At 63.6% G+C, this 55216-nt stretch carries 53 protein-coding genes and 3 pseudogenes (2 of these 56 cut by a window edge); 26 read left to right on the top strand and 30 right to left on the bottom strand.

The window, feature by feature from the left end:
• From DWF74_RS29515 to DWF74_RS29500, 4 genes are all read right to left on the bottom strand, one after another.
• On the bottom strand, window positions 1–380 hold the 5' portion of the coding sequence (locus DWF74_RS29515; RefSeq protein ID WP_060838992.1) for a response regulator. 337 nt of this gene lie to the left of the window's left edge; only the first 380 of its 717 coding nucleotides appear in the window; the start codon lies at window positions 378–380; the stop codon falls past the left edge of the window.
• An 82-nt stretch (window positions 381–462) separates the two neighbouring features.
• Entirely contained in the window at window positions 463–1101 is a 639-nt protein-coding gene (locus tag DWF74_RS29510) for a TetR family transcriptional regulator C-terminal domain-containing protein (protein WP_060838991.1), read from the bottom strand.
• Between the two features lie 466 nt (window positions 1102–1567).
• Window positions 1568–2362 (bottom strand): class II aldolase/adducin family protein, encoded by a 795-nt coding sequence (locus DWF74_RS29505; RefSeq protein WP_102864528.1) that lies wholly within the window; start codon window positions 2360–2362, stop codon window positions 1568–1570.
• A gap of 87 nt (window positions 2363–2449) precedes the next feature.
• Window positions 2450–3511, bottom strand: coding sequence for an ABC transporter substrate-binding protein (locus DWF74_RS29500; protein WP_060838989.1), 1062 nt, complete (start codon window positions 3509–3511; stop codon window positions 2450–2452).
• 215 nt (window positions 3512–3726) lie between these two features.
• Here DWF74_RS29500 and DWF74_RS29495 point away from each other — a divergent pair, with 215 nt between their 5' ends.
• The 4 genes from DWF74_RS29495 (at window position 3727) to DWF74_RS29480 (ending at window position 10132) form a co-directional block, all read left to right on the top strand.
• Complete coding sequence (locus DWF74_RS29495) at window positions 3727–5679, top strand: FAD-dependent oxidoreductase (protein ID WP_115582319.1); 1953 nt, start codon at window positions 3727–3729, stop codon at window positions 5677–5679.
• 217 nt (window positions 5680–5896) lie between these two features.
• Window positions 5897–6529: a cupin domain-containing protein gene (locus DWF74_RS29485; protein ID WP_047304621.1), complete on the top strand. Its 633-nt coding sequence runs from the start codon at window positions 5897–5899 to the stop codon at window positions 6527–6529.
• Window positions 6530–6710: 181 nt separating this feature from the next.
• Window positions 6711–8438, top strand: a complete 1728-nt coding sequence (locus DWF74_RS30530; protein ID WP_162884141.1) for a hypothetical protein — start codon at window positions 6711–6713, stop codon at window positions 8436–8438.
• The gene (locus tag DWF74_RS29480; RefSeq protein ID WP_115582317.1) at window positions 8435–10132 is read left to right on the top strand and encodes a hypothetical protein; all 1698 of its coding nucleotides are present in this window, start codon (window positions 8435–8437) and stop codon (window positions 10130–10132) included. Before DWF74_RS30530 ends, DWF74_RS29480 begins: the two co-directional genes overlap by 4 nt.
• 177 nt (window positions 10133–10309) lie before the next feature.
• Here the strand turns inward: DWF74_RS29480 and DWF74_RS29475 are convergent, their stop codons facing one another.
• Window positions 10310–10573 carry a DUF3077 domain-containing protein gene (locus DWF74_RS29475; RefSeq protein ID WP_115582316.1) on the bottom strand — a complete coding sequence of 88 codons (264 nt, stop codon included), beginning with the start codon at window positions 10571–10573 and terminating at the stop codon, window positions 10310–10312.
• Window positions 10574–10863: 290 nt separating this feature from the next.
• On the opposite strand from DWF74_RS29475, the gene DWF74_RS29470 reads away from it, so the two are divergent.
• Window positions 10864–11532 carry a phytanoyl-CoA dioxygenase family protein gene (locus tag DWF74_RS29470; protein WP_115582315.1) on the top strand — a complete coding sequence of 223 codons (669 nt, stop codon included), beginning with the start codon at window positions 10864–10866 and terminating at the stop codon, window positions 11530–11532.
• Window positions 11533–11578: 46 nt separating this feature from the next.
• On the opposite strand, the gene DWF74_RS29465 is transcribed toward DWF74_RS29470, so the two are convergent.
• Window positions 11579–11767 carry a hypothetical protein gene (locus DWF74_RS29465; protein ID WP_240321983.1) on the bottom strand — a complete coding sequence of 63 codons (189 nt, stop codon included), beginning with the start codon at window positions 11765–11767 and terminating at the stop codon, window positions 11579–11581.
• A 2-nt stretch (window positions 11768–11769) separates the two neighbouring features.
• Complete coding sequence (locus DWF74_RS29460; RefSeq protein ID WP_102864520.1) at window positions 11770–12033, bottom strand: hypothetical protein; 264 nt, start codon at window positions 12031–12033, stop codon at window positions 11770–11772.
• Between the two features lie 222 nt (window positions 12034–12255).
• Between DWF74_RS29460 and DWF74_RS29455 the strand changes: the two genes are divergently transcribed.
• Window positions 12256–12684 (top strand): hypothetical protein, encoded by a 429-nt coding sequence (locus DWF74_RS29455; RefSeq protein WP_115582313.1) that lies wholly within the window; start codon window positions 12256–12258, stop codon window positions 12682–12684.
• A 215-nt stretch (window positions 12685–12899) separates the two neighbouring features.
• Here the strand turns inward: DWF74_RS29455 and katG are convergent, their stop codons facing one another.
• The 3 genes from katG to DWF74_RS29440 form a co-directional block, all read right to left on the bottom strand.
• Window positions 12900–15080, bottom strand: coding sequence for a catalase/peroxidase HPI (gene katG / locus DWF74_RS29450; protein ID WP_115582312.1), 2181 nt, complete (start codon window positions 15078–15080; stop codon window positions 12900–12902).
• Between the two features lie 257 nt (window positions 15081–15337).
• Entirely contained in the window at window positions 15338–15910 is a 573-nt protein-coding gene (locus tag DWF74_RS29445) for an HD domain-containing protein (protein WP_115582311.1), read from the bottom strand.
• Between the two features lie 125 nt (window positions 15911–16035).
• Window positions 16036–16593: a helix-turn-helix domain-containing protein gene (locus DWF74_RS29440; protein ID WP_178116115.1), complete on the bottom strand. Its 558-nt coding sequence runs from the start codon at window positions 16591–16593 to the stop codon at window positions 16036–16038.
• Window positions 16594–16782: 189 nt separating this feature from the next.
• Here DWF74_RS29440 and DWF74_RS29435 point away from each other — a divergent pair, with 189 nt between their 5' ends.
• Window positions 16783–17124: a low molecular weight protein tyrosine phosphatase family protein gene (locus DWF74_RS29435; RefSeq protein WP_115582309.1), complete on the top strand. Its 342-nt coding sequence runs from the start codon at window positions 16783–16785 to the stop codon at window positions 17122–17124.
• Between the two features lie 126 nt (window positions 17125–17250).
• Here the strand turns inward: DWF74_RS29435 and DWF74_RS29430 are convergent, their stop codons facing one another.
• Window positions 17251–18447: a PrpF domain-containing protein gene (locus DWF74_RS29430; RefSeq protein WP_115582308.1), complete on the bottom strand. Its 1197-nt coding sequence runs from the start codon at window positions 18445–18447 to the stop codon at window positions 17251–17253.
• Between the two features lie 359 nt (window positions 18448–18806).
• On the opposite strand from DWF74_RS29430, the gene DWF74_RS29425 reads away from it, so the two are divergent.
• The gene (locus tag DWF74_RS29425; RefSeq protein ID WP_102864514.1) at window positions 18807–19394 is read left to right on the top strand and encodes an AidA/PixA family protein; all 588 of its coding nucleotides are present in this window, start codon (window positions 18807–18809) and stop codon (window positions 19392–19394) included.
• 240 nt (window positions 19395–19634) lie between these two features.
• Complete coding sequence (locus DWF74_RS29420) at window positions 19635–20255, top strand: LysE family translocator (protein ID WP_102864513.1); 621 nt, start codon at window positions 19635–19637, stop codon at window positions 20253–20255.
• Between the two features lie 119 nt (window positions 20256–20374).
• On the opposite strand, the pseudogene DWF74_RS29415 reads toward DWF74_RS29420, so the two are convergent.
• The 3 genes and pseudogenes from DWF74_RS29415 to DWF74_RS29405 form a co-directional block, all read right to left on the bottom strand.
• Window positions 20375–20950, bottom strand: a pseudogene (locus DWF74_RS29415) (DUF2239 family protein).
• Window positions 20951–21107: 157 nt separating this feature from the next.
• Window positions 21108–21320 (bottom strand): DUF3079 domain-containing protein, encoded by a 213-nt coding sequence (locus DWF74_RS29410; RefSeq protein ID WP_115582307.1) that lies wholly within the window; start codon window positions 21318–21320, stop codon window positions 21108–21110.
• A gap of 71 nt (window positions 21321–21391) precedes the next feature.
• Window positions 21392–21502 (bottom strand): annotated as a pseudogene (locus DWF74_RS29405) (AsnC family transcriptional regulator); the annotation flags it as partial.
• Between the two features lie 84 nt (window positions 21503–21586).
• On the opposite strand from DWF74_RS29405, the gene DWF74_RS29400 reads away from it, so the two are divergent.
• Entirely contained in the window at window positions 21587–21988 is a 402-nt protein-coding gene (locus DWF74_RS29400; protein ID WP_115582306.1) for a hypothetical protein, read from the top strand.
• Window positions 21989–22074: 86 nt separating this feature from the next.
• Window positions 22075–22629 carry a UPF0149 family protein gene (locus tag DWF74_RS29395; RefSeq protein WP_115582305.1) on the top strand — a complete coding sequence of 185 codons (555 nt, stop codon included), beginning with the start codon at window positions 22075–22077 and terminating at the stop codon, window positions 22627–22629.
• A gap of 84 nt (window positions 22630–22713) precedes the next feature.
• On the opposite strand, the gene DWF74_RS29390 is transcribed toward DWF74_RS29395, so the two are convergent.
• From DWF74_RS29390 to DWF74_RS29375, 4 genes are all read right to left on the bottom strand, one after another.
• Window positions 22714–23301: a hypothetical protein gene (locus DWF74_RS29390; RefSeq protein WP_115582304.1), complete on the bottom strand. Its 588-nt coding sequence runs from the start codon at window positions 23299–23301 to the stop codon at window positions 22714–22716.
• A gap of 16 nt (window positions 23302–23317) precedes the next feature.
• On the bottom strand, window positions 23318–23929 hold the full coding sequence (locus DWF74_RS29385) for a hypothetical protein (protein WP_115582303.1): 612 nt from the start codon (window positions 23927–23929) through the stop codon (window positions 23318–23320).
• A 107-nt stretch (window positions 23930–24036) separates the two neighbouring features.
• Complete coding sequence (locus tag DWF74_RS29380) at window positions 24037–24387, bottom strand: hypothetical protein (RefSeq protein WP_115582302.1); 351 nt, start codon at window positions 24385–24387, stop codon at window positions 24037–24039.
• A 39-nt stretch (window positions 24388–24426) separates the two neighbouring features.
• On the bottom strand, window positions 24427–24720 hold the full coding sequence (locus DWF74_RS29375; protein ID WP_115582301.1) for a hypothetical protein: 294 nt from the start codon (window positions 24718–24720) through the stop codon (window positions 24427–24429).
• 89 nt (window positions 24721–24809) lie between these two features.
• On the opposite strand from DWF74_RS29375, the gene DWF74_RS29370 reads away from it, so the two are divergent.
• Window positions 24810–25238 carry an N-acetyltransferase gene (locus DWF74_RS29370; protein WP_346330276.1) on the top strand — a complete coding sequence of 143 codons (429 nt, stop codon included), beginning with the start codon at window positions 24810–24812 and terminating at the stop codon, window positions 25236–25238.
• An 83-nt stretch (window positions 25239–25321) separates the two neighbouring features.
• Here DWF74_RS29370 and DWF74_RS29365 read toward each other — a convergent pair whose 3' ends face one another.
• Both DWF74_RS29365 and DWF74_RS29360 read right to left on the bottom strand, forming a co-directional pair.
• The gene (locus DWF74_RS29365; RefSeq protein WP_115582505.1) at window positions 25322–26107 is read right to left on the bottom strand and encodes a PhzF family phenazine biosynthesis protein; all 786 of its coding nucleotides are present in this window, start codon (window positions 26105–26107) and stop codon (window positions 25322–25324) included.
• Window positions 26108–26112: 5 nt separating this feature from the next.
• Window positions 26113–26808 carry a helix-turn-helix transcriptional regulator gene (locus tag DWF74_RS29360; RefSeq protein ID WP_115582300.1) on the bottom strand — a complete coding sequence of 232 codons (696 nt, stop codon included), beginning with the start codon at window positions 26806–26808 and terminating at the stop codon, window positions 26113–26115.
• A gap of 180 nt (window positions 26809–26988) precedes the next feature.
• Between DWF74_RS29360 and DWF74_RS29355 the strand changes: the two genes are divergently transcribed.
• The 5 genes from DWF74_RS29355 to DWF74_RS29335 all read left to right on the top strand — a co-directional run bounded on the left by DWF74_RS29355 (window position 26989) and on the right by DWF74_RS29335 (window position 33032).
• Entirely contained in the window at window positions 26989–27681 is a 693-nt protein-coding gene (locus DWF74_RS29355; protein WP_115582299.1) for a response regulator transcription factor, read from the top strand.
• Entirely contained in the window at window positions 27681–29018 is a 1338-nt protein-coding gene (locus DWF74_RS29350; RefSeq protein ID WP_115582298.1) for a HAMP domain-containing sensor histidine kinase, read from the top strand. Before DWF74_RS29355 ends, DWF74_RS29350 begins: the two co-directional genes overlap by 1 nt.
• Window positions 29019–29121: 103 nt before the next feature.
• Window positions 29122–31362, top strand: coding sequence for a TonB-dependent siderophore receptor (locus DWF74_RS29345; protein ID WP_115582297.1), 2241 nt, complete (start codon window positions 29122–29124; stop codon window positions 31360–31362).
• 32 nt (window positions 31363–31394) lie between these two features.
• A complete protein-coding gene (locus tag DWF74_RS29340) occupies window positions 31395–32297 on the top strand; it encodes an alpha/beta hydrolase (RefSeq protein WP_115582296.1) in 903 nt (300 codons plus the stop codon).
• Window positions 32298–32414: 117 nt separating this feature from the next.
• Complete coding sequence (locus DWF74_RS29335) at window positions 32415–33032, top strand: DNA-3-methyladenine glycosylase family protein (protein ID WP_115582295.1); 618 nt, start codon at window positions 32415–32417, stop codon at window positions 33030–33032.
• Window positions 33033–33196: 164 nt separating this feature from the next.
• Here the strand turns inward: DWF74_RS29335 and DWF74_RS29330 are convergent.
• Window positions 33197–33535, bottom strand: a pseudogene (locus DWF74_RS29330) (TRAP transporter large permease subunit); the annotation flags it as partial.
• Between the two features lie 111 nt (window positions 33536–33646).
• Here DWF74_RS29330 and DWF74_RS29325 point away from each other — a divergent pair.
• The 4 genes from DWF74_RS29325 (at window position 33647) to DWF74_RS29310 (ending at window position 37852) form a co-directional block, all read left to right on the top strand.
• Window positions 33647–34678 (top strand): AraC family transcriptional regulator, encoded by a 1032-nt coding sequence (locus tag DWF74_RS29325; RefSeq protein WP_180988602.1) that lies wholly within the window; start codon window positions 33647–33649, stop codon window positions 34676–34678.
• Window positions 34679–34784: 106 nt separating this feature from the next.
• The gene (locus tag DWF74_RS29320; protein WP_102864494.1) at window positions 34785–35906 is read left to right on the top strand and encodes a polyamine ABC transporter substrate-binding protein; all 1122 of its coding nucleotides are present in this window, start codon (window positions 34785–34787) and stop codon (window positions 35904–35906) included.
• A 105-nt stretch (window positions 35907–36011) separates the two neighbouring features.
• Window positions 36012–37469, top strand: coding sequence for an amidase (locus tag DWF74_RS29315; RefSeq protein WP_115582294.1), 1458 nt, complete (start codon window positions 36012–36014; stop codon window positions 37467–37469).
• Between the two features lie 53 nt (window positions 37470–37522).
• Window positions 37523–37852 (top strand): hypothetical protein, encoded by a 330-nt coding sequence (locus tag DWF74_RS29310; RefSeq protein ID WP_110653531.1) that lies wholly within the window; start codon window positions 37523–37525, stop codon window positions 37850–37852.
• 33 nt (window positions 37853–37885) lie between these two features.
• Here DWF74_RS29310 and DWF74_RS29305 read toward each other — a convergent pair whose 3' ends face one another.
• Complete coding sequence (locus DWF74_RS29305) at window positions 37886–38317, bottom strand: HD domain-containing protein (RefSeq protein WP_115582293.1); 432 nt, start codon at window positions 38315–38317, stop codon at window positions 37886–37888.
• Between the two features lie 267 nt (window positions 38318–38584).
• Here DWF74_RS29305 and DWF74_RS29300 point away from each other — a divergent pair, with 267 nt between their 5' ends.
• Window positions 38585–39151, top strand: coding sequence for a GNAT family N-acetyltransferase (locus DWF74_RS29300; protein WP_115582292.1), 567 nt, complete (start codon window positions 38585–38587; stop codon window positions 39149–39151).
• A 127-nt stretch (window positions 39152–39278) separates the two neighbouring features.
• On the opposite strand, the gene DWF74_RS29295 is transcribed toward DWF74_RS29300, so the two are convergent.
• From DWF74_RS29295 to DWF74_RS29280, 4 genes are read right to left on the bottom strand one after another with little or no spacing between them, the layout of a single operon-like run.
• The gene (locus DWF74_RS29295) at window positions 39279–42284 is read right to left on the bottom strand and encodes a bpX6 domain-containing protein (protein ID WP_115582291.1); all 3006 of its coding nucleotides are present in this window, start codon (window positions 42282–42284) and stop codon (window positions 39279–39281) included.
• On the bottom strand, window positions 42277–44094 hold the full coding sequence (locus tag DWF74_RS29290; RefSeq protein ID WP_115582290.1) for a hypothetical protein: 1818 nt from the start codon (window positions 44092–44094) through the stop codon (window positions 42277–42279). Before DWF74_RS29290 ends, DWF74_RS29295 begins: the two co-directional genes overlap by 8 nt.
• A 1-nt stretch (window position 44095) precedes the next feature.
• Window positions 44096–44533: a hypothetical protein gene (locus tag DWF74_RS29285; RefSeq protein ID WP_115582289.1), complete on the bottom strand. Its 438-nt coding sequence runs from the start codon at window positions 44531–44533 to the stop codon at window positions 44096–44098.
• Entirely contained in the window at window positions 44530–45648 is a 1119-nt protein-coding gene (locus DWF74_RS29280; RefSeq protein ID WP_115582288.1) for an AAA family ATPase, read from the bottom strand. Before DWF74_RS29280 ends, DWF74_RS29285 begins: the two co-directional genes overlap by 4 nt.
• 175 nt (window positions 45649–45823) lie before the next feature.
• Between DWF74_RS29280 and DWF74_RS30740 the strand changes: the two genes are divergently transcribed.
• Both DWF74_RS30740 and DWF74_RS29265 read left to right on the top strand, forming a co-directional pair.
• Window positions 45824–47785: a serine hydrolase domain-containing protein gene (locus DWF74_RS30740; protein WP_240321981.1), complete on the top strand. Its 1962-nt coding sequence runs from the start codon at window positions 45824–45826 to the stop codon at window positions 47783–47785.
• 6 nt (window positions 47786–47791) lie between these two features.
• Window positions 47792–48592 (top strand): MipA/OmpV family protein, encoded by an 801-nt coding sequence (locus DWF74_RS29265; protein WP_115582287.1) that lies wholly within the window; start codon window positions 47792–47794, stop codon window positions 48590–48592.
• A 63-nt stretch (window positions 48593–48655) separates the two neighbouring features.
• Here DWF74_RS29265 and DWF74_RS29260 read toward each other — a convergent pair whose 3' ends face one another.
• The 3 genes from DWF74_RS29260 to DWF74_RS29250 all read right to left on the bottom strand — a co-directional run bounded on the left by DWF74_RS29260 (window position 48656) and on the right by DWF74_RS29250 (window position 51447).
• Window positions 48656–49945: an ATP-binding protein gene (locus tag DWF74_RS29260; RefSeq protein ID WP_102864488.1), complete on the bottom strand. Its 1290-nt coding sequence runs from the start codon at window positions 49943–49945 to the stop codon at window positions 48656–48658.
• A complete protein-coding gene (locus DWF74_RS29255; RefSeq protein WP_102864487.1) occupies window positions 49946–50656 on the bottom strand; it encodes a winged helix-turn-helix domain-containing protein in 711 nt (236 codons plus the stop codon). It lies immediately after the preceding gene.
• 185 nt (window positions 50657–50841) lie between these two features.
• Entirely contained in the window at window positions 50842–51447 is a 606-nt protein-coding gene (locus DWF74_RS29250) for a tRNA-(ms[2]io[6]A)-hydroxylase (protein WP_092315271.1), read from the bottom strand.
• A 292-nt stretch (window positions 51448–51739) separates the two neighbouring features.
• Between DWF74_RS29250 and DWF74_RS29245 the strand changes: the two genes are divergently transcribed.
• Window positions 51740–52603, top strand: coding sequence for a universal stress protein (locus DWF74_RS29245; protein WP_102864486.1), 864 nt, complete (start codon window positions 51740–51742; stop codon window positions 52601–52603).
• Between the two features lie 113 nt (window positions 52604–52716).
• Here the strand turns inward: DWF74_RS29245 and DWF74_RS29240 are convergent, their stop codons facing one another.
• Window positions 52717–53184 carry a DUF1289 domain-containing protein gene (locus tag DWF74_RS29240; RefSeq protein WP_102864485.1) on the bottom strand — a complete coding sequence of 156 codons (468 nt, stop codon included), beginning with the start codon at window positions 53182–53184 and terminating at the stop codon, window positions 52717–52719.
• A 409-nt stretch (window positions 53185–53593) separates the two neighbouring features.
• On the opposite strand from DWF74_RS29240, the gene acnB reads away from it, so the two are divergent.
• Window positions 53594–55216, top strand: the 5' portion of a protein-coding gene (gene acnB / locus DWF74_RS29235; protein WP_102864484.1) for a bifunctional aconitate hydratase 2/2-methylisocitrate dehydratase. 978 nt of this gene lie beyond the right edge of the window; the window shows 1623 of its 2601 coding nt (coding positions 1–1623); the start codon lies at window positions 53594–53596; its stop codon lies beyond the right edge, outside the window.

Here is a 55216-nt window from a genome sequence, read left to right as displayed (position 1 = left end):
TGGGACTGGCGCGCATGGCGCACCCGCCGCACCAGGTTCTTGGCCCGGGACACCAGCTCGCGGGGGTTGAGGGGTTTGATCACGTAGTCGTCGGCACCGCATTCCAGGCCGACGATGCGGTCGATGTCGTCGTTGCGCCCGGTGATCAGGATGATCCCCACTTCCGAACGCACCCGCAGCTCACGGGTCAGGGTCAGGCCGTCCTTGCCCGGCAGGCGGATGTCCAACATCAGCAGGTCCACCGTGTGCTGGCCGAGAAAGCTCTCCGCCTGCTCCGCGGTGGCGGCGCAATGCACGTCGTAGCCTTCCTGAGAGAGATAAGCCTGAAGCAGTTCGCGAATCAGCGGATCGTCGTCGACGATCAAAACCCGAGGAGTCATCGCCTGTTTCCTGATTATTTTTATTGGAAAAGGAACCCTGTGCGCAGCAGCCTAGCCATTACTGAACAACCGATCAACAACCCTATGTCGGCCTGACGAAACCGCGCCCCCGGCTGGCCAGCAGCCCCTCGACCCAGGCTTCACAGATCTGCACGCCCTGCTGCGGGCTGAAGGTCCCGGGGTTGAGCCCGGACTCCAGCCACAGGCCGTCGAGCAAGGCGCTGAGGCTGATGGCCGCCAGGTCGGCGTCGAAGCGTTCCCAGCCCTGCTCCCCGGCCAGCCGGGTCAGCAGGCTGGCCAGCTCGTTGCGGTACTCGCCGTAGGAATGTTCATGGGCCAGATTGATCGCCTCGGCGGTCTTCACCGCGCCCCAGAACGCCAGCCAGGCGTCCAGCAGCTTCGGGTCCAGCAGTTCGGCGCAGAACGAGGCGCGAAAGAACGCCGACAACCGCTCCCGGGGATCGGGCGCGGCCTGCTCCATGGCCTCGCGCAGCAGGTTCATGACCCGCCCGGTGACCGCCCGATAGGCCTGGGCCACCAACTCGTCCTTGCCGGCGTAGTGGTGACTGATCAGCCCCACCGACACCCCGGCCTCGGCGGAAATCTTGCGGATCGACGCCCCCTGAAAACCGTGGCGCTTGAGGCACGTCAGGGTCGCCTCGATCAGCTCGGCCTTGCGCAGGTCGGGTTCCAAACGGGAAAAGCGCGCTTCCTGGCTCATGGGGCGGGTTCCTTGGACAGTGGCCGGACGGCGAAAACTGAACGACTGTACAACAGGCCTTCCGTAGCGATCCAGCGATTGCGCGACCGCCAGCCGCACCGCTTCCTGTGGCCGCTGCCGCAGGCTGCGAACGAGTTGGGCGGCATTCCGTCGTAGGGACGCAAAGATCCTGCGGGCGCCCCAGGTTCGGCTGAAGATCGTCAAGCAAGGCCCTGCGGGCCTTTTCGCAGCTTCGCCATGGCTCAGCAGCGGCTACACATGACAAAGCCGGGAGCACCGTGACAAAAACAACAAACGGCGCGGTCCCTGTAGCCGCTGCCGCAGGCTGCGCACGGCCCGCAGGGACGCAACGATCGTGAAGACGACACAAGTTCGGCTGGCGATCGCCAAGCAAGGCCCTGCGGGCCTTTTCGCAGCTTCGCCAGGGCTCAGCAGCGGCTACAGGTAGATACAAAACCAGGTGTGGTCAGGCGCGGTAGTCGGGGGCGATGCGCTCCAGCAGGCGCAGCAGCGCCGCCCAGGCCAGTTGCATGGCGTCCGGGTCGTTGAGTTCGCCTTCCTGCAGTGGCCGCCCCGGGTCGTTGAACTGGCGTTCGGTGTGGGCGCAGACCGCGTCCGGCGGCAGGACGATCTCCCCCGCCGCCTGGGCCGCCAGCTGGATCTCGCAGGCTTTCTCCAGGTAGTACATGCGCAAAAACGCCTGGCTCACGGTTTCGCCCACGGTGAGCAGGCCATGGTTGCGCAGCATCAGCACGCTCTTGTCCCCCAGGTCGGCGACCAGTCGTTGCTGTTCGCCCAGGTCCAGGGCCACGCCTTCGTAGTCGTGATAGGCCACGCGGCCATAGAACTCCATGGAGATCTGGTTCACCGGCAGCAAGCCGCATTTGAGCGCCGCCACCGCGCAACCGGCCTTGGTGTGGGTGTGCAGCACGCACTGGGCGTCTTCGCGGGCGCCGTGAATCGCGCTGTGGATCACGAAACCCGCCGGGTTCACCGGGTACGGCGACGGCTCCACGGCCTCGCCGTTGAGGTCGATCTTCACCAGGTTGGAGGCGGTGATTTCCTCGAACATCAGGCCGTAGGGGTTGATCAGGAAGTGATGCTCGGGCCCGGGCAGGCGCACCGAGATATGGGTGAAGATCAGGTCGGTCATGCGAAAGTGCGCGATCAGCCGGTAGCAGGCCGCCAGCTCTTGCCGCAAGCGCTGTTCGGTGGCGCTGCGCTCGGCGCTGGCGTGGGGGCTGGGAGCGATATTGTTCATTGTTGGAGTCCTCCAGGCGGGTGGGTGGGGCAATCTGGGCGGGCAAACAATAGGACCGGACGCCCGCAGGCGTCCAGCCCGGTACGCTTACTTGCTGGCCCAGGCGTTGAAGCGCTCTTCCAGCTCTTCGCCATGATCGACCCAGAACTCCACGTTCATCGCCAGGGCGTCCTTGAGGTTCTGTTCCGAGGTCGGCACCCACTGCGCCAGGGCCGGGTCGAGCTTGGCCGCGGCCAGGGTGTTGGTCGGGCCATAGGGGATCTGCTTGACGTAGTCGACCTGGACCTCGGGGCGGTTGGCGAAGGCGATGAAACGCTTGGCCTGATCCACGTGTTTGGAGCCCTTGATGATCGCCCAGTAGTCCATGCCGTACAGGCTGCCGGGCCAGACCACTGCCAGCGGCGCGCCGGCCTGGGCGGCCACGGCGATGCGGCCGCTGTAGGTCGAGGTCATCACCACATCGCCGGCGGCCAGCCACTGCCCCGGCTGGGCCCCGGCTTCCCACCACTGGATGTAGGGCTTGAGTTCGGTCAGCTTGGCGAAGGCCCGCTCCACCCCTTGGGGCGTGGCCAGGACCTGGTACACGTCCTCGACCTTGACCCCATCGGCCATCAGCGCGAACTCCAGGTTGTACACCGCGCGCTTGCGCAGGCCGCGCTTGCCGGGGAACTGCTTGACGTCCCAGAAATCCGCCCAGGACGCCGGGGCCTTGGCCAGCTTGTTGCGGTCGTAGGCGATGGCCACGCTCCACACCAGCACCGCCGAGCCGCAGGGCTGGGCGGCGTCGGCAATCAACTGCTCGGCACGGCCCAGGGCCTTCCAGTCCAGGGGCTCGTACATGCCCTCCTCGCAGCCGCGCATCAGGTCCGGGCCTTCGATCTGCACCAGGTCCCAGTCGACGTTGCCGGTGTCGACCATGACCTTGATACGGGCCATTTCGCCGTTGTATTCGCTCTGGATCAGCTTGCTGCCATCGGCCTTGCTGAAGGGTTGGAACAACGCCACATCCTGGGCTTTTTGTCCGGCTCCGCCGTACGCCACGACCACCATGTCGGGGGCTGCCTGGGCAGTGCCCTGGCCCAGGGACAAACCCAGGGCCAGGCTCAGGGCCAGGAAAGAACAACCGTGCTTGCGGGTGAGCGCTTTCATCTGTGAATCCTCGTCGCGGTGCCACACCGGCAGGCGCCGGCACGGCCCTTTTTTATTGTTGTGAGGTTCGCGCCAAAAGCGGGCGCAGATCGAAACTACTGCAAGCATCAGTAAAAAAACAAGTTGATTTTTTACTGTCGGTAAATTTTGATAGGCCAACAATAACAACGCCAAGGCTGTGCTCCCCTGCCCTTGGCCCGCCTGGAGTCACCGCAATGACCAGCGCCTTCCCGCACCTGTTCGCACCCTTGCAGATCCGTGGCAAACGCCTGAAGAACCGCATCATGTCCAGCGGCCACGACACCTCGATGCCCACCGACAACCTGGTCAACGAACAGCTGATTGCCTACCACCGCGCCCGGGCAGAAGGCGGCGTCGGCCTGATCGTGCTGCAGGTGGCCGGGGTCCACGACAGCGCGCGCTACACCAGCCACGTGCTGATGGCCACCGACGACGCCTGCATCGACGGCTACCGGCGCCTGGCGGAAACCTGCCACGCCCACGGCACGGTGGTGCTGTCGCAGATCTTCCACCCGGGGCGGGAAATCATGGAGTCCGCCGACGGCCTGCTGGCCGTGGCCTACGCCCCTTCGGCGGTGCCCAACGAACGCTTCCGGGTCATGCCCCGGGCCCTGGACCAGGACATGATCGACGAGATCATCCAGGGCTACGCCGACGCCGCCCGACGCCTGCATCAGGCCGGGCTGGACGGCGTGGAACTGGTGGCCAGCCACGGCTACCTGCCGGCGCAGTTCATCAACCCGCGGGTCAACCGCCGCAGCGACGGCTACAACGGCGAACTGGAACAGCGCCTGCGCTTTATCCGGGAAATCCTCGATGCCATGCGCGCCAGCACCGATCAAGACTTCATCATCGGCCTGCGCATTTCGGCCGACGAACGCGACCCCGAAGGCCTCACCGAAGACGAATCCCTGGCCGCCGTGCAATTGCTGCAAGGGCAACTGGACTACGTGCACATCGTCGCTGGCACCTCCGCCTCCCTCGGCGGCGCGGTGCACATCGTCCCCCCCATGGCGGTGGAAGCGGCTTATCTGGCCCGGGAAGCCGGCACCTTCAAGGCCAAACTGTCGATCCCGCTGTTCGTCACCGGGCGCATCAACCAGCCCCAGGAAGCCGAGGCCATCATCGCCAAGGGCCAGGCCGATGTGTGCGGCATGACCCGCGCGCTGATCTGCGACCCGCAGATGCCCAACAAGAGCGACAGCGGCCGAGCCGAGGACGTGCGCGCCTGCATCGCCTGCAACCAGGCGTGCATCGGCCACTTCCACAAGGGCCTGCCGATCTCCTGCATCCAGCACCCGGAAACCGGCCGCGAACTGCTCTACGGCCAGCCCAAGCCCAGCACCCGCGGCAAACGCATTATGGTGGTGGGCGGCGGCCCGGCCGGGATGAAAGCCGCCGCCGTCGCCGCCCAACGCGGCCACCACGTCACCCTCTACGAAGCCAGCGCGCAACTGGGCGGCCAGATCCAACTGGCGCAACTGCTGCCCCGGCGCAGCGAATTCGGCGGCGCCAGCACCAACCTGCAACGGGAAATGCAACTGGCCGGAGTGGAAGTGGTGCGCAACACCCGAGTCGACCGCGCCCTGATCGAGCGCGAAAACCCCGACCACGTAATCATCGCCACCGGCGCCCAGCCCTACTGGCCGAACTTCGAACGCGGCGGCGAGCTGCAAGTGGTGGACGCCTGGCAAGTGCTGCGGGACGAAGTGCAACTGGGCCGCAGCGTGGTGGTGGCCGACTGGCGCTGCGACTGGATCGGCCCTGGCATCGCCGAACGCCTGGTACGCGCCGGGCACCAGGTGCAACTGGCGGTCAACGGCACCCACTGCGGCGAAAGCCTGCCGCTGTACGTGCGCGACCAGATGGCCGGCGAACTGCACAAACTGGCGATCCCGATCATCCCCTACGCCCGCCTCTACGGCTGCGACGACAGCACCGTGTACCTGCAACACACCGCCAGCGGCGAACCCATGCTGCTGGAAAACGTCGACAGCCTGGTGCTTTGCCAAGGCCACCAATCGGTGGACGACCTCGGCCAGCAACTCAAAGGCCTGGTGCCCTTCCAGCGTATCGGCGACTGCCTGGCACCGCGCACCGTGGAAGAAGCCATCCATGAAGGTTTGAAAGTCGCCTGGGCGCTTTGAGGCTGCTTTATACTCCAGGGCTTTTGCAGGACGGGCGCCCGAGCAGGCTGTGTGAAAACGTCACGAGTGAAGGCAAGACAAGGCAAAAACAGGCGAGGAAGCGGAGTTTACTGGCTGTAAATGAGCATTCCGAGCCTGTTTTTAACGCAGTATTGCCAAACGCAGTAGTTTTCACACAGCCTGCGGATGCGCCCGTTCTCTTGGTCCGGAGCCCGCCATGAACCCCAGCAGCAAGACGCCGCCAGCGAGCCGCCCTCCCGCAGCGGAACCCGGCACAGACAACCAAGCCCCTGGCGGCCCCCAGTTTCTTGGCACCCGCATCCGCGGCCTGCGCAAACGCCGCGGCCTGACCCTGAGCGAACTGGCGCAACAGAGCGAACTCACCGCCGGCTACATCAGCCAACTGGAACGCAACCTCGCCTACCCCTCCATCCCCGCCCTGTTCAACATCGCCCGCAGCCTGGGCGTGACCATCCAATGGTTCTTCGCCAGCGAAACCCAGACCGCGCCCGAGGATCAGGGCTATGTAGTGCGCAAGAAACAGCGGCTGCAGGTGAATTATGAGAACGGGATTATTGATCAGCTGTTGACCCCACAACCGACCCGGCAGCTGGAGTTTTTGCACTCACGGTTTCCGCCGGGGACGTACAGCAAGGAGAGTTACAGCCATGAGGGCGAGGAAGCCGGGTATGTGCTGTCGGGGAGCTTTGAGCTGTGGGTGGGGGAACGGTATTTTCAGCTGAGTGAGGGGGATAGCTTTAGTTTTTCCAGCCAGGAACCGCATAAGTATGGGAATCCTGGGGAGGAGGATGCGGTGGTGTTGTGGGTGATTACGCCGCCGACGTTTTGAGGGGGATAGCCTATGTCGAATGCCAGAATCAGAATGTATCTTCAGGAAGAAAAGCTTCTGAATTAAAAACCAGTCAATCCTAAGCGAGTTTTTAGCACCCAGATAACTGAAAGTTTTCCACTACCGTAGAGACAAATCGAACATCTGATCGATCAATGTATTTTAATTAGGGGACATGGACGTGATGCCGACAATCACAGAATTAGTCGATTTGTTCGAGCGTAGAGAATTAGCAAGTCAAATGGCGTGTAGATTCAAGATGAGTGGCAGGACGGACACTCAGGTAATCGAAGAACAATGTATCGCACTGCACAATGCCGGAACTATTGATTTATTGGCTCTTGTTGAAGAAGGCTCTCTTCAAGAGCTTCAAGGAGGCGCGTTCTTCATGGCCTCAGACTTCTTTTGCCGCCTCTTGCCAGAATTAGATGCGCTACCTGAAAGGATGATGCGTTGCGTTAGTGAATTGGTGAACCGGGGAGGACGAGACGGAGCAGCTAATGAACCCAATACTGCGTTCTATAATTGGTGCGCACGCGATCCACGGCGCGCTACCAAGATTATCGCCGCAGCGCATGAAGGTGATGAAATTGCTTGTCGATATCTTTCGTTCGCTCTGGATGCCATTAGCGACTTGACCGAGGCGAGACGTATTGCAGTTGAGTATGACGATACTCGCCGCCAGGCTGCCATTATCGCTCTAGGACGTATCAAACATACAACCTCAGAGTCTTGCATCGAAACATTTAAAATCTTCAATATTCTATTAGATCAACACATTGAAGACTCCGTAAACGCAAGTATCTTGCATGCAACAATGAAAATACTAGCATGCAACCCTGGCACCGCAACTGCAACTGCAACTGCAACTGCAACTGCATTAATAAGTCGGCTAGTGACGTCTCCCGGCCATTTAACCATACACCAATGCGCACTTGTACTTTGGCTGTACCCGCAGGCTCTTACACAAGAAATTGTTACACTCCTAGTGAATACACTACATCATGTAGACTCCACAAAAAAAGGAACTATAGAGCAACTAGATCTTGGCCTGCAGTCGCTGCTGGAGCACAACTATTCCGAGTCGGCCATTTCTCTCGCAACACTACTTTTATCACATTCAAACGACAATCTTGAACTTGAAGCTTTAGATAGCTTTATGGGAACGCTGCTCTCTGACTCTTCAGGCATCCTTAGCAAAGCAGTAGTTCAGTGGCTCAAGCTTGGCACTCCACGTCTTTGCAGGGGGCTTGCTGACGCTATACAAGGACCACAGCTTGATGGCGTGCCATTAGATCTCAAAGCCGAAGACTTAGCACTATCTTCCGCTACACAGTTATTCATCTGTCGAAAGGCGATTGGTTGGTTCTTCTACAAGCCAACGACGGCTGCATCGGTATTAGTCTCAGTATTGCGCGTATGTGACGAAATGACAGTTCAAGAAGTACAAAGGCTGCTAGTTGATCCTTTGCTGCAAAACTATGGTTGTATTCGAAAGTATCTCGAAAGCATTTCTCCAGAGGATGCTGCTAGCAAGGCTGTCATCTCGGCTCTTGCTCAGAATGAAGCAAATATCGAAGCTCAGCGATCAGTTCCGCTTATAGTAGAACTTCAGCCATCGGAGCATCACCGTCGTATAGAACACCTGCGCATTTCGGATGAGATGCGAAACGCCCATAAAGAAGCGGAAAATAACTCTGTCTTCTTGAATCTGGTGAGTCGTTCTGTACTGCTTTACGGCAATCGTTCAGTAAATTTTATAGACGATGGTCAAGACAAGCTTCGTCCCGTAGAGATCGAACTTCACTCTCATGGTGTTTCATTCGAGATGCCGCGAATGGAAGTCGTTGATCCTGTTGGACTTGATTACACCCTCCGTATTTTTCGAAATGAGAGGATGAAAAAATGAAGCTATTGATTCGCGACTACTTGGCATCACTCAGAGAGCGAGATGAGCTAGATGCCATCCTCCCAGATCTGTTGAGTGAGCTAGGTTTCAACGTCTACTCCCGCCCTCAAAGGGGAACAAGCCAGCTTGGGGTAGATATTGCAGCTGTCGGGAAGGATGACGACGGAGAGAAGAAGATTTTTTTATTTTCAGTCAAAAAGGGGGACCTTACCCGACAAGACTGGGACGGAAATTCGCAGGCTCTACGATCTTCATTGGGTGAGATCCTGGATGCCTACATCACTAACAGGATCCCTGCTAGATACAAGAATCTGAAGATTGTTATCTGTTTGGCTTTTGGAGGAGATGTAAATGAGCAAGTACGAGAAAAACTAACAGGCTTTATTGAAAAAAACACCACGGAGAGAGTCAGTTTCGATGAATGGAACGGCGACAAAATTGCTGAAATGATTCTGAAAGGAATACTACGGGAAGAGCTCCTTCCTAAGGTACTACGCAGCAGCTTCCAGAAAGCCGTTGCAATGATCGACGAGCCAGATATTTCTTTTGAGCACTTTAGCCGCCTGACAACGGATCTTCGAAAGGCGGGCATCGCATCAGAAAAAGGCCGTGTTCGCTCTGCCCGGCAATTAAACATCTGCCTGTGGATCCTGTTTGTGTGGGCACGCAGTGCTGGCAACATAGAATCACCTTATCGAGCGAGCGAGCTGGCGTTGCTGACTGCTTGGGAGTTACTTCGACCCACTCTCGGCACCAACGGACGAGAGTTGAGGGCACTCAGCATTGTCGTTCAACAGATGATTGAGCTTCATCTCACTATTTCTATGGAGTTCCTCGAGAAACGAGTACTGCCATATGTTGAGATACGCTATGGTCTATCAATGGCCACCGGTTCCCGAAGTTCGCTGGATGTGAACCTTGCCCTATTTGAAATATTGGGGCGTATTGGTCTGGCGGGTTTATGGTTCCAGTGGATTGGAGAACGTAGTGACGAGGAACACAAAGAGCAAATCAGAAAAAAAATCGTACAGCTCACACAAAAGGGCCTGGAGCTAATCCGAAACAACCCAATATTATTTCTGCCTATAGAAGATCGACAAGGAACCAGTATCTCTCTATTCCTTCAACTTTGGCTAGTGAGTGGACTTGATGCGACAGGAGTGGCGTCTTGGCTCCAGGAAATGGCTTTTCGCCTCAACTTCTCCGTCCATACACGAGGCAGCTACACTAGTTCTTTTTCAGACTACCGTGACCTCGCCGAACATCCACGAAATAATTCCGATGAATACTTCAAAGAGTCAATGGCAGGCAGCACAGTAGTTCCATTGCTTGCTGCTTGGTTGCATGCGCTTGGTGCAACTGAGGCAGTTGATTCACTAAGCCGCCTTGCTCAGAAAGAGCTGAAGCACTGTACCTTGCAGCTTTGGTCTCCTGACGCAACGTCAGAGGAGAGATTTTATATAGATGGAGACTCTCACGGGCGAGCTCTTTGTGGGCTGCCATTGCACAAAGGAGGCAGCCAACTTATATCGACTATTGCTGAGGCATGCCGTACGGATTCAGATTTGCAAAATCTATCGCCCATCAAATCAGGGTTCTGGCCTGTCATTATGGTTGCCTGTCATTATCATAAATTACCAATCCCTCCAGGGTTCTGGGTTAATAGCCTACTGGAGCCAGAACCAGAGCTTTAGACCAATTAGAACCAGACACTTAATATTTCCCCAGCACCAGTTGGGTAGATAGCTGACAGCCACGAACGGCGGCCAATTACAGAAAGTAGCCTCTTAAATAATAGAGACACCGCTTATCAAACAGCGATAGGCGGTGCCTCTATATACCTCACGCGGCTTTTCCTTAACTTAGAGTCCCTACCCCAACCCCAAACACACATCATCAATCACCGCCTTCCCCATCTCCGCCAAAAAATACGCAGCCCACGCATACCGCTCCCCCTGCTCTTCCATAGCCGCATCCAGCGCTAACTTTTTGGCGTAGTACAACAGCGTCGAAGCCTGCTCCAACGCCTGTTCCAAAGGCACATCCGCATTGACGCGAAACAACGTTAGTTCAGGATCGGCACATTGGCCAAAGGTGACAAAGCCTTGGGTTTTGATCGAGTTTGAATGGCTCATCGTGCACCTCCCGCCTGGATCTGGCAGCAGAGGCTTTTGAGCGGAGAAAGGTGAAAGGAACAGCAGCAAATTTCAGACAGATTACCGGCAGACATGATTGAAACTCCCTGATCAACAATGTGCCTGCATCTGATCGGGTTCTCAGGCCCGGTCGCTGATTTTGCAGCGACCGCCGCAGACTAGGCGGTCTGCTCACCCTGCGGCAACCGCTAAACCGTAGCCGGTTATGTCGCTCGGATTAGCGAGCCGTTATGCTCTCCCCCACTATGGATAAGGACATCTGCCCCCTCATGATCGACCGCAAACAACTCCATCAAAACGGTTACCTATTGCTGCGTCAGGCGGTGCCCGCCGGCTGGCTGGATGAGCTGCGGGCCACCTTCGAGACGGGGTTGATTGCGCCCGAGCAATGGCCGGTGCCTAGGGGCCACGATTGGCGTCATGCGCTGGTGGATCTGGATACACGGGTGCAGGCGGTGTGTCGTTTGCCGGCGATGTTGGCGGTGGCCGGGGAGTTGATCGGGGAAGGCTTTTTTCTGGCGCAGGTGGAGGGCCGCGAGCCGTTGGCGGGGGGCGGTCATCAGGTGTTGCACCGGGATCTGTCGGAACAGCGCCTCGGTGACCGGGTCACGGCGCTGGTCTATCTCGATGACTATGGGCCGGCCAATGGCGCGACGCGCATCGTGCCCGGCAGTCATCGCCCCGGGGAGCGGTTGGCGCCCTTTGATTTCAGTGATGAATCCCGGGTGGTGCAGTTGGCGGGCAATGCGGGGGACGTGCTGCTGTTCGATGCCGATCTGGTGCATGGGGCCAGCCTCAACCCCAGTGGTGCGCGCCGTCGCAGCTTGCTGATCAGTTATTGCGCCCTGGGGCTGTATGAGTCCCATCTGCAGACGCTGGGCCTGCGTGCTATCCGCATGGACACCAGCGAGCGCTTCGAGCCAGCGGATTTTGCCTGAGTGGGTTCGGGCGCCAGGGGTGCGTCAGTCGAGGCGTGGCGCTCATTCAGTCGGCCAGGCGGCTGGCCAAACGTTGCAGTGCCTGGGCCAGTTCCAGGGCCTGTTCTGCCGTCAGCTCCACGGGGTCGTTGTGTTCGGTGCAGGCCTTGAGATGAATGGCACTGCCCTGCTCTCTCCATAGGCGCACGGCGCCCTCGCTGCTCTCGACATAATCCGTTGTGCGCTCAGCCGGCATGTTCATTCACCTTGTGCGTAGGCGGTGGCCAGTTCCAGCAGGCGGGTGAAGTTGGCGATGGCGAAATACAGGTCATCGCGGGTGTCGCCGTCCCATTCTTCGACGGCTTCGCGGGCGGCTTTGAGTGAGGCGATGCGGGTTTTGATCTCGGCGATTTCCGCCGCGCCGCATTGTCTGGAGATGAGTTCCCAGCCGATCGGGGAGATGTTTTGCTGGATGCTAAGGCCTTCACGGGCTTGTTCAATCAGCGCTGTCAGTTTGCTCATGGGGGTTGTCCTTAAGAGGCTGGGGATTTGCTGGCTCCCTTGCCGGGCATGCGCATGCGTTGTGCCTTGGCGCCCAGGCGGCGGATGGTAACCCACTGGTGCCTCGCCCGGCGCGGGTTGTACACGATGGGGTTTTTATCCCGCCTGTTGCCTCGGGTGCTTGGCAGCGCCGCACGGGTCGGCTTCAATGAGCGCCCCTTTTTATGTTCAGGAGCTAGAAGGATGCAGCTTTATTACCGTTGGGCGGCGGCATGGGTCATGGCGTGGGTACTGGGTATCGGGCTGGCCCAGGCCGAGGAACGGCCACAGGTGGCGGACAAGATCCTGGCCTACACCGGGCCGCACGGGGTGAAGGTCTGGACCTTGCGCATCGGCGAGCGCAGTGCCCATCAGGCGCTGGTGCAGGTGGAAGACGCCGACCATGACTGGAACATGCGCATTCAGAAAATGAACGTGGAGCAAACCGACCGCGACACCCGTTACTTCACTCAGGTGGACGGGCAGAAGTTCGTGGTGCTGCTGCTTCAGGAGGGCTATGGCGAGTTGCATCTGCCGGGTGAGGCCAAGCCGCTGAAGGTGGGTTATGACAGCAACCTGTCCAGCTATGGCGATGCCCAGGCGTTTCTCAATGAGTACCTCAAGGCCCAGTAGAGCCTCTGGCGGGCGCTGTGGGTGCAGCGCCCGCGGATTCAAGGTTGGTCGCGGCCAGAGGGCTGCGACCGCGTTGCTGGGAACGCCTTACTGGGGAGGTGACTGTGGCGTTTTTGGGGCTGCTTCGCAGCCCAGCGGGAGCAAGCTTCCTCGCCACAGATCATCAGCGTGAGTCCCTTGTGAGGCGTTGTGGTTTTACCTAGCTGTAAATCTCCTTAACGCAGATCGAACCGGTCCAGGTTCATCACCTTGTCCCAGGCGGCGACAAAGTCCTTCACGAACTTCTCTCCCGCATCCGCCGCTGCATACACCTCGGCCAAAGCCCGCAGTTGCGAGTTGGAGCCCAGCAGCAGGTCGACCCGGGTGCCGCTCCATTTGTATTGCCCGGTGGCGCGGTCGCTGCCCTCGTACAGGTCGCGGGCCTCGGACTGGGGCTTCCATTGGGTGCCCATGTCCAGCAGGTTGACGAAGAAGTCGTTGCTCAAGGTGCCCGGGCGCGCGGTGAACACGCCGTGGGGCGCTTGCCCGACGTTGGCCCCCAGCACCCGCAGGCCGCCCAGCAGCACAGTCACTTGCGGGGCGGTGAGGGTCAGCAGCTGCGCCTTGTCTATCAGCAGGGCTTCGGCGGTGACGCCGCTGACCGGCTTGAGGTAATTGCGAAAGCCATCGGCCACGGGCTCCAGCACGGCGAAGGAGTCGACGTCGGTCTGTTCCTGGCTGGCGTCCATGCGCCCCGGGGCGAAGGGTACGCTGATGCTGTAGCCGGCATTTTTCGCCGCCAGTTCCACCGCCGCGCAGCCGCCGAGGACGATCAGGTCCGCCAGGGACACGCGCTTGCCACCCGTCTGCGCGCTGTTGAAGGCGCTCTGGATGGCTTCCAGGCTTTGCAGCACCTGGGCCAGTTGCTGCGGTTGGTTGACCTCCCAGTCTTTTTGCGGGGCCAGGCGAATCCGGGCGCCGTTGGCGCCGCCGCGCTTGTCCGAGCCGCGGAAGGTCGAGGCCGAAGCCCAGGCGGTGGACACCAATTGCGCCACGGACAGACCGGAATTGAGGATCTGGCCCTTGAGCTGCTGGATGTCCTGGGCGTCGATCAGCGGATGGTTCACGGCCGGAATCGGGTCTTGCCAGATCAGCTCCTCGGCCGGCACTTCCGGGCCCAGGTAACGGGCGCGCGGGCCCATGTCGCGGTGGGTGAGTTTGAACCAGGCGCGGGAGAAGGCGTCGGCCAGTTGCTCGGGGTGCTCATGGAAGCGTCGGGAGATGGCCTCGTAAGCCGGGTCGAAACGCAGCGCCAGGTCGGTGGTGAGCATCGACGGCGTGCGGCGTTTATTCGGGTCGTGAGGGTCGGGCACGCTGTCGGCCCCGGCGCCGGCCTTGGGTTGCCATTGGTGGGCGCCGGCGGGGCTGGTGGTCAGTTCCCATTCGTAGCCGAACAGGTGGTCGAAGAAGTCGTTGCTCCAGCGGGTCGGGGTGGTGGTCCAGATCACTTCCAGGCCGCTGGTGATGGCGTCGCCGCCAACGCCTGTGCCGAAGCTGCTGCGCCAGCCCAGGCCCTGCTCTTCCAGGCCGGCGGCTTCCGGTTCCGGGCCGACGTGGGTCGCAGGGCCGGCGCCGTGGGTCTTGCCGAAGGTGTGGCCGCCGGCGATCAGGGCCACGGTTTCTTCATCGTTCATGGCCATGCGGGCGAAGGTTTCGCGGATGTCCCGGGCCGCTGCCAGGGGGTCGGGGTTGCCGTTGGGGCCTTCCGGGTTGACGTAGATCAGGCCCATCTGCACCGCCCCCAGGGGGTTCTCCAGCTCGCGGTCGCCGCTGTAGCGCTGGTCGCCGAGCCAGGTGGTTTCACTGCCCCAGTAGACGTGGTCGTCCGGCTCCCAGACGTCCTGGCGGCCACCGCCGAAGCCGAAGGTTTTAAAGCCCATGGATTCCAGGGCGACGTTGCCGGTGAGGATGATCAGGTCGGCCCAGGAGAGTTTGCGCCCGTACTTCTGCTTGATCGGCCAGATCAGCCGCCGCGCCTTGTCCAGGCTGACGTTGTCCGGCCAGCTGTTGAGCGGGGCGAAACGCTGCTGCCCACCCCCGGCGCCACCGCGGCCATCGGCGATGCGGTAGGTGCCGGCGCTGTGCCAGGCCATGCGCACGAACAGCGGGCCGTAGTGGCCGAAATCCGCCGGCCACCAGGGTTGGGAGTCGGTCATCAAGGCCAGCAGGTCGCGCTTCACGGCGGCCAGGTCCAGGGTCTTGAATTCGGCGGCGTAGTCGAAGTCCTCGGCCATCGGGTCGGACAGCTGCGAGTGCTGGTGGAGGATCTTCAGGTTCAGTTGGCCGGGCCACCAGTCACGGTTGCTGGTGCCTTCGCCGGCGGTGTGTTTGAACGGGCACTTGGATTCATTGGACATGGATCACTCCTTCGGTCATCGAAAACCTGCCGCTCGACGTTGGCCCCGGGTTGGACAACCGTGTGAAAAGCGTAGTGAAGGACAAGCGAAGGTAAAAATAGCTTCGCTTGATGACCCTGCCAGAAAAAAACCATGACCGGTGTCAGGCCCCAAGCGGGCGCCCTGCCCCCTGCCGGAGCCTGTTCATCCTTTTGCGAGTGCTGCCCGGGCATGCTCAGCGGCGCCTGAGCCAGGCACTGCCGATCGTGAACCGCCGCTCAGCCCTGGGCGTCGAGGCGGCGCCGGGTGTCGGCATCGATCTGCTGGCGCAGGGCCTGGAACAACGGGCTGGCATCGGTGTAGCGGCGGCCGTAATCGAGGTTGAAACCGTAGTCGAAATCCGCCGGGTTCTGGCCCTGGGTGTGTTGCAGCAGGGTTTCCAGCTTGTCCAGGGCCTTGACCGCGCGCGCCTCGGTGCTGGCGGCGCCTTCGTATTCGTCCCACAGCTCCAGCAGGCGCTGGCGGGCCGGGGCGTCCAGGGACCGGGCGAGGTATTGCAGGTCGTCGCGTTCCTGTTGGCTCTTGTCCGGGTGGGCGGCCTGGGCCACCGCCGGGATGTCGCCATGGATGGCTTCCCCCAGGTCGTGGACGATGCACAGTTTCAGCACCCGCAACAGGTCCAGGTCCCCCAGTTGGTCTTCGAACAGCAGCGCCATCAGGCAAAGGCGCCAGCTGTGCTCGGCGGTGCTTTCCTGGCGGCCGCTGGAGGTGTGGGCGCTGCGCAGCACGTCCTTGAGTTTTTCCGCTTCACGGAGAAAGTCGAGACGGCCGCTGAGAAGTTCGGGGGTCATGGACAAGCCTGCTGCACGTGAATGAGGCCCGCGCCGTGGGGCGGCGGGCGAAGGCTTGCCAGACTAGCCAGCGGGCAGCAACCGGTCCACGGATAAAATATGCGTGGCGAGCCTCGACAAGCGCGTCAGAGGGTTTCCACCAGCCGCACGGCGTTGCCGTCGGACAGGTTGAGGCGGGTCCAGCGGCACTGGCTGGGAGCGATGGGCACGATGGCCGAATCGTTGTGGCCGCTGAAGAACTCCAGGGACGGCGGCGCCAGCACTGCGCGCCAGCCCAGGTCATCCAGGGCGGCTTCCTTGCGCACGATTTCCTCGGTGCAAAAGCCCCACAGCGATTGGCCCAGCAGCTCGCTCAAGGGCACGCCGAACTGCGCGGCGCGGGTCGGCGAACAGGCCAGCAGGCGGTGGGTCAGGTCGCACACCAGGTGCACGGCGCGCGGGCTGTCGTTCACCAGCCGCGCCAGGGCCTGATCGGCAGCGGCGCTGAGGTTGGCCGCCAGCAGGTGCTCCAGGCGCGCACGCTCCGCCGGTTCCATGGCCTGCCGGCCGTTTTCCCAGCGGGAAATGCTCGACTGCGCCACGCCGAACAGCTCGGCAGCGTGCTGCTGCTTGACCCGGTGCAACAGGCGCCAGCGCCTGAGGGCCAGGCCCAGATGGGGTGAGGTGAACAGGGCTGCGGACATGGCGTGAGCGATGCAAGTCAAGGGGCTGGCAGTTTCGCAGCCACAGCCCTTGGCGGGCAACCGGTGCTGACCAACGCCATTGGCCCGGCCCGTCACAACTTGCTGGACAGCGCGGCCAAAGCCCCGAAAAATCAGCGCCTTTGCCCTGCCCTTTACGGGTTGGGTGTCTGTGCCAAGGAGTTCGGCCCAATGCTCAATGTCTTGTTTGTCTGCAGCCAGAACAAGCTGCGCAGCCCCACCGCCGAACAGGTGTTTGCCGACTGGCCGGGGATCCAGACCGCCTCCGCCGGGCTCAATCACGATGCCGAAGTACCCCTGGGCCCGGAGCTGGTGCAATGGGCCGGGTTAATTGTGGTGATGGAAACCCGCCACCGGGAAAAACTGCGCAAGCGCTTCAAGGCGCAGTTGAACAACCAGCAGATCGTGTGCCTGAACATTCCCGATGATTACGACTTCATGGACCCGGAGTTGATCCTGTTGCTGCGGCAGAAGGTGCCGCCGTTTCTTCCCGATGGCGACGCGGCTCGCTGATATGCCTTTGGCATTCAGAGCCCCGCCTGAGCGGCGGCTGGAGCTGCGCAAGACCCCATCGGCTGGCGAGCCTGCGGCTCGTTCGCAGCCTTCGGCAGCGGCTACATGAGGCGGATGCGGGCGGGGTCAGGCGCGGTGTGCGGCGCCAAGGGCGGCGGTCAGTTCGGGGGAGGCGTTGTACAGCGGGGTGCTGCCTTGCAACAGAATCTGCGCGCTGCGCCGGTAGGCGGCGCCGTCGATCAGTAGCTCCCCAGCCACCTGCCGGGCATTGATCAGGGTCTCCAGCACTCCGGCGGGGTTTTCAATCGCCAGCGGGTATTCGCCCTTCCCTTCGCCTATTGCCGGTGCCCGCGCCAACAGGGCATGGGCCACGGTGCCTTCGGCCAGGCAGGCCGCCGCCAGGCAGCAGCCGCCGGACACCGCCAGGGACGGGTGGGCGTTCTGTGGGGTGAAGTAGCGGGTGGCGATATCACCGCCTTCTCGCGCCGGGCTGACGATGCAGATTTTGGGGATGGTTTCGCTGCGCCGCAGGTCGTCGGCGCTCATCAAACGGCCGTCGCGCTGGCGCAGGCCCATGCGCAACCCGCCCAGCACCATCAGCTCCAGCAGGCGCGCCTTGAACTGTGGGTCGGCATCCAGTTCAGCCGGGCTTTCCTGCCCGGTCTTGCCCAGGTCCGCCGCGCGCAGGATGACCATGGGCACCGCCACATCGATGCAGGTGGCGGCAATCCCATCCAGCAGGTCGACCCGTTGCCCGCTGGGAAACAGCGCGCCGGTCTTGGCTCCCACCGGCTTGTCGAGAAACAGGTCGACCCCGGGAAACACCCCGTTGACCCCGGGAATCCGCGTGTCGCTGAGCAGTCGGCCGTCGCGCAGGCTCAGGCGCGCATACATCGTGGTCTGGGTGTTGCTGTTGAAGATCTCGATCTGCCCGCCGCCCTCCCCGGGCTGCAGCCAGCCGCGTTGCAGGGCGTACAGCGGCAGGGCCGCGGACATGTTGCCGCAGTTGACGCTCCAGTCGATGGCGCTCTTGCCCGCCGCCAGTTGCGCCAGGGTGCTGATCATCCGCGTCTCGCCGGGGTGGCGTTCGACGATGAACACCTTGTTGCTGGTGGGTCCGCCGCGGCCCAGGCCGGTGATCTGGGTATTGCCCGGCCACTCGCCGTGCAGGGGCACGCCCATCAGGTGGCGCAGCAGTTCTTCCACCAGGGCTTCGTCCCGGGGCAGCGCTTCGCGGGCCAGGATCAGCCCGGTGGAGGTGCCGCCACGGGCGTGGCACACGGGGAACTCAGGGATAGCAGCAGGCTTTGGCAGATCGGGCATGGCGGGCGCCTCCACGGTGGGCGAAAAGAGCAGCCCCTTGTCGGCCGGGCAACGGGCAGCAGCGCGGCATGATAAACCCTCGCGGCCGATCTCGGGTCGGTGGCCGGGCTGAAGACGCCCAAGTGGGCGCCTGGCCCTGGCCTTGCACCGCTCGTCTTGCGCTCGCTCTTTTTACAGCGGGCCATTTGACTAACCGTCTTGAGGATCTAGATTCCACTCGCGACTTCATGGAAGTGCATCAAGCTCGAAGCCCGGCAAACCGGGGCCCGGGTAGCGATGCTCAGTGGCCGCGCCCGGAAACTCGATTGCCTGTTTGCCTGGGCACTCCAGGCATCTAACGCGACAGCAGGGAGCTGGACATGAACGACAACATCATCGACATCATGGTCACCATTGATGTGGACACCATTCTCAATAGCCAGGGCAAAACATTCGACAGCGGCCAGACATTCAACCTGCAAAAAAGCGACCCGACGCAGCCCAGCCACCTCTACAACTTCACCACCGGCGGGGTAAGGCTCTCCAGTCAGGCGATCTACATGGTCGCCAGACGCAACAACGCCCCAGTCGGCGAAGGTACGGATGAACTGTCGGTCAACCTCAAGGAGGGCGACCTGATCCACTGGCGCAGCACCAGCCTGTCCGAGGGGCTGTACCACACGGTGCTGCTGTATCAGTACACCCAGACGTCGCCGGTCGTGACGCAACAGAACCCCAATTACGTGCAAGACATCACGCCGGTGGTCTTGAACCACACGCCCATGCCGATCATCAATCAAAGCAATCCATCCGCGCAGCCCATCGCCCAGAGCGTCAAGAATTTCTATTGGGAAGGCCGCGCCGTGCGCCAAGGCAGCATCACCTATACCTGGGCCTTCATGATTGTCGACAGTGACAACCAGGTGGTGGGTTATTGCGACTGGGACCCCTACATCAATATCAACTGAGTGCCTTGTCCCTCTCCCTGTCGGCACCGGGAGAGGGGCTTGCCGTTGCCCTGCCCGATCACTGTCACTGCCTCTGCTCCCCGCTCAACCTTGGCCAAGCCTTGATGCACCGCGAACCAGGCACTTGCCTCCCGCCCGACGCGGCCCGTATTTTATCGACCCCCGCCGCAACAACCTCCCGGCCAGCCCCGAGGTCGCCGATGGCGTGGGCACGTTCCCTTGCCTTGTCCCGGAGACTGTATGGATCTCACCACCCTGAGCCTGTTCATCCCCGCCTGTTTCGCCCTGAACATGGCCCCCGGCCCGAACAACCTGTTGTCCGTGAGCAACGCCACCCGCTACGGCTATCGCCACTCCTGCCTGGCGGGTAGCGGCCGGTTGCTGGCCTTCGCCGCCATGATCGCCCTGGCCGCCGCCGGCCTGGCGGTGGTCCTGCAAACCTCGGAGCTGTTGTTCCATGGGATCAAGATCCTCGGCGCAGGCTATCTGCTGTACCTGGCCTGGCAACTGTGGCGGGCCAATCCGGGCACTGAAGCGAGCGAGGACAGCGCCCGCGTCGGCCTCTGGGCCCTGGCCCGCCAGGAGTTCCTGGTGGCGGCGGGCAATCCCAAGGCGATCCTGATCTTCACCGCCTTCCTGCCGCAATTCGTCGATCCGGCGCAGCCGATGGGCCCGCAGTTCCTGATCCTGGGGGCGCTGTTCCTGGGGCTGGAGTGGATCGCCATCTGCGCCTACGCCTACATGGGCCTGCACATGCGCCGCTGGCTCGCCGAACCCCGGGGCAAGCGCCTGTTCAATCGCGGCTGTGCGCTGCTGTTGTCAGGGGCGGCGTCGGTGCTGCTGATGGCGCGGCGGGGCTAGTCTGGCCAGGCCAGGCCAGGAGCCGCCAATGCCTGGCCACTCTCCCCCGGCGGCCTGAACCGCACAGCCCGGCTGGCCGCTCAGGCAGAGCCTTGGATTGGCGATGTATCGCTCGCCTGTCAAAGCGCGCCGGCAAGGCGCAAAGCGTAGTCGCGGATATCCCCGGGCCAGTGCTCGATGCACTGTTGCAGGCGCGCAAGGTCTGCGGCGAACAGCGCCCGGGTGGCTTACTCATAACCGGGAAGGTCGCCGCCCATGGCCAGCATGAACTGGTAAGCCGCCTCTTGCGCGGCCCGCTGGCGCTGCGGTTCGGCGCCATTGCGCCGGGCTTGGTCCACCAGCCGGCGCAGCACCGCCGAGGCACCTCCCGGCTGCTCGGCCAGCCATTCCCACTGGCGCGGCAACAGCGTCACTTCCCGGGCGATGACCCCAAGCTTGGGCCGCCCTCGCCCACGGGGTGCTGCCTCTTCGCTCTCCACCGGCGCGGCGGCGGGCTGACGTGGACGATAGCGCCCGTTGCCGGGCTGCGGCGTCGCGGCCAAACGCTGGCGCACTTCCTCCGCACTGCCTCGCAGGTCGAGATCGATGACCCGGCCGCTGGCATCGTCGAACACCAGCAACGGCTGCGGCGCCGCCTCTTCGCTGGCACGCTTGACCGCCTGCGCTACCTCCAGCAACGGGCCGGCCGCCAGCACATGCTGGGCCTGTTAAGCGGTAACGGACTGAGTGAGGAAATCAGACATGGCAGTGGCCCCAAGGAAACGAGGCTGAATATTACCCGGATATTAATCAGACATTAAATATCACCCGGGTAATATTTGTCCTACGCACTGTCACTGTTGGGAAACGTCCTTACTCCACCCGTTTCGCGGCCGGCTCACTACCGGCGGGTATCTCGACGCCCCAGTCACCGTCCAGGTACCAGTCCTCCCCGAGCATCTCCGCCGGGTGCATGGTGCGGTCCGAACCATTACCGCAGGCCAGGGCATTGGCCGCGCAGTAGCGGTCGCAGCCCCAGCAGATCCGTTCGGGGTGTTTGGGGTTCAGGGGAAAGGGCTTGGCCATGGCGCCTCGCAGAACCTGGATGAAGGAGCCTGCACCTTAAAACCTGCGGGGCCTTCGGGGCTTGATCCCGATCACAATGGCAGGGTGCGGTCCGGAATCACCTGCATCATCACCAGGGTCGAGGTCAGGCGCTGGACGTTGGGCAAGGTCGACAGGCGTTCGTCATACAGCCGCTGGAAAGCCAGGCCCTACCGCATTCCCCCAGCACCGGGGATGCCACACAATTTTCTCTGAATGCCCCGGCGACATGGCTATGATGGATCACCATGAATCCAAGCCCTGCGATCCGCCAACCCTGTCCGCCCGGCGCCTGCATCTGCGAGCGCGAGCAGTTGCTGGACACCCCCGGAGCCGACCTGCGCATCCTCAATCTGACGCGCCAGGAGGAAAAACGCCTGCTCGAACGCCTGGAGAATCTCAAGGACCTGGCGGATCTGGAGCACATGCAGAGACGGATCTACCAGCAACTGGGGGTCCGTGTGGAGATCACCCCCAGCGACAACAAAGTGCGCAGCATGCGCGGTATCACGATCGCCCTGGCCGAGCACCCCGGCCTGTGCCGCAAGACCCGACAGTCGATTCCCGCCGCCATCCGCCGGGCCATGGAGAACCGCCCGGAAATTGCCTACCGCCTGCTCGATGCCCAGGACTTGCTGCGCGATACCTGACGGCAAGTTTCAGCTACAAGCAGCAGGCTTGCGGCTTGTGGCTCAAAGCTGGAAACTTGCCGCTGCTTTTTTTCAGGATTCCGTACATGCCCAACTCGCCTCTCAACGCCGCCGACTTCGAGCTGATCGAAGACACCCTACTCCAGTACGGCGACGACCACTCGGTGCTCAATCCCTGCGAGCTGGACGGTTACTTCACCGCGCTGGTGTCGGGCCCGGCTCAAGTCGATATCGCCGAATGGTTCCCGGGTATCTGGGGCGGCGAAAACCCGGCCTGGGAAACCCCGGAGCAATGCCGGCAGTTCATCGACCTGTGCGTGCGCCACATCAACACCCTGGCCGTGCAATTGACCCAGGCCCCGCAAGCCTTCAAGGCGCGCTTCGAACACACCGAGCACCAGGGCCAGGACCTGCTGCTGGCCGAAGAGTGGTGCTTCGGCTACCTGCGCGGGGTGGCCGTGGGCAACTGGCCGGAGATGCCGGCGCCGCAGGTCCAGGCGCTGCAGTTGATCATCGACTGCGCCGAACAGGACAACTTCGAATTGCCCGCCGACCTGGACCTGGAGCAGCATCGCCAGCAGATCGCGGCCATCGAACCTGCCGCGCGGCAGTTGCATGCCTACTGGTTGGCACAGCGCTGAAATAAACCGCATCCAAAAAAAACGCCGCGGGCTCCGATCAGAGCCCGCGGCGTTTTTGTCTGCATCCTGCCTTCGGCGCGAGGCTTACAGCAATTTGCGCTGCACCGCTTCATCCAGGGTGCTGCGGGCCAGTTGCTGGACCACGTCGCGGGTGTCTGCCTGGAAAGGAATGGCGACGATCAGCAGCAATTGCATCCAGGTGCGCACCGATTCGCTCTTGCGAATCCGCCCCAGCTCCTTGCCGTCCTTGTCCTTGAACACCGTCTCCAGGGTGAAGGTGTTCTTCGCCGTGGACGGAATCACGAAGAAGGTGACGCCGGTGATGATGGCCGAGGCCATGCTGAACTGTTCGTTGTTGTACAGGGTGGCTTCGGCGTACAGGTCCGATTCGACCTTGTCGGTGCTGACCCGGGCAAAGCGCCCGGACTGGTGGTAGGCATCGGCCACCACGGTTTCCCAGGCGGCAGCCGGAGCGCCGGCGGCGGCATTGGCCGGGCCGCCGTTGACCTGGTACATGGCGGTGGTGCGGACAAAGGCGCTGGGCTTTTGCTCGGTGGTCTGTGCCGCCGGAGGCCAGGTGCCGACGGCTGCCAGTTCGTGTTGCGAGTAGGACACGCAGCCGCTCAGCAGCACTGCGCCGAGCACCAGGACGTGCTTGATGGAAACCAACATGTGTCTCTCCTTGATCTTAGCGTTGTGCCAACCGGGCGCTGGCGTTGTCGAGCAATTTGGCAACCAGTTCATTCAGTTGCTTGGCGCCCTGGGTCGGGGCCCAGTATTCGCGGCCGTACAGGCCGACGTTGCGCTCGAACTTGAGCTGCTCCTTGGCACTGGCCAGTTCCTGGCCGTTGCGGTCGACGATCGACAGCTCGCCGGCCAGGTCGAAGCTGTCGACGTAGATCGGCCCGTTGACCCAGATCCATACGGTCAGGGTCAGCAAGGCCCCGGGCAGGTAGCCCGGATGGGGCGCGCGGTGGCCCTTGAGGGAGGTCATGTTGAATTTCAGCACCACGTCTTCCTCGCCCAGGCGGGTGGGGAATTCGCTGAGCTGGCGGAAGTAGCCGGCGCTCTTGACGTAGGGGGTCAGCTGGGCGGTCAGGGAGCGGCTGATGGCAGTGCGGGTGGCTTCGTCGATACCGGGAGCGGTGACCTGCACATCGGCAATTTGCGCAGTGCGCGGGCTGCTGATGGGTGCAGGATGCAACGGCGCGCCCAGCGGGCCGGTGACGTGGTAGGAGACACAGCCGGTCAGCGCCAGGGTGGCGATGAGGGCGGCGGCCCCGAGCAGGGTTCTGAACACGAAATATCCTTATTGAAAGACAAACAGCACCAACGTCTCGACCCCGGCGCCCAGAACTTTAGGAAAACCGCACATTGCGTCGAGCGGCACTGGCCCGCTTGCGGCCCCTATTGATAGCCCTCTTCATGGGCCTGGAGCAGATTGAACAAGTGCTCCTGGGGCATCGCGCAGTCCTGCAACGGTTCGGGCGCAACCCCGTTCCACTCCTCATCGGGGTCGCTTTCGACAATCAGCAGCGGCACCTGGGCGCTGTTGAAGAAGGCGAGGATGTCGCGCAGTTCCTGCTCGCGCTGTACATGGTCGTTGTGAAACAGCTTGGCGCTGTAGAAGAAGCCCTCGGCGCCACGGCGCAGATAGCCCTGGGCAACGCTCAGGGGCAGGCCCAGGCGTTGATGGAGAAACTTGACCAGCGCCAGGCTGGTGGTGGGAGTGGCCGTGGCGAGGCTGATGCGGGACATGGCAGGTTCCTTGAAAAACGTCAGGTAATGACCGCGCGGTTACTCGGGGCGCCACAGTTCGAGCCCCTGCACATGACGCTCGATGTCGTCCATGTCGTCCTCCCCCAGGGTGCAGTCGAAGGGCTCGCTGAGAATCGTGCGCACCTGGGCCAGGCGCTGGGTGACCTGCTGGTTATCGATGAAATCGGTGGTGGCGCGCTGGTAGTCGGCCACGGGTTTATCCCTGTAGTAGGCGCCCATCTTGTGCAGCGAGATCAACACGAACTCCAGCTCCGCCAGGGCTTGCAGGGCCTGCTCCCCCGAGAGGGTGATGGTGCGGTTGCTTTCCAGCATCGAATACTTCCTTGGCTCTCAACAATTGGACAGACCGCCGCCAGCTGGGTAGCGTGCGGCGCACATTTCAATCCGACAGGCCCCCAAACATGCTGATCAGGGACTTTCAAAGCAGCGATCTGCAAGCGTTGCTGGCGCTCTGGCTGGACGCCTCGATCCAGGCCCATCATTTTGTCGACCCCGATTTCTGGCGCTCCAGGGTCGAGGACATGCGCAACCTCTACCTTCCCCATGCCCAGACCCGAGTGGCCGAACGCGACGGCCAGCTCCTGGGTTTCTATTGCCTGCATGAGGATCAGTTGGCAGCGATTTTCGTCAGTGTGCAGCACCAGGGCCAGGGCGTGGGCAAACAGCTGCTGGCCGATGCCCGCGAGCGGCGCTCACGCCTGGAACTGGCGGTGTATGCCGCCAACCTGCCAAGCATCGGCTTTTACCGCCAACAGGGATTCCAGGTGATCGGCAACGGCATTGACCCCAATACCGGAGAAGCCGAGCTGATCATGGCCTGGCCGGGCTGAAGGGCGCGACTCTACTCCCGCAAGCGGCGCCCAGACAAATCCGCCGGCGGGTATCAGGCCGGCTCGTTAACGCCACCACCGCTTCAGAGGAAGAGGCTGCCCTTGAGGTACAAGGCGCCGTAGCCGCTGATGATCACCCGCCCGTTGTCCAGCACCTGGCACTCCAACTGGCCCTTGCGCGCCCCGCCCTGTTGCGCCCGCAACTGACGCTTGCCCAGGCGCTCGGCCCAGTAAGGCGCCAGGGAGGTATGGGCGGAACCGGTGACCGGGTCTTCATTGACTCCGACCCGCGGGCCGAACCAGCGCGAGACGAAATCGAATGCCCGTGACGGCGCCGTCACGGCGATGCCCCGTACATCAAAGGCGGCCAGTGCGGCGAAATCCGGCTTGAGCGATTCCACCAGAGCTTCGTCGTCCACCACCAGCAGGTAATCGTCGGTGCGATACAGGGCCTCGGCCGCCGGCAACCCCAGGGCTTGCAACAGGGCCGCAGGAATCGCCAGCGCCTCGGGCTGCTTGGCGGGAAAATCCATGGACAGCAGGCCGCCCTCGCGGCTCACCCGCAACTCACCGCTGCGGGTGGCAAAACGCAGCACGTCGCGGCGCTCGCCCAACTGCTCGAACAGCACCCAGGCCGCCGCCAGGGTGGCGTGCCCGCACAGGTCGACTTCCACCGTGGGGGTGAACCAGCGCAGTTCGAACACTTCGCCGCGGGGCACGAAATAGGCGGTTTCCGACAGGTTGTTCTCCAGGGCGATGCGTTGCAGGAGTTCATCCGGCAACCAGGCCTCCAGGGGGCACACCGCCGCCGGGTTGCCACCGAAGACGTGGGAGGTAAAGGCATCCACTTGAAAGATATCGAGTTGCATCGCGGTCATTCCTCGGCGCCTTCGGCGCGGATCTGTTCCAGGTAGTTGTAGACGGTGTAGCGGGTCACCCCCAGGGCCGCGGCGGCCTTCTCGATCCCGCCCTTGACGATGAACACCCCGCGCTCCTGCATCTGGCGCACGGCCTCCAGCTTGTGCGACTTGCTCATGCGCGTCGCGCTTGCCGGGCAGGCGCCCTGGATGATCTGGGCCAGCAACTGCTCCATGTCGGGGGTTTCGTCGCGGCGCGGCGCAGGGGCGCTGCCCAGGCCCAGCAACTGGCCCAGGCAGGCATGGGCGGCGGCGATGCCGCTCAGGTCGCTGTTGCTGCACAGGCTGGCGAAGGGCTGCCCGCTGCGGTCGCGAAAGATCACCGTGGAGCTGCGCAGCTCGCGGCCGTCGGGGGCCAGGGTCGGGTAGTTTTCCAGTACCAGCGGGGTGCTCGCCGAGCGGTCTTGCAGGGCACTCAGCACCGCGGCAAAACCCAGGTCCTGGCGCGGCCCGCCCAACACCGGGTCGCCGACCCGGCGCCCGGTGACATGGCCGTTGGCGATGGCGACGATCGAGGATTCCGGGCGGTCCAGGTCATGCAGGACGATTTCCACATGCTGGCCAACCACGCTGGCGAGCATCTGCAAGGTGCTGCGCAGCACCTGCAGGACCAGTTGGCGCTCGGCAAGAAGGGTATCGGAAGGCACGTTCATTGGTGTTTACCAAACTGGGCGGACGGGAAAAATATCAACACACTGTTGAATATTCAACTTTTAGTTGATTGCAATGCCCTGCCCGGTCAGCCGATTGCGGCAATTGCAGCGCTCGGGACATTGCGGCAATATTCGCAAATGTAAAACATTCTCATTAAATACTTTCCTTCAAGTGCCCCCATGACCCCCACCCTGCTCCTCGTGGAAGACGACGCCCGACTGCGCGACGATCTGCACCGGCATTTCCACCAGCGCGGCTTTGCCGTCACCCCTTGCAGCGACGGCCGCCAGGGCTTGGCAGCGGTGCGTGCCGGCCACTTCGATCTGGTGCTGCTGGACATCATGCTGCCGGGCCTCGACGGCCTGGCCCTGCTGGAAACCCTGCGCCAGGAGCAAGACACGCCGGTGATGCTGATGTCGGCCCTGGGGGCCGAGCAGGACCGGATCACCGGCTTCACCCGGGGCGCCGACGACTACCTGCCCAAGCCCTTCAGCCTGGCCGAACTGGACGCCCGCGCCGACGCCCTGCTGCGGCGCATGGTCCGGGTGCAACAACCGTCGGCCACCCATCTGGATCGGCTGCTGAGCTTCGACGAACACGCCCAGGACGTGCTGCTCCAGGGCCGCGCCGCGGGCCTGACCGGTTCCGAATACCGGCTGCTGGTGACCCTGCGCGAGCACCCCGGGGAAACCCTGAGCAAGCCCTTTCTCTATCAGCACGTACTGCACCGCCTCTATACCCGCCTGGATCGCGGCCTGGATGTGCACGTGTGCAACCTGAGGCGCAAGCTCGCCGAGCTCGGGGTGCAGCACCTGCAGATCCAGGCGGTGCGCGGCGCCGGCTACATCCTGGTGGAGGCGCAACGTCACTGATGCGCCGTCATCCCCTGCTGTGGAAACTGGCCGGGCTGCAGATCGGCTTCTGCCTGCTGCTGACCTGGATCATCTGGACCTGGGGCCTGTCGGCCGAGCGCAGCACCTACTTCCTCGACCCCGCCGATCGCCAGTACCTGGCCCGCTATGCGCAGCAGGCCGAGGCCGCCTGGCAACAGGGTGGCGCGGCGGCGGTGGATGCCTTCGAACAACGCCTGGCGGGCGAGGAGCACACCTGGGTCGCGGTGCTTGGCGAGCGTCTGCAACGCCTGGGCAGCACCCCGCTGAGCGCCGAGGACGCCAGCCACCTGACCTTCATGCGCAAGCTCGACTGGCCCATGAGCCGGCGCCTGCAGGACGAGCTGCCCTACGTCAGCATCGAATTCCCCGAGCACCCGGAACAAGGCCGGCTGGTGCTGCAACTGCCCGAGCGCCTGCTGCCCAGCGGCCTGACGCCCTGGACCCACCTCTTCAGCCATGGCGTGGTGCCGACCCTGCTCGCCGCCCTGCTCGGCCTGTTGCTCTATCGCCATCTGGTGCTGCCCCTGAACCGCCTGCGCGACCGCGCCGATGCCTTGCGCGCCGACGACCTGGAAAGCCAGGGGCTGGGCACGCCCCTGGTGAACCGCCACGACGAACTGGGAGAGCTGGCCCTGGCCTTCGAGCACATGGCCGAGCGCCTGCGCCAGAGCCTGGCCCAGCAGCGCCTGCTGCTGCGCACCTTGTCCCACGAGTTGCGCACGCCCCTGGCGCGGCTGCGCATTGCCCACGACAGCCCTTTGCCGCCGGAGCAGTTGCGCCAGCGCCTGGACCGGGAAATCGCCGACATGCAGCGCCTGCTGGAAGACACCCTGGACCTGGCCTGGCTCGACACCGAGCGCCCGCAGCTGCCCACCGAAGCGGTGCAGGTGCTGTCGATCTGGGAGGCGCTGAGCGAGGACGCCTGCTTTGAAAGCGCCTGGGACGCCGAGCGCCTGCCCTGCCTGCTGGACGCCGAGTGCCGGGTCCAGGTGCACCTGGACAGCATCGCCCAGGCCCTGGAAAACCTGCTGCGCAATGCCATCCGCTACTCCCCCGCCGACGGCCGGGTGAGCCTGCGCGGCTGGCGTGAAGGCAGCTATTGGCACCTGTGCCTGGAAGACCAGGGACCGGGCGTGGCCGAGCAGGACCTGCAACGGATCTTCCAGCCCTACCAGCGCCTGGACTCGGCCCAGGGCGACGGTTTCGGCCTGGGCCTGGCCATCGCCCGGCGCGCCGTGGAGCTGCACCAGGGGCGGATCTGGGCCAGCAATGGCAACCCCGGGTTGTGCCTGCACCTGCTGCTGCCTGCCGCCTAGACCCACGACCTGGAAGTGTTTAGAGAGTTAATGCGCTTTACTCGCAAATAGCAGTCATTATCATTCGTGATCTTCTGTTTCTGCCTCTGTCCGGAGATCACCGATGTCCATGCGCTCGCTGCGTCCTTTCGCCCCCTTCCTGCTGTCCGGCTGCTGCCTGCTCAGCCACGCGGTGCAGGCCGCCAATGCAGGCTCGACCCCGCCGGTCCTGGAGCTGGAACCCCAGAGCGTCATCGCCACCGCCAAGGAAGAAACCAAGCAGGCACCGGGGGTCTCGGTGATCACCGCCGAGGACATCCAGAAGCGCCCGCCGGCCAACGACCTGTCGCAGATCATCCGCACCATGCCTGGGGTCAACCTCACCGGTAACTCCACCAGCGGCCAGCGCGGCAATAACCGGCAGATCGACATCCGCGGCATGGGCCCGGAAAACACCCTGATCCTGGTGGACGGCAAGCCGGTGGGCAGCCGCAACTCGGTGCGCTACGGCTGGCGCGGCGAGCGCGACAGCCGCGGCGACAGCAACTGGGTGCCGGCCGATCAGGTCGAACGCATCGAAGTGATCCGCGGCCCGGCGGCGGCCCGCTACGGCAACGGTGCCGCTGGCGGGGTGATCAACATCATCACCAAGCAGGCCGGCAGCCAGACCCACGGCAACGCCACGCTCTACAGCTCGTTCCCGACCCACAAGGACGAAGGCGCCACCCAGCGCGCAAGCTTCGGCCTCAACGGCCCGCTCACCGACACCTTGAGCTTCCGGGTCTACGGCAACGTGGCCAAGACCGACTCCGACGACGCCGATATCAACGCCGGCCATGAATCCCTGCGCACCGGCAACCAGGTCGGCACCCTGCCCGCCGGCCGCGAAGGCGTACGCAACAAGGACCTCAATGGCCTGTTGAGCTGGCGCATGACTCCGGACCAGACCCTGGATTTCGAGGCCGGTTTCAGCCGTCAGGGCAATATCTACACCGGCGATACCCAGAACACCAACAGCAACAAGAATGTGCAGAACCTGCTGGGCCACGAGACCAACCGCAGCTACCGCGAAACCTACGCCCTGACCCATCGCGGCGATTGGGACTTCGGCAGCTCCATGGCCTACCTGCAATACGAGAAGACCCGCAACACGCGGATCAACGAAGGCCTGGCCGGCGGCACCGAAGGCATCTTCAGCAACAGCGAGTTCTACACTGCGGTGCTGCGCGACCTGACCGCCCATGGCGAAGTCAACCTGCCGCTGCACGCAGGCTTCGAGCAGACCCTGACCCTGGGCAGCGAATGGTCCCAGCAGAAGCTCGACGACCCCAGCGCCAACACCCAGAGCACCAGCGAAGGCGGCGCCGTGGGCGGCCTGAGCAGCAGCAACCGCAGCACCCAGTCCAGCGCGCAGATCTTCTCGCTGTTCGCCGAAGACAACATCGAACTGCGCCCGGGCACCATGCTCACCCCGGGCCTGCGTTTCGACCATCACAGCATCGTCGGCGACAACTGGAGCCCGTCCCTCAACCTGTCCCATGCCCTGAGCGACAGCCTGACCCTCAAGGCTGGCATCGCCCGGGCCTACAAGGCGCCGAACCTGTACCAGCTCAACGCCGACTACCTGCTCTACAGCCGCGGCCAGGGCTGCTATGGCCAGAGCACCAGCTGCTACCTGCAGGGCAACGACCAGCTCAAAGCAGAAACCAGCGTCAACAAGGAACTGGGCCTGGAGTACAAGGCCGACGGCTGGGTCGCCGGCCTGACCTACTTCCGCAACGACTACAAGAACAAGGTGGAGTCCGGCCTGGCGCCAGTGAGCCGTGCCAGCGGCGGCAGCGGCGCCTACCGCAACGCGGCGATCTACCAGTGGGAGAACGTGCCCAAGGCCCTGGTGGAAGGCCTGGAAGGCACCCTGACCATTCCTCTGGCCAGCCAGCTGACCTGGAACAACAACTTCACCTACATGCTGCAATCGAAGAACAAGCAAACCGGCGACTACCTCTCGGTGACCCCGCGCTACACCCTCAACTCGATGCTCGACTGGCAGGCCACCCAGGACCTGTCGTTGCAGGCCAGCTTGGCCTGGTACGGCCAGCAGACGCCGAAGAAGTACGACTACCACGGCGACCGGGTCACCGGCAGCGCTACCCAGCAACTGGCGCCCTACGCCATTGCCGGGGTCAGCGGCACCTACGCCCTGACCCGCCACCTGAGCGTCACCGCCGGGGTCGACAACCTGTTCGACAAACGCCTGTTCCGTGAAGGCAATGCCCAGGGCGTGAACAACATCGCCGGGGCCGGCGCCGCCACCTACAACGAACCCGGGCGCACCCTGTACACCAGCCTGAGCGCATCGTTCTGATGTCATCACCCAGCCCTCGCCGAGAACGCCTGATGAGACGTTTTGTTCTGCCCCTGGCCCTGGCCTGGGGCCTTGCGGGAACGGCCCTGGCCGCCCCCGCCCCGGACCAGCCCATGGACCGCAGCCTGCTACAGCGCCAGGACCTGCCCTACCGCTTCAGCAGCCTGCAACTGGATTCCGTCGACGGCCAGCGCCACTACCAGCTGTGGATCGGCCAGCCGCTGCAGGCGCCGCCGCCCCAGGGTTACCCGGTGCTGTGGATGCTCGATGGCAATGCCGCCATCGGCGCTCTGGACCCCGAGCAACTCAAGCGCCTGGACCGGAGTCCGGCGCCGCTGCTGGTGGCGGTGGGTTACCAGACCCCGCTGCGCATCGAACGCAACGCCCGCACCTATGACTACACCCCGCAGCAACCGGGCCTTGAAGCACAGCAAGACCCGCTGACCGGGCAGCCCAGCGGCGGCGCCGAGGCCTTCCTGCAGGTGTTGCGCGAGCGCATGCGCCCGGCCGTGGCGGCGCAGGCGCCGATCGACCCGGCACAGCAGACCCTGTGGGGCCATTCCTATGGCGGCCTGCTGGTGTTGCAGGCGTTGTTCGCCCGGCCCCAGGAGTTTCGCCACTACGCCGCTGCGAGTCCTTCGCTGTGGTGGGGCGACGGCCTGGTCCTGACTCAGGCCCAGGGCCTGGCCGGGCGCCTTCACGGCCAGCGTGCACAACTGTTGCTGATGCGTGGCGGCGCCGAACCGGGCAACCCGCGTCAGCCAGCGGGGCCCGAGGCCGACCAGCGCGCCCGCCAGTTGCAGGCGCAACTGGCCCAGGTGCCGGGGCTGGCCCTGGACTACCACAGCTTCGAAAAACTCAGCCATGGCCAAACCCTGGCGGCGTCGCTGCACTACGTGCTGCAGCGGCTCTACCTGCCGGCGGCCAAGGACTGAAAACCCTGCGCCCGGGTGCAAGGCCCGGGCAGCGAGTTCCAGCGCAAGAGACGGGGTGCAAGCCTTGGGACGGCGGGCTAATCTGCTGCTCGCCCCGCCACGTGTTCCGGATCGCCAATGCCCACCTGCCCCGCCACTCGTTTTCTTGCCGCACTGGATGCCGACTGGGCCGCACTGATCGCCGCCGTCGGCCCCTGCCTGCACCAGCCCCGCCCGGAGCGCGAGCCTTATCAGGCGCTGGTGCGCGCGGTGGCCTACCAGCAACTGCATGCCCGCGCCGGCGACGCGATACTCGGCCGCCTGCGCGCCTTGTTTCCCGGGCAAGCCTTCCCCACGCCCCGGCAACTGGCCGATGCCAGCCTGGAGCGCCTGCGCGGCTGCGGCTTCTCCGCACGCAAGGTGGCGACCCTGCATGGCATCGCCCAGGCCACCCTCGACGGCCGCATCCCCGATGCCGCCAGCGCCCGCGGCCTGGACGATGAACAGCTGATAGAGCGCCTGACCCAACTGCCTGGCATTGGCCGCTGGACCGTGGAGATGCTGTTGATCTACAGCCTTGAGCGCGAGGACATCTTGCCGGTGGACGACTTTGGCGTACGCGAAGGCTACCGCCGCCTCAAGGGCCTGGAGCAACCGCCCAGCCCCCGCCAGCTGCGCCAGATCGGCCAGGCCTGGAGCCCCTGGCGCACCACCGCCGCCTGGTACCTGTGGCGCGTACCGCCCCACCAACCCTAACCCTGTAGCCGCTACCGCAGGCTGCGAAAAGCCCCGGAGGGGCTTCAGGGACCTCAAGAGCGGCGCCTGCTTCGCAGTCGTTCGCAGCCTGCGGCAGCGGCTACAGACAGCCAGCGCAGCCAGTTGGGCAAGGCCAGGGAGATCAGCGGCACCTAGGTCACCAGGATCAGGAACAGCAGCAGGATCGACAGTCGGCCCGACTCCAGCAACGCCTTGGCGCAGTCGCGCAGCGTCATGCCGCGGTACACCAACAGCGCGACGAAGGCCGAGTACACCACCATGACGATCGACGGCGGAATCAGGATGCCCAGGGTCCCGGCGTTGCAGTTGATCCCGGCGCCGAATTCCTTGGGGTAGCCGGAGCGCACCATGCCCGCCACGGCAATCGAGCCCACCGTCACCACCGTGGCCGGCGACGAACCGGACAACGCGGCGAACAGCATGCAGGCCAGTACCGCGGCAAACGCCAGGCCGCCGCGGATATGGCCGACGCAGGCGTTGGCGTGGGCCAGGCCGACGCCTTCGCCGGCGTGCCAGCGCCTGCAAGTGGGCAATTGAACCGCGCGCGCGTAACCCCTAAAGTCACGCCTCCCGCTATCAATCTGAGATCGCCGATGGCCGCTCTTCGCCTGACCACCCTGCACACCACCCAAGCGGTGCTGGACGCCTTTCGCGACAGCGATGTATCGCCCGAGGTGCTGCTCGAAGGCAGTGGCATCCAGCTGGCCGACCTGGAGCTGCCCAACAGCCTGATCAACATCAGCCAGGAAATGCGCGTGTTCAGCAACGCCGTGGCCTTTCGCCAGGACCTGGGGCTGGTGCTGGGACGCAACCTGCATATCAGCGCCTACGGCATGTTCGGCCTGACCCTGCTGACCAGCGCCACCCTGCGCGAAGGCTGGTCCCTGGCGCTGCGCTACCCCTTGCTGCTGGGCACCTTCTTCCACCTCGACCTGCAGATCCGCGACGGCCTGGCCTGGCTCACCGCCGACCAGTACAGCGAAACTGAACTTGAGGTGTTCAACACCGACTTCTGCATGTCGTCCTACCGGGTCACCTGCCAGGACCTGCTGGGCTGCAAGCTGCCGCTGCGAGAGGTGCACCTCAAGCACCCGCCGCAACCCTATCTGGACAGCTACGAGCAGGCGTTCAATTGCCCGGTGCAGTTCAACGCCGGGCGCAATGCCATCGGCTTCGACCTGGAATGGCTGGACCGGCGCCTGCCCCTGGCGGACCTGGTCACCCAGAACGACATGCTGCAACGCTGCATCCGCCTCAACGAAGAGCTCAGCGCCCGGCCGACCTGGATCGATCAGGTGCGGCGCATCCTCAATGAACAGCTGCACGCGGTGCCGGACTTCGACAGCCTGGCGCGCCAGGTGCACTGTTCCCCCAGCACCCTGCGCCGACGCCTGCGGGCCCAGGACACCAGCTATCAGCAGTTGCTCGATGAGCTGCGCTATGCCCGGGCGCAACAGTTGCTGGGCCAGCACAGCCTGCCCATCTACCGCATCGCCGAAGCCCTGGGCTTCAAGGAAACCGCAAGTTTCCGCCATGCCTTCCAACGCTGGAGCGGCGTTGCTCCCGGGCGCTTCCGGCAGTTGGCCGGCCAGCTCGGCCCGCTCTCGGACTGCGCTGAAGATTGACGCTAAATATCCCCTATTGACCGTTGCCAACATTCTCTCAGGGACCTATCCGGCCAAGAATGATCCACCCGGAAGGTCCCGCTCATTTCAGACATGGAGTTGTCGCATGAAATCGCTGCATACCGCCCTCACCCGCCTGGCCCTGAGCTGCTCCCTGAGCGCCCTGGCCCTGAGCGCCAGCTTCAGCGCCCACGCCGCCCCCGAGCGCACGGTGAACATCTTCAACTGGTCGGAGTACATCGCTCCCAACACCATCAAGGACTTCCAGGCCCAGAGCGGGATCAAGGTCAAGTACGACATCTTCGAAAGCAATGAAGTGCTGGAAGCCAAACTGCTGACCGGCAACAGCGGCTACGACGTGGTGGTGCCTTCCAGCGGTTTCGTCAGCAAGCAGATCAGCGCCGGCGCCTTCCAGCCCCTGGACCGTGGCCAACTGCCGAACTGGAAGAACCTCGACCCGGCGGTGATGAAGCTGCTGGAGCAGAGCGACCCGGGCAACCGCTACGTGATCCCCTACATGTGGGGCACCAACCTGATCGGCTACAACCGCGACAAGGTCCAGGAACTGCTGGGCAGCGATGCCCCGGTCAACAGCTGGGACCTGGTGTTCAAGGAAGAGAACCTGAAGAAGCTCAGCCAGTGCGGCGTGACCTTCCTCGACTCGCCCGCCGAGATGCTGCCCCTGGCCCTGCACTACCTGGGCCTGGACCCCAACAGCCAGAACCCCGAGGACTACCGCAAGGCCGAGGCCCTGCTGCTCAAGCTGCGTCCTTATGTGCGCTACTTCCACAGCGCCAAGTGGATGGGCGATATCGCCAACGGCAACATCTGCGTGGCCGTGGGCTACTCCGGCGGCTTCCTGCAGGCGGCCAACCGCGCCAACGAAGCCAAGAACGGCGTGCACATTGAAATGCGCATTCCCAAGGAAGGCACCCTGGTGTGGATCGACACCGTGGCCGTTCCCGCCGGCGCCAAGCACGTGGACACCGCCCACGCCTTTCTCAATTACCTGATGGAACCGAAAGTCATCGCCTCCATCAGCAACTACGTCGGCTACCCCAATGGCGTGACCGACTCCAAACCGTTCATCCAGCAGACGCTGCTGGACAACCCGGACCTGTTCCCCAGCGCCGAGACCATGACCCGCCTGTACCCCCTGGCACCGCTGCCGGCCAAGGCCGAACGCACCCGGACCCGGACCTGGGTCAAGGTCACCAGTGGCCGCTGAGTTTTTGACCCTCAAGGGTTTGCGGGCCGCCACCAGCGGCGCGTCCGCAGCCCTTGCCCGTTGGCCCGCCACCGGCGCCCCACGGCCTTGATAGAAGAGCTGCCCATGTCGTTATCCCCGTCCAGCACACCGGCCCTGCACCTGCTGTCCATCGAGGCATTGCTGCACGGCTTTGCCGCCCGGCAGTTCACCCCGGTGGATCTGCTGCACGCGGTGCTGGCCCGGATCGAACGCCATGAGCCGCAACTCAACGCCCTTTGCGAGCGCCAGGACGCGGCCGCTCTCGCCGCCGCCCAGGCGGCTACCGCGCGCTGGGCCGCCGGGCAACCGCTGGGCCGGCTGGACGGCATCCCGATCCTGGTCAAGGACAACAGCGACATCCAGGGCTGGCACACCCGTAGCGGCTCCAGGGCGCTGGCCGACCGCCCGCCCATGCCCCGTGACACCAGCCTGGTGGCGCGGCTGCGCGAGGCCGGGGCGATCTTCATTGGCAAGACCACCCTGCCGGAACTGGGCAGCACACCCCTGACCGATAGCCCGCTGACCGGCATCACCCGCAACCCCTGGAACCTGGCCCTGCATGCCGGTGGCAGCAGTGGCGGCAGCACCGCTGGCGTGGCCGCCGGTTACGCCCCGGCGGCCACCGGCAATGATGCCGCCGGATCGATCCGCACCCCGTCGAGCTTTTGCGGGGTGATCGGTTTCAAGCCCAGCCATGGCCTGGTGTCCGCCTGCCCGAGCATCGACCCGGGGGGCATGGCCGCCGAAGGCCCGATTGCCCGGCATGTACGGGATATCGCCCTGCTGATGGAGCTGATGAGCGCCCATGAGCCTGATGAACCTTTCGCCTGGCCCCATGCTCCCGGCCAGTTCCTGTCCGGCATCGAGGACGGCATCAACGGCCTGCGCATCGCCTTCAGCGCCGACCTGGGCCATGCCGCCCATGTCGATCCGCAGATTGCCGCCCGTTGCCTGGCCGCTGCCCAGTTGCTGCAGCAGGCCGGGGCAACCGTGGTCCAGGCCTCGCCGGACATCGGCCAGCCGGCCGCGAATTACCTGCGGGCCTGGCCGGTGGAAGTGGCCAGCGCCATGGCCGAGGAAATCCCGCTGGAGCGCCAGCACCTGGTCGGCGACTTCCTCCAGCAGGCCCAGGTCCGCGCACGCCAGCTCAATGCCCTGGATTACGCCTGCGCGGTGCAGGAGCGGCATCGGGTCGCGCAACAACTGCATGACTTTCTCGGCGACTACGACCTGCTGCTGACCCCCACTGCGGTGGTCGAGCCCTTCGCCGTGGAGCGCCAGATGCCACCCGACTGGCCGGAGCAGATCAGCGCCATGTGGCAGCCCACCACCTTCCCGTTCAATTTCAGCCGCCAACCGGCGCTGAGCATGCCCTGCGGCCTGAGCGCCGCCGGCCTGCCCATAGGCCTGCAGATCGTCGCCCGCTTCGGCCGTGACGAATGGGTCCTGCGGGCCGCCCGGGCCCTGGAAAAACTGCTGCCTGCCGGGGTGTTCGCTCACCCCGCCGGCCTGCTGGACGCCCCCGGGCGTGAACTGCACTGAACAACCCGCTGACGCAGCAACAACGCGCCGCTTTACGGACAAGGAGGTGGACCATGGAGTCTTCTAGCAGTTGGTATCAAGACACTCAATTCGACCACGACATCTACGTGATGATCATTCGTGAGCCGAGTTCACCGAGTCTCTATGCACATCAATCCGGTGCCAGCTTCAGCTACGTCGGGCGGCTCACCGGCCATGGCCAGCACCCGTGCTTTTCCGTGCACTTTGCCTGCCCGCCCTACGGCAACGACTACGCCAGCACCGAAGCCGCCCTGCAAGCCGGCCTGGCCCATGGTCGCGCCCTGATCGAACACTGGCGCACCCGGGGCAGCAAGCCACCGGCGCGCAACGCCGAAGTCGCCCTTTCCAACTACAGCAACTGAACGCCCCGGCGCCGCTGGCCCTGGGCTAGCGGCTCAAGGCCGGTCCAGGCTATCGAGGTACTCGATGGCCTGGCGGTACTTCTCCAGGCGCCGCCGGTCATCCTCGCTGGGCTCGGGGATGCGTGACAGGTCACTGTTCTCCGCCAGGTCCGCCCGCTTTACCCGTCGCGCCAAAGGATTCTGTGCCGCGCGGCGGATAAACCCCGGATAGTCCTCGCCCTCGACCTTGGTCAGCGCCGCCAGGGCCTGCAGCACCTCTTCACTGAAACCTTCGCCGCGCAGTTGTTCCAGGGTCACCGGGCTGTCTTCGATGACGTCGTGGAGCACCGCGACCAGCTGTTCCCGGGGCTCGGACAGCCGCAGCATGACCCGCAGGGGATGGAGGATATAGGGCGCCCCGCCCTTGTCGACTTGCCCGGCATGGGCCCGGGCAGCAATGGCGATGGCGCGTTCCAGGGTACTCATGGGCGGTGGCTCCGGATCTTGGCAACAATGCCGGGGCCATACTAACCCGACCGGTTCAGGCCAGGGCCAGCAGACGCCGGGCCCGTTGCAGCACTGGCGCGTCGACCATCTGCCCGTCCACCTGATAGGCAGCGGATGGGGCCATGACCGGTGATCGCCAGTCGCGGCGCGACAGCAGCGGACATTGATGCCGATCAAGCGCCCGGATCGCCGGCGGAGTAAAGCTTGTGGCAATCACCTGCCCTTTGCTTCCCCGGAGACTTGATCATGTCCAGCAGCGCCCTCGATGTCCTCGCCCAACCGCCCTTTCCGGCCCAGCAAGGCCAATATTGGATCGACGCCCTGAGCGACGGCAGCCATGTGCTGATCCGCCCGCTGCGTCCTGAAGACCGGGGCCGGGAAAAGGCCTTTATCGAAAACCTCTCCCCCGTCACCCGGCACCAGCGCTTTCTCGGTGAGGTCAAGGAAGTCGGCGATCAGTTGCTGGATCAACTGATGGACGTCGGCACCCCGCAACGGGTGGCCTACGTGGCCCTGGTCCACGACAACGGCGAGCTGCGGGAAGTCGGCATCAGCCGCTATGCCCAGGTCGACGACCAACCCTGGCGCTGCGAGTTTGCCGTGACCATCGCCGATCAATGGCAAGGCAAGGGCCTCGGTGCCCTGCTGATGCAGCATCTGATCGACGAAGCCCGTAGCAATGGCTTCCAGCAGCTGTATTCGGTGGACAGCGCCGCCAACTACAGCATGCGCCGCCTGGCGAAGACCCTCGGTATGCGCAGCGCCATCGACCCCGACGATGCCACCCAGGTGATCCACAGCCTGGAGCTGTAACCCGCCCAAGCCGCGCCTCGGTTCGAGGCGCGGCCGCAGCAGCCAACGCCTCAAGATGCAAAGACCATCGCACAGCGCCGTCAACCCATGTGGATCTTGGTCACCCTCGCGGTATCAGGCCTGTTGTTCAATACAGGCTCAGATTACGCAACTGGCCAGTATTGACATCAACGTGGGCCAGCCTGCCGCGCCGATCGAACAGCAACCAGTCAGGCCCCAGGCAACGCACACCCATTGCACAGGACTCAGGCCAGATCAGGCTCGCCGCCAACTGTGCCCGGGGACGGTGTATGAAGTGCCACATCTGCTCACCCGATGCAGTGAAGTAGCCAGCGACCAGCCATTGTTCACTAAGCTGCGCTCGCGGTGACTGGTAGAGGTCGTCCCCCAGGCCAGGCAAGCGCCAGCCCTGTCTATTTGCCAACTCCAGTATCAGCACCGGCTCGGCTGTCTCAGGGGCCTTTACCCAGACACTGAATACTTCTCCACCGGCACCCAAGCGGCGTCGGGGCGACGGACCGTCGACATTCTGTGCAACCACCTGCAAGCGGTCGCGCGCGCACAAACGTCGCTCCGGCAACAGGTAATGCCAGCATTCGCTGTCGCCTGATTCACTGCCGACCCACCACCATTCATTCTGCGCGTCAGCCTGCAGTTGTAGGACTTGGCCCGGTAAATCGCCGACATGCCAGAGGGTCCTGAAGCCATGGTCCACATCCACCACCCGTACTTCTTGCTCCAGGCCAATGGTCCAGGCAACGCCATCGAACTCGCGGGCAAACTGCTGCAGCACCAGAGTTCCAAGGTCGGTGGCCCGACGCTGCACCAGATCCAGCTTGCTGACACGCCAAACCTTGTCACGCCGGGCCAGAACCAGCGCCACCTGCCGCCCATGCGCCAGGACAATCTGCCAGGCCGGCAGCGCAAAGTTGAACAGTACCCGCCCTTGCGCATCGACCACCACCGCGCCGGCCTCCCCGAGCGCCAGCAGATAACGCCCGTCGTCCAGGGGCACGGCATCGAGGATCGGACGGGCGCCGGCATCGCCCGCACGCCACTCAAGCGGCTCATTGCGCTCGGCCAGGGCCACAGGCCGGTGGCGCGGCAACAGCCTGGCGGGCAGGTCCTGCTGCAACAGCTTGTTCTGACTCAGTTTGACCAGCGACAGCAACTGGGCCGTCTGCATCTGCCCCACGCCTTGAGCGGCGTCGGCCAGCAGCGCGTGCACCAGGGCGTTTGCCAGCCAGGCCAGCGGCTTGCTCTGCGACTTGTGCTGCAACAACGCCTCGGCCAGCGCCGCACGTTCGGTGCTGCGCTGCGGCTCGTCACGCAGTTGCATCAGATAGTCGGCATAGGCATCCAGGGTGTCCGGCAGCAGGATGGCACGCTTGACCAGGGCTGCCGCCGCCAGTCCTCCTCCAGCGGCCTCGGCGGCGAGCAGCCATTGAGCCGCCCGCTCACGCTCGGCTGGCAGGCTCCAGATCACATCCACCGCCTGCAGCCACAAACCTTGACGCGTCAGGTGATATGCCCATTCCAGGCGCAACTGCTCGGCCTGCTCTGGCCAGCGCTCTTGCAGCAGCACCACCGCATCGGCGAACGCGTCGTCACGCCGCGCGACATGCAGGGCTTGCTGCCAATCCCCGGCCAGGCACAGCAAGCGGACGATCACCGACGCCGGAGAGTCCCAGGCCAGGGCCAGGCCGGCCGCCTGTTCGAAGCGCCCATGACGCTCCAGGTAGTCCAGGGCTTCCTGATGGGCGTTGAGCAGTTCGGCGAGGACAAACACGGCCTCCTCGATACGCCCCTCACGGTCCAGCCGGTTGAAGCTCTGGCGATAGACCTGGCGCAGGTGCTCGCGAATCTCATCGTTGAGCATCAGGTTGCGCGATACCGATTCCCCGCGGTTCAGGTCAAGGTCCTTGCGTGGTTGCGGGGTAGCAAAAGAAGGATCGCTCGGCATGCCGTCCTTCATCAGCGGAATCGCGTGGCGCAGGGCCTCGTCTAACTGGCCACGCTCGAACATGTCGAGCATGCGCTGCAGATAGGCCGCCTGGCGCCGACCATACAGGTCTTGCCAGACCACTCCCTGAACCAGACGCTGCAGCCACTTGCGCCAGACTGACGGCTTGAAGCTCCGTGCCTGGGCCCGGGGCTTGATCGCTGGCGCCTGCTGCCAGGCCGACTCCGCCGCCCAAGCCCCGCCCTCGGCACTATTACCCGGCGTCCCCCCCTGGTCCTGGACAAGGCCTTGAGCAGCACGCTTGGTCGCCGAGTGCTGGGAGCCCTTGCCGCTCACGCCGGGCTGAACCCGCAACTGGCGGCCCAGCCATGCCAGAAACAGAGTAAACAGCACGGAACTGAGCAGTATCGATGCAATCCACAGCAGCAGATCCTCGGGCCCAGCTTGCGCGTCGATCTGCCGGGGCTTGAGCAGGCTGTGGCCCAGGTTGAAAAACAGCATCAGGCCCAACAACGCCAGGCCGCCATGCAGCAGCCAGCGCTGCTTGCCAGGCGCCGCCATGGCTTCGACTGCCTGCCCCATGGAGAACTTGCGCGCCTTGCCGGTCGTCGATTGACGCGGCTGCCGCTCGGCCAAAGCCCGCATGACCACCTCACGCTCCGGGTCCGGCGCGGCCACACAGTTGCCCAGGATCTGACGGATGTCGCTCTGTAGCGGCTCTGGCTCAGGGAGCTGGGACGGTAAACTCATCTGGCAGTCGAAGGTATCGAATAACGGGTAGTCGCCGAGCTCTAGCCAGCTTCCAGGCGCCAGCAAACGGGAAGATGCCAATTGCAGGGCCTGTACCTGACCACCACGGACCAACCAGAGATCGGCCTGTGGCAAGGCCTGGCGCTCTTGCGGGTCCAGCGCTGCCGAGCACAAGACCGGCCCGAGACGTATCAACGGCCACCCCTCAAGTTGCTCACACACCCGCCACTGAGGCTGGGCGAACGACAATAGGTCACCGTCGGCAAAACGCCGGGCGCTGGCGCCGGGTTGCCATTGCTCAAGGATCATTCGCTGGCGCTGCGCTTCACTGAAGCGCTCATGGGCAAACCACAGAGCCGCCACCGGCTGCCTGCCCTGCAACAACGGACGACGGATCACCCAGGCGGTCGACTCAGGCATGGGATAGCTCCTCGCTGGGTTTCAGGTTGCAGTGGATCTGCAGGCGCATCCGCTCCTGCGCCAGGGAATAGACCAGCAGCTCGCGCGTTCCGGTGAGCACTGCAATCAATCCGCTGATGGAGCAGAAGCTGCTCTTGACGACTTCATCGCTGCAACTGAACAAGACCCGCTGCTCGCCCGAGTGATAAAGCGCAACGGTGCGTCTATCGGGTCCCAGTAAAACCAGTGAGTTGCCCTCGCGCACGGGGTCATGCCACAGGCCGAAGCCACACCACCTCGGTGCCAGGCGCAGTTCCTGACTGCCGCTGCGCGTCAGCAGTTGCCAGCGCTCGCCCGCGGCGCCCGGTGTCAGCAAAGCGCAGGCACCGAAGTCCTTTTGCCAATGCCCTCCGGCCGCCACCAGTATCTGTGTAACCCCGGCGGCGGCCCCTAGACGGTAGGTCTGGCGAATTTCGCCTCCTGCACAAGCGGTGCGTGCCAGTAATTGCCCGGCCTCTTCACGCACATACACCAAGGTCTGGGAATCGACCTTGGACAGGCCCAGAACATGGTCTGCCAGCAGCAGACAAGTGCCGGGGGGCTCATCGGGGGAGGCATGACGCAGCACTGACCATCTGGCCAGCCGCCCCTCACTGTCGAGAACAAAATAGCGCCCATGATTCTCATCGCGCAGCCAGGCGCAGGCCAGCAGCGTCGCGGTGCCCGACGGCAGCTTGAGCACATCAGGACCGGGACGCAAGACATCTGGCAGGCCGCCTACGTTCCAGAACGACAGGCGATCGTCATAGCTGAGCAACGCCCCCGGCTTGCGCCCCACGAAGCTCATGGTCAAGGGCCGGCAGCTGGATTTCCAGAGCTGCTGGTGGATCGTCGCAGGCCGCTTGTGCGCCGCACTCGGCAACCTGAGGATCAGGCATCCGGGCTGGTCCAGCAGCACCATGGCAATGTGGGTTCCGGCATCGGAGATGACCGGCGCCAGCGTCAGCAGCACCCGTGGAGCAGCAATCGCAGAGCGCCCTTCTACAGCCGCAGGCGTCTGGAACTCGCCCTTGAGCAAGCGCAGGCCGGCATTGACCGGGGGAATTGGCAAGCACGTCCTGGCCCGCCTGGCGCCGCTGATCTCGACCTCCAGGGAGCCACCGTCGAGGCTTTGCTGCACCTGCACCCGATAGCGACCGGCCAGGCCCATGTCGTCGATCGGCAGACGCTGCCCGATCACCCAGCATTCAGCCCAAGGTTCGGACTGCGCGCTCAGCCATTCACTCCAGCGCTGCCCATGCTCCGGCTCCACGCACTGGAAGGTCCGTTGCCCCAGCAGGTGCCGCAACTGCACCGCCGTCTCCAGTTTGTGCAGCTGGTTGTCGGCATCCTGCAGGACGCCCCAGCGAAACTCCGCGCCTGCCGCACGCGCACGCTGCGCCAGGATGATCATCAGCGCCAGGTGAACCAGCCTTGGCGCGCCCAGCTGCAAGGGCCCGGCATCAAACAGCGCAATCAGCGTGCCGCTGGCCTGGTGGGTCCGGTATTGAGGCGCAACGAACAGATGCTCCGCGCTAACAGCACGCCGCAGAAATTCCTCCGGCAACTCCTCGGCCAGCAGCCATTCGCTGGCAAGCAAACGCTCATAGGAGCCTCGTTGGTGCAGATCGCCCAGGCCATCGGGCTCCGGATCACCGCCCTGCAGTCGCCCGCTGAGCGGCCCCAGCAGCGGATGCAGGCGCCGCAGACAATCGCCCAGCACGGTTTGCAACTCGAGATCGAGCCAATGCAGCCAATCGCTCCAGGGTTGAAGGCTTTGCGGTAACTGCATATCAGCTCTGCGCCCAGTAGTCTGCAATACGTGCCAAATGCTCCTCAGTGACCGGCAATTGCCGATCCAGAGGAATCACTGCGGCGGGCTCTGGCCACAACAACAAGAGGGAACGCGCCTCTTTGTCGAGCAGTGCCTGCGCCAACAGGTCGATGGCGACCTCAGGTTCGTAACGGGTCGGCAGCCATAACGCGGGAGCCTGTTCATGACTGGCGGCATACTGGACGCCTTCGACCCAGGGCAAGTCGGATTCAGCTCCCAGCACCACCAGCACCCGAGCATGGGCGGTGGCCTGCAAACGCTCGGCCTGCGTGGCAGGCAACTGCTGCAAGCGCTGATGCAAACGCCGGGCAACCGCATCCCAGGCGACCGCCGCCCGCGGCGGCTGCGCCACCGCTCGTTCACGCCAGGCCCAAGTCAACGCCGGTACGCCACTCATGGCAGCACAGCCAGCAGGCCCACCAGTTGTGCCCGCACGATTTGCAGCGGCTCCGGGAGGTTCTGCGCGTCGAAGTTGGCGTCGATCTCGCGCAGCATGCTCTCTACGGAGGTGCCATCGAGCTCCGTTCGCTGCAACAGTTCCCGAGCGCTTTCCAGCAAGCGGTGGAGCCGGGACAGCGGTTGCAGAGTGGCCTCCTCGACCGCGCCGAACAGATGGCTGTTGCCTGACTTCGCCAGCAGCTCACGCAACACCTCACGCCCCCGCAGCTGGCTGTCCTGGGTGGGCAGGGCATAAATCAGCGGCCAGAGATCCGCCTCTGTGGCCTGCTCCCTGCCGCACAACAGGGTAGCAGCAGCGATCAGCCGCTGGGACTTGACGATGCGTCGATCGGAAAGGGTGATTCCCGCCTCGCGCAAGCACCTGATCGCATGGGCCAACACTGGCCGCACGCCCTCCAGATCGACATCCTTCAAAGCGCGATTGAGACCCTCGAGCTGACTCAAGTCGAGCATCTGCGCCACGGCCTGGCGCTCCACCTGCCAGCCACCGCTGAGCAGGGCTTCGAGTTGATTGTCCGGCACCGCATCGACAAACAGGTGCAGCAGGAATCGATCCCCGAATGCAGCCAGGGCCGGGTCTTCAGGCAAAGCGTTGGCGGCGCCGACACACACCCGCAAAGGGCATTGGATCTGAGTGTGGCCACGTCTGAAGCGACGCTCGTTGAGCACCCCGAGCAAGGTATTGAGGATGGCCGTGGAGCCTAGAAAGACCTCATCGAGAAAGACGATATCGGCTTCTGGAAGCATGCCGCTGACATCGGTTTCCACCGTTCCTTCGCGCAGTTTCTTCAGATCGACCGTACCAAACAGCTCCGAAGGCTCGGTAAAACGCCCTAGCAGGTATTCGAAGTAGCGCCCGCCCATGGACTGGGCCACGCGACGCACCACCGCACTTTTTGCTGTACCCGGTGGCCCGATCACCAGCAAGTGTTCTTGAGCCACAGCAGCCAGGACAATCAGTTCCGCCAATTGCTCGCGACCGACCAACCCCTGGGTAGCGACGCGAACCACACTACGGATCTGTGCAGCGGCACTTTGCAATGAGGTGGTCATCTTCGTCATCCCTGAATAAAAGCCGTGGATTCTGCCTGAGTCCCTTACTCGAGCAAAGACTCGCCGCCGCAGTCTGGCGATTAACACTCTTTGACAGTTTCCAGACAAAGCTGCCAAAGACTCCTCAGGCGCCCTTCCCTAGCATCCGCTCATCGAATTTCCGGTCGGGTGCTGCATGTCCCCCAAACTTCTCGGCCTGCCACTGCTGGGCATCCTGCTGAGCAGCCTCGGCTGCAATGGCCAACCACCTGCGCCGCCGGTCATAGCGCCCGGCGACTACGCCAGCATCATCAGCTACTTGAAGCAATACATCCCCCGGGAGATGGCCGAGCACCAGGTCCCGGGGCTGTCCATCGCCCTGGTGGACGGCCAGGAGCTGATCTGGGCCCGGGGCTTCGGGTTTGCCGACCAGGCACGGGGCCTGCAGGTGACCGAGAACACCGCGTTTCGTGCCGGCGCCCTGTCGCAGTTGCTGACCGCTACGGCGGTCATGCAACTGGTGGAACAGGGACGCCTGCAGTTGGATGCGCCCCTGCAGGACAGCCTCAAGGAATTCTACGTCCGCTCGCGCTTTCACCAGGACCAGAACGCCGCCGACCAGGCCGTGACCGTGCGCCGTCTGCTCAGCCATCAGGCCGGGATGCCCGCCGAGTACCTGCGCGACTCACGTACGCCCCAGGCCCTCAACGAGCTGCCGAGAAAGGTCAGCGGGGTCTGGCTGAACAATGCCCCAGGCACCCGGACCGCCCCCTCCAACCTGGGCTACGCCCTGCTGGGCGCGGCGGTGGAACGCAGCAGCGGCCTGGATTTCGAGATGCAATTGCAAAAAAGCCTGCTGCGCCCGCTGGGCATGAGCCAGTCGAGTTTCATAGGCGGCAGCGGCGCACAACCCTACCGCACCCAAGGCTATACCGACGGCTCCCGCAGCAATGATGTCCTGGTGCGCGACCTGTCCGCCGCTGGCTTGTGGAGCAATCCACGGGACCTGAGCCACTTCGTGCGCATGCTCTTCGCCCAGGGCAGCTACAAGCACCAGGCGTTGCTCTCGCCGGCCTCGATCAAGGAGATGGTGCGTCCGCAGAACAGCGGCAACCCGCTGGATTTCGATTGTCAGGTGGGCCTGGGCTGGTTCCTCTCGCCCTGTGGCGATGAGTGGGTCAACCCGGGGGTTGGCACTTGGCAGCGCAGTGGCTCCGGCGATGATTTCCACGCCCGGATCAGCGTGCTCCCGGAGCAGCAACTGGCGGTGATCGTGATGAGCAATTCCGGCTCCGGCGCAGCCCTGGCCCAGCCGTTGGTGCCGCAGATTCTGCGCATGCTGCAGCAGGCCCATGGCGCCCCCGGAGGGATGCAAGCCGGCCCTGTTCAGCAGGGCTGCGTTCAGCACGATTCCGGCCAGGATGGCTTCGTCAAGAATGGCTCCGTACTGGATAGCTCCGTAGTGGATAGCCCTCTATTGAGTAGCTCCGTCCAGAGTCGCACTGACCAGAAGGGCTCAGACCAGAACGGTTCCGACCAGCCCCCCCCGCGGCGCCGGGTGCCGGAAGCTGCCGACCGCCAGCATCTGGCGGGGTTCTATGCCACGACCTGGGGCGTGCTGCGCATCAAGGACCAGAACCAGCGGCTGTTTGGCGAACTGGCCGGCACACGCTTCGAGCTGCTGCGCGACGAACACGGCTGGCTGCGGGCGCAGAAGAAAATCCTCGGCCTGTGGCAGCAGGACCTGGGCGACCTGGGGCGGGTGCAACTGGACGTCATGAACGTTCAGGGCAACCGGGTGTTTACCGCCAAGCGCCACGGCCAGCTACTGGCCATGGGGGAACGGATCGACCCGGTGCCCCTGCCCGACAACTGGCTGGCCATGGTCGGCACCTATCACGCCCTCAACGATGACGAAGCCAACGCCCCCGTGAACGGCGTCAGCATCGCCCTGGAAGACGGCTTCCTGATGATCCGCAGCCTGCAACAGGGTCGCACCCTCACCGATTACATCCTGGCTCCGGTGGACAACGCCCATGCGGTGATTGCCGGCCATGGCCCCGGGCTGGGCGACACCGTGCGCCGCCAGGTCAACGGGGTCAACGTCCTCGGCTACTCCTTCAAACGTATCTACACCCCCCACTACCTGAGGTTCTAAAACACTATGAAAAGCCTGAAACGCTGCACCACCGTCGCCCTTTGGGCGGGCACCCTCGGCCTGGCCACAGGGTCTGCAGCGCTGCATGCCGAGGACTGGAAATATGGCGTGCGCGGCGGTGTGGCCAGCGTGCCGCGCTACAGCGGCAGTGACGAGCGCACCGTGGCGCCGATTTTCGGCGGCGAAATCATCAGCCCCTATGGCCTCTTCCTCAACACCGACCAGGGACTGGGCTGGGGCCATGAATGGGGCGACCTGTCGTTCAGCACCTGGGTCGGCCCCAGCGAAGAACGGCGCGACAAGAACCACCTGGGCCAAGGCTCCAAGCGGCTCAAGGGCATGGGCCAGATCAAGTCACGTGCACAGTTCGGCGCACACCTGGGTTACGACCTGGGCCCGTTCGAACTGGGAGCCACGGTGACCCACGCAGTGAAGAAGAATGACAACAAGGACACCGGTTCAGCTTACAGCCAGCTGCAGCTGAGCATTGGCACCAACCTGTACGAGGGACGTTTGGGCAGCCTCGATGCCAGCCTCAACAGCCTGTTCGGCAATGCCGACTATATGCAGACCTGGTACGGCGTGAGCGGCACCCAGGCCGCCAACAGCCGCTTCAGCGCCTACCGCGCCAAGGGCGGGCTGGTGAGCAATGGCCTGGACCTGGAATGGAGCCTGCCCCTCAACGAGCAGACCAAACTTTCGACCCTGCTGTCCCTGCAGTACCTGGGCAAGGAAGCCGGCGACAGCCCGATCGTCGATCGGCGCATGCAGACGGTGCTGGGCACCCAGCTTGAGTACAGCTTTTAAGCGGTAGGCTTCGAGCGGCAAGCGGCAAGCAGCGAACTGGCGGCTTGAAGCTTGCCGCTGCCGCTAATCGACATGGGCCCAGGTCAGGCGAAACGAGGCCCCGCCCCACTCCGAATCCACCACCTCGACCTTGCCGCCATGCCACTGGGAAACCCGTCGCACCAGGGCCAGGCCCAGGCCGAAGCCACCGGTACGCCGGTCGCGGCTGGCGTCGAGCCGGGAAAAGGGTTCAAAGATTTTCTCCCGTCCGTCCACCGGCACGCCGGGCCCGTCATCATTGACCCGCACTTCGTAGCCCTGCTCCAGGCGGACCAGGGACACTTCCACCCGCCGGTCGGCGTAGCGAATGGCGTTGCGCAACAGATTGATCACCGCCCGGGCCATGAAGCGTGGCTCGATCCGCACGTACTCGACCTGGCAGGAGCGGATCAGCAACTGCACCCCCGCCGCTTCCGCCTCCAGGGCGACACTGCCGACCACGCTGTCGAGCCAGCTCTGGGCCTGGATATTCTCGCGACTGATGGTGGCCGCGCCGTGCTCCAGGCTGGCGTAGGACAACAGCTCGGAGACCATGTCCTCCAGTTCGCCAAGGTCGGCGTACATGTCGGCGATCAGTTCGCGGTTTTCCTCCGGGTCCGGTTGCTGCTGCAACTGGTCCAGCTCGAAAGACAGCCGCGCGATGGGCGTGCGCAACTCGTGGGACACCGCGTTGGTCAGCTCGCGCTGGTTGGCGATCAGGCCCTCGATGCGCGCCGCCATGCGGTTGAAGTGCTGGGCCAGGTCGCGAATGTTGGAACGCTGGGACAGTTGCAGGCGGGTGCTGAGGTCATTGCCGCCAAAACGCTCGGCGGCCAGGCGCAAGCGCTCCAGGTCGCGCCAGTGCGGGCGCACCCAGAAGTACAGGACGATGGCCAGCAGCGTGCCGAGCAAGGCATAGGCGGCGATGTTGTACAGCAGGGTCAGGGGTGGGTCTTCCGGGAGCTTGATGCTCAGTAACTGGGGACCGTCGTCGATGCTGGAAATGAATTCGTTGAAATCATCCCGGACCACCAGTTGCTTGGCACTCAGCAGCGCCCGCTCCTTCTGGTTGAGGTCCAGCTCGCCGGCCTGCACCAGCTTGAGCCCCAGCCCGTAATGGGGTTTGAGCAACTCCAGTTGATGCTGACGCCCGGCCTCGTCAAAGGGCCGCAGCTGCTCGCTGAGGCTATAGGCCGGCCCGCGCACCGCATCGCGGTTGTAGGCCTCGATCAGGTCCACCGCCAGGTAGTTGAGGAAGATGTGTTGCACCGCGGTCATGGCTCCGGCAAAGCCTAAGGCCAGGAACAGGTAGAGCCCCAGAAACAGCCGCAGCATTCAAATCTCCCAGGCGAATGGATTGAACAGGTAACCCTTGCCCCACACGGTCTTGATGCACACCGGCTCGCGCGGGTTGTCCTTGAGCTTGCCGCGTAATTTGCTGATGTAGACGTCGACGCTGCGGTTCAGACCGTCGAACTCGATGCCGCGCATGCGGTTCAGGATGTCATCCCGGGACAGGGTCTTGCCTGCCGCATTGGCCAGCAGCCAGAGCAGCTCGAACTCCATGGTGGTCAGTTCGATCGGCTCGCCGGACAGACGCACCTCGCGGCTGCTGCGGTCGATGCTCAGCACGCCGAACTCCAGGGCCCCGCGCAAGGCGCTCGACTCCGGCACCTGGCGCCGCTGCAGGGCCCGCAGCCGCGCCAGCAGCACCGCCGGCTTGATGGGTTTGATCACATAGTCGTCGGCGCCGGACTCCAGGCCGAGAATGTGGTCCAGGTCGTCTTCCTTGGCGGTGAGGATGACAATCGGGGTATCGGCCACGGCGCGGATTTCCCGGCACACGTGCAGGCCACTCTGGCCCGGCAACATCAGGTCGAGCACCACCAGCTTCGGTTTGAATTCGAGAAACGCCGCCAAGGCCACATCGCCCCGGTGCACCGTCAGCACTTCAAAGCCATGCTGGGACAGGAAGCTGGCAATCAGCCCGGCGAGCTTCTCGTCATCTTCCACCAGCAGGACTTTGCCAAGACCAAGGTTTTCCATACCTTCCCGTTCGCAAGCACACAATTTTGAGTGCGCGCATTATAGAAGGACCGAGGTTAAAAAAAGGCTAAGGTCGCGGCAAAACCAGCGACTTATCGCGGTTTTGCGCAAAGTTTCATTCTTTTAAGAGTTTTTAACAATTTGCCCCTGTTTTTACACAAGGGCAGCGACACAAGGGTTGTGCCTTACCAGGCCGGTACGCCGCTGTGGAAGCGGAACTCCGGGTCCGGGGACTCGATCAGCTCCTGCTCGGCGGCCCGCACCTTGTCGATCACCTGGGCGATATCCTTGGCGTCGCCATATTGGTAGGCCAGCTTCAGGTAGCCCTGATAGTGCCGGGCCTCGCTTTTGAGCAGGCCGAAATAGAACTTGCCCAACTCCTCGTCCAGGTGTGGCACCAGGGCTTCGAAGCGCTCGCAACTGCGGGCTTCGATAAAAGCGCCGACCACCAGGGTGTCCACCAGCTTCACCGGCTCATGGCTGCGCACCACCTTGCGCAGGCCCGAGGCGTAGCGCCCGGCATGCAGTTGGCGCAACTCGACCTTGCGTCGTTTCATCAGGCGCATGACCTGTTCGTGGTGCACCAGTTCTTCCCGGGCCAGACGCGACATCATGTTGATCAGGTCGACATGGGAATGGTACTTGGCGATCAGGCTCAGGGCGGTGCTGGCGGCCTTGAACTCACAGTTCTTGTGGTCGATCAGCAGGGTTTCCTGGTCGGCCAGGGCCGCCTGGACCCAGGCGTCGGGAGTCCGACAGCCGAGGAAGTCATGAATTTCCGGAAAGTTCATCGGCGCATTTCCGAGCAATCCGCCACAGCAAGGCGAGCAATGGCGGCACTATCAGTGATCGATAACATGAGGCTCACGAGACAAATAAGACTTCACAGCGAAAGGCTGGCGATTATACCGGCCACGTCGCAGACCACCAGCGGCCGCGCTTGATATGCATCAACATGCGGCGCGGGCGCCAGCAACTATAGTTGTGCACGCCAGGGTCTGTTGCCGTTTGGTGACGAGCCGCGTTGCTGGGCCAAACGGGAACAGACCCTAACCGTTCATCCCTTTCCTGGAGATCCCGATCATGCAAAGTATCCGCAGCATCCTGGTGGTCATCGATCCCACGCCTGGCGAAAGTCTGGCCCTCAAGCGCGCCAAGCTGATTGCCGGGGTCACCCAGGCCCACCTGCATCTGCTGGTCTGCGACAAGAAACACGAACACTCGGCGCTGCTCAGCGTGCTCAAGAGCAGCCTGACCGGCGAAGGCTACAGCGTCACCACCGAGCAGGCCTGGAACGAGAGCCTGCATGAAACCATCATCGACGTGCAGCAGGCCGAGGGTTGCGGCCTGGTGATCAAGCAGCATTCCCATGACAATCCGCTGAAGAAAGTCCTGCTGACCCCGGCGGACTGGAAGCTGCTGCGCTACTGCCCAACCCCGGTGCTGCTGGTCAAGACCGCCACCCCCTGGGCCGGTGGCGTGGTCATGGCGGCCATCGATGTCGGCAACATGGACGGCGAACACCGCACCCTGCATGCCAGCATCGTTGACTATGGTTTCGACATCGCCAGCCTGGCCAGGGCTCAACTGCACGTGATCAGCGCCCATCCATCACCGATGCTTTCGGCATCCGACCCGGTGTTCCAGCTCAAGGAAACCATCGAGAAGCGCTACCGCGAGGAATGCAGGGCGTTCCAGGCCGAGTTCGATATCGACGATGCGCACCTGCATATCGAGGAAGGTCCGGCGGACGTGCTGATTCCCCATATGGCCCACAAGCTGGGGGCCGTGCTGACCATCATCGGCACCGTGGCCCGTACCGGGTTGTCGGGGGCCTTGATCGGCAACACCGCCGAAGTGGTGCTCGACTCCCTGGACAGTGACGTGCTGGTGCTCAAACCGGCGGACATCATGGACCATCTGGAAGAACTCGCCGCCAAAGTCTGAGCCCCTTCCCCGCAACGCCAGCGCCTAACCTGCGTCGCCCATGACGACGCTGTCGCTGGCAAGCCCACGCCTGCAGCACCCTTTGCGCAGGAAGTGGCTGGCCGACGAACCTCTCAGCCCAGGGCGTCCTTGAGAAACCCTGGGGCGATGTAGCGCTGGTAGTGGGCTTCCGACAGCAGGAAGAATTCCCGATCGATGGCGTCACGCAACTCCGGCAGGCCCCAGTCGCGGAACTCCGGCAACAGCGCCATGCCGTAGGCGTCGAGCTGGTTGATCACCCGCGCGCCCCGGGCAATCAGCTGGTAGGCCCAGCAATACTCGGACTGGTGCGGCACGAAACGGATCTTGCGCTGCTCCAGTTGCCCGCGCAGACGCGCCGGGTCAAAGACTTCCAGCTTGGCCGTCATCACCTGCACCAGCAGTTGTTCAAGACGCAACCAGACCGCGCGTTTCTCCTCCTCGTTGTAACCGTTCCAGTTGATCACTTCGTGATGGAAACGCTTGCAGCCGCGGCACACCAGGTCGCCGTAGACGGTGGAGCAGAGGCCGACGCAAGGGGTCTTGATGGTCTGATTGGGCATAGAAAAACAACACACGCAAAGGCAAAACAGTCGGCAATGTTAGCCCTTTGTCTAAGATTGATCACCCCTCAAACTTCAATACAGCAACTTACGTTTAGATTTTTTTTGCCGTAGAATCAGCCAGCCTTTTTAGGCGCCAATGTCCGTTTGAAGCTGTTTTCAAAGCGTCACGAGCACAGTCGTTCCTTCAGAGCGGTGTTGGCGAGGGGTTTTTCCAGCGGGGAAAAATCCAGCGCCAACCCTCATCAGCTCCCCGTTCTGCAGGCGTAAAACTTTGAAAGCAGCTTCTGTAAGGAATTGTCGGTAATTCTGGCTAAGTGGCCCACAACGCCACGCAGCGCATGAGTACGGCAATTTCGGGATGAGCGTCCCGGACACCCATTTGGGACCACTGATGAGGGTAATAACTGTGCTTGAAGCCTACCGCAAACATATCGAAGAGCGCGCAGCACTGGGTATCGTTCCCCAGCCGCTTAACGCCGAACAAACTGCAGGCCTGGTCGAGCTGCTGAAGAATCCCCCGGCTGGCGAAGAAGCTTTCCTCGTTGACCTGATCACCAACCGCGTTCCACCAGGAGTCGACGAAGCCGCCTACGTCAAGGCCGGTTTCCTATCCGCGCTGGCCAAAGGCGAAGCCTCCTCCCCTCTGATCGACAAGAAGCGCGCCGTAGAACTGCTGGGCACCATGCAGGGCGGCTACAACATCGTGACCCTGGTCGACCTGCTGGACGACGCCGAGCTGGCGCCTGTGGCTGCCGCTCAACTCAAGCACACCCTGTTGATGTTCGACGCTTTCCACGACGTCGCGGAAAAAGCCAAGAACGGCAACGCTCATGCCCAGGCCGTACTGCAATCCTGGGCCGACGGCGAGTGGTTCAAGAACCGCCCGGTACTGGCCGACAAGATCAGCCTGCGGGTGTTCAAGGTCACCGGCGAAACCAACACCGACGACCTCTCCCCTGCACCTGACGCCTGGTCCCGTCCGGACATCCCGCTGCACGCCCTGGCCATGCTGAAAATGGCCCGTGACGGCATCGTGCCTGACGTGCAAGGTTCCATCGGCCCGATGAAACAGATCGAGCAGATGCGCAACGACGGCTTCCCGATCGCCTACGTCGGCGACGTGGTCGGCACCGGCTCGTCCCGTAAGTCGGCCACCAACTCGGTGCTGTGGTTCTTCGGCGACGACGTTCCTTATGTGCCGAACAAGCGTGCCGGCGGCTTCTGCTTCGGCAGCAAGATCGCTCCAATCTTCTACAACACCATGGAAGACGCCGGCGCCCTGCCGATCGAATTCGACGTGTCGAAGATGAACATGGGCGACGTGATCGACCTGTACCCGCACGCTGGCAAAGTCACCAAGCACAACAGCGACGAAGTCCTGGCCACCTTCGAAATGAAGACCCCGGTGCTGCTCGACGAAGTCCGTGCTGGCGGCCGTATCCCGCTGATCATCGGCCGTGGCCTGACCGAGAAGGCTCGCGCCGAGCTGGGTCTGCCGCCATCCGACCTGTTCAAGAAGCCTGAAGCCCCGGCTGAAAGCACCAAGGGTTTCACCCTGGCGCAGAAAATGGTCGGCAAGGCTTGCGGCGTGACTGGCGTTCGTCCAGGCACCTACTGCGAACCGAAGATGACCACCGTCGGCTCCCAGGACACCACCGGTCCAATGACCCGTGACGAACTGAAGGACCTGGCTTGCCTGGGCTTCTCCACCGACCTGGTGATGCAGTCGTTCTGCCACACCGCGGCCTATCCGAAGCCGATCGACGTCACCACTCACCACACCCTGCCCGACTTCATCATGACCCGTGGCGGCGTGTCCCTGCGTCCGGGCGACGGCATCATCCACAGCTGGCTGAACCGCATGCTGCTGCCGGACACCGTCGGCACCGGTGGTGACTCCCACACCCGTTTCCCGATCGGCATCTCGTTCCCGGCCGGTTCCGGCCTGGTGGCCTTCGCCGCCGCCACTGGCGTCATGCCACTGGACATGCCGGAATCGATCCTGGTTCGCTTCAAGGGCAAGCTGCAG

Source organism: Pseudomonas protegens (assembly GCF_003363755.1).
GTDB classification, from domain to species: domain Bacteria; phylum Pseudomonadota; class Gammaproteobacteria; order Pseudomonadales; family Pseudomonadaceae; genus Aquipseudomonas; species Aquipseudomonas danubii.
Note: the sequence above shows the minus strand (reverse complement) of the source record. Positions and strands in the feature narration are given on the sequence as shown.

What these genes read in the sequence shown, in the direction of transcription:
- DWF74_RS29325 (WP_180988602.1), top strand. Translation starts at nt 33,647, where the DNA reads ATGGCCGCTCTTCGCCTGACCACCCTGCACACCACCCAAGCGGTGCTG.
- DWF74_RS29445 (WP_115582311.1), bottom strand. Translation starts at nt 15,910, where the DNA reads ATGACCCCCGAACTTCTCAGCGGCCGTCTCGACTTTCTCCGTGAAGCG.
- DWF74_RS29345 (WP_115582297.1), top strand. Translation starts at nt 29,122, where the DNA reads ATGTCCATGCGCTCGCTGCGTCCTTTCGCCCCCTTCCTGCTGTCCGGC.
- DWF74_RS29425 (WP_102864514.1), top strand. Translation starts at nt 18,807, where the DNA reads ATGAACGACAACATCATCGACATCATGGTCACCATTGATGTGGACACC.
- DWF74_RS29440 (WP_178116115.1), bottom strand. Translation starts at nt 16,593, where the DNA reads ATGTCCGCAGCCCTGTTCACCTCACCCCATCTGGGCCTGGCCCTCAGG.
- DWF74_RS29475 (WP_115582316.1), bottom strand. Translation starts at nt 10,573, where the DNA reads ATGAGCCATTCAAACTCGATCAAAACCCAAGGCTTTGTCACCTTTGGC.
- DWF74_RS29375 (WP_115582301.1), bottom strand. Translation starts at nt 24,720, where the DNA reads ATGCTGGAAAGCAACCGCACCATCACCCTCTCGGGGGAGCAGGCCCTG.
- DWF74_RS29245 (WP_102864486.1), top strand. Translation starts at nt 51,740, where the DNA reads ATGCAAAGTATCCGCAGCATCCTGGTGGTCATCGATCCCACGCCTGGC.
- DWF74_RS29465 (WP_240321983.1), bottom strand. Translation starts at nt 11,767, where the DNA reads ATGCCGGCTGAGCGCACAACGGATTATGTCGAGAGCAGCGAGGGCGCC.
- DWF74_RS29480 (WP_115582317.1), top strand. Translation starts at nt 8,435, where the DNA reads ATGAAGCTATTGATTCGCGACTACTTGGCATCACTCAGAGAGCGAGAT.
- DWF74_RS29400 (WP_115582306.1), top strand. Translation starts at nt 21,587, where the DNA reads ATGAATCCAAGCCCTGCGATCCGCCAACCCTGTCCGCCCGGCGCCTGC.
- DWF74_RS29420 (WP_102864513.1), top strand. Translation starts at nt 19,635, where the DNA reads ATGGATCTCACCACCCTGAGCCTGTTCATCCCCGCCTGTTTCGCCCTG.
- DWF74_RS29460 (WP_102864520.1), bottom strand. Translation starts at nt 12,033, where the DNA reads ATGAGCAAACTGACAGCGCTGATTGAACAAGCCCGTGAAGGCCTTAGC.
- DWF74_RS29485 (WP_047304621.1), top strand. Translation starts at nt 5,897, where the DNA reads ATGAACCCCAGCAGCAAGACGCCGCCAGCGAGCCGCCCTCCCGCAGCG.
- DWF74_RS29390 (WP_115582304.1), bottom strand. Translation starts at nt 23,301, where the DNA reads ATGTTGGTTTCCATCAAGCACGTCCTGGTGCTCGGCGCAGTGCTGCTG.
- DWF74_RS29430 (WP_115582308.1), bottom strand. Translation starts at nt 18,447, where the DNA reads ATGCCCGATCTGCCAAAGCCTGCTGCTATCCCTGAGTTCCCCGTGTGC.
- DWF74_RS29380 (WP_115582302.1), bottom strand. Translation starts at nt 24,387, where the DNA reads ATGTCCCGCATCAGCCTCGCCACGGCCACTCCCACCACCAGCCTGGCG.
- katG (WP_115582312.1), bottom strand. Translation starts at nt 15,080, where the DNA reads ATGTCCAATGAATCCAAGTGCCCGTTCAAACACACCGCCGGCGAAGGC.
- DWF74_RS29395 (WP_115582305.1), top strand. Translation starts at nt 22,075, where the DNA reads ATGCCCAACTCGCCTCTCAACGCCGCCGACTTCGAGCTGATCGAAGAC.
- DWF74_RS29260 (WP_102864488.1), bottom strand. Translation starts at nt 49,945, where the DNA reads ATGCTGCGGCTGTTTCTGGGGCTCTACCTGTTCCTGGCCTTAGGCTTT.
- DWF74_RS29290 (WP_115582290.1), bottom strand. Translation starts at nt 44,094, where the DNA reads ATGCAGTTACCGCAAAGCCTTCAACCCTGGAGCGATTGGCTGCATTGG.
- DWF74_RS29435 (WP_115582309.1), top strand. Translation starts at nt 16,783, where the DNA reads ATGCTCAATGTCTTGTTTGTCTGCAGCCAGAACAAGCTGCGCAGCCCC.
- DWF74_RS29510 (WP_060838991.1), bottom strand. Translation starts at nt 1,101, where the DNA reads ATGAGCCAGGAAGCGCGCTTTTCCCGTTTGGAACCCGACCTGCGCAAG.
- DWF74_RS29240 (WP_102864485.1), bottom strand. Translation starts at nt 53,184, where the DNA reads ATGCCCAATCAGACCATCAAGACCCCTTGCGTCGGCCTCTGCTCCACC.
- DWF74_RS29265 (WP_115582287.1), top strand. Translation starts at nt 47,792, where the DNA reads ATGAAAAGCCTGAAACGCTGCACCACCGTCGCCCTTTGGGCGGGCACC.
- DWF74_RS29340 (WP_115582296.1), top strand. Translation starts at nt 31,395, where the DNA reads ATGAGACGTTTTGTTCTGCCCCTGGCCCTGGCCTGGGGCCTTGCGGGA.
- DWF74_RS29255 (WP_102864487.1), bottom strand. Translation starts at nt 50,656, where the DNA reads ATGGAAAACCTTGGTCTTGGCAAAGTCCTGCTGGTGGAAGATGACGAG.
- DWF74_RS29335 (WP_115582295.1), top strand. Translation starts at nt 32,415, where the DNA reads ATGCCCACCTGCCCCGCCACTCGTTTTCTTGCCGCACTGGATGCCGAC.
- DWF74_RS29410 (WP_115582307.1), bottom strand. Translation starts at nt 21,320, where the DNA reads ATGGCCAAGCCCTTTCCCCTGAACCCCAAACACCCCGAACGGATCTGC.
- DWF74_RS29470 (WP_115582315.1), top strand. Translation starts at nt 10,864, where the DNA reads ATGATCGACCGCAAACAACTCCATCAAAACGGTTACCTATTGCTGCGT.
- DWF74_RS29250 (WP_092315271.1), bottom strand. Translation starts at nt 51,447, where the DNA reads ATGAACTTTCCGGAAATTCATGACTTCCTCGGCTGTCGGACTCCCGAC.
- DWF74_RS29365 (WP_115582505.1), bottom strand. Translation starts at nt 26,107, where the DNA reads ATGCAACTCGATATCTTTCAAGTGGATGCCTTTACCTCCCACGTCTTC.
- DWF74_RS29295 (WP_115582291.1), bottom strand. Translation starts at nt 42,284, where the DNA reads ATGCCTGAGTCGACCGCCTGGGTGATCCGTCGTCCGTTGTTGCAGGGC.
- DWF74_RS30740 (WP_240321981.1), top strand. Translation starts at nt 45,824, where the DNA reads ATGTCCCCCAAACTTCTCGGCCTGCCACTGCTGGGCATCCTGCTGAGC.
- DWF74_RS29285 (WP_115582289.1), bottom strand. Translation starts at nt 44,533, where the DNA reads ATGAGTGGCGTACCGGCGTTGACTTGGGCCTGGCGTGAACGAGCGGTG.
- DWF74_RS29360 (WP_115582300.1), bottom strand. Translation starts at nt 26,808, where the DNA reads ATGAACGTGCCTTCCGATACCCTTCTTGCCGAGCGCCAACTGGTCCTG.
- DWF74_RS29350 (WP_115582298.1), top strand. Translation starts at nt 27,681, where the DNA reads ATGCGCCGTCATCCCCTGCTGTGGAAACTGGCCGGGCTGCAGATCGGC.
- DWF74_RS29305 (WP_115582293.1), bottom strand. Translation starts at nt 38,317, where the DNA reads ATGAGTACCCTGGAACGCGCCATCGCCATTGCTGCCCGGGCCCATGCC.
- DWF74_RS29495 (WP_115582319.1), top strand. Translation starts at nt 3,727, where the DNA reads ATGACCAGCGCCTTCCCGCACCTGTTCGCACCCTTGCAGATCCGTGGC.
- DWF74_RS29300 (WP_115582292.1), top strand. Translation starts at nt 38,585, where the DNA reads ATGTCCAGCAGCGCCCTCGATGTCCTCGCCCAACCGCCCTTTCCGGCC.
- DWF74_RS29370 (WP_346330276.1), top strand. Translation starts at nt 24,810, where the DNA reads ATGCTGATCAGGGACTTTCAAAGCAGCGATCTGCAAGCGTTGCTGGCG.
- DWF74_RS29280 (WP_115582288.1), bottom strand. Translation starts at nt 45,648, where the DNA reads ATGACCACCTCATTGCAAAGTGCCGCTGCACAGATCCGTAGTGTGGTT.
- DWF74_RS29310 (WP_110653531.1), top strand. Translation starts at nt 37,523, where the DNA reads ATGGAGTCTTCTAGCAGTTGGTATCAAGACACTCAATTCGACCACGAC.
- DWF74_RS29355 (WP_115582299.1), top strand. Translation starts at nt 26,989, where the DNA reads ATGACCCCCACCCTGCTCCTCGTGGAAGACGACGCCCGACTGCGCGAC.
- DWF74_RS29500 (WP_060838989.1), bottom strand. Translation starts at nt 3,511, where the DNA reads ATGAAAGCGCTCACCCGCAAGCACGGTTGTTCTTTCCTGGCCCTGAGC.
- DWF74_RS29320 (WP_102864494.1), top strand. Translation starts at nt 34,785, where the DNA reads ATGAAATCGCTGCATACCGCCCTCACCCGCCTGGCCCTGAGCTGCTCC.
- DWF74_RS29505 (WP_102864528.1), bottom strand. Translation starts at nt 2,362, where the DNA reads ATGAACAATATCGCTCCCAGCCCCCACGCCAGCGCCGAGCGCAGCGCC.
- DWF74_RS29455 (WP_115582313.1), top strand. Translation starts at nt 12,256, where the DNA reads ATGCAGCTTTATTACCGTTGGGCGGCGGCATGGGTCATGGCGTGGGTA.
- DWF74_RS29315 (WP_115582294.1), top strand. Translation starts at nt 36,012, where the DNA reads ATGTCGTTATCCCCGTCCAGCACACCGGCCCTGCACCTGCTGTCCATC.